Below are 57,087 nucleotides of genomic sequence, written 5' to 3'. Positions count from 1 at the left end.
AAAATGGATCCCGAAGTTTCTGTGCCTACCGCGGCCACGGCATAATTGGCGGCAACGGAGGTGCCACTTCCCGAGCTAGATCCCCCCGTCTCAAAAACACGCCTGCCGTAGGGGTTCAGCGTCTGTCCGCCAACGGCGCTATAGCCCACCGGGCAGCCGGAGCACAGAAAATAGGCCCACTCGCTGAGATTTACCTTGCCCAGGATCAAAGCGCCATTTTTCTTCAGTTGTTGTACGATGAACGCATCGTCCACCTCGTTTTCCCTTAGGGCGATGGCACCCGCCGTGGTTTTCATACCCTCGGTGTTGATATTGTCCTTGAGCAAAATGGGCATGCCATGAATAGAATGGCGATAGGCCGTAGGGGACTTTTTTAGGTCGGCATCCAACTGTTGCGCCACCTTGACCACGTTTGGGTTTAGGGCGATAACGGTGTTGAGCGTAGTGGCATTGTCCAGTTCATAGTGATATATGCGATACAGGTAGAACAATACCAATTTTTCGTAGCTCAACGCTCCCTCGATGATATGCGTTTGGATAGTGGGAATATCCTGCTCCAAAATAAGCGGTTTCAAGGCTTCATAATCCTCCTTGGAAAACTGGCTCACCTCGTCATACAACGGACGGAAAACCTCATTCTTATCCAATACCTTGGACTGAATTAGCTTATAGCGCATGCGGCCAACCTCATGATCCTGATTGGCGGCCACCTCGGCGGAATCGTTGTAGGCTTCCCAAAGCACGATTTCCTCTTTGGCTTCCTTGTTTTCCTTGCAGGAAATGCTCAACAGCAATACGAATACAACAAAAAGTCTTTTCATTTTTTATCTTTTTTCAAATGGTTTTTCCAAAGTGTGATATTTTTTTGGTTCATGCGAACAAACTCGTCCTTCCCTTCACTGTTGGCAAGTGCCATGGACTTTTCGGCCGAGGCAATGGCCCCTTTGTAATCGTTCAGAGCCGCCTGTATTAAGGACCTTACCCTATAAAAATAGTAAGTGTCCCCACCCAGTTCCAGGGCCTTGTTCACATAGCCCAATGCCCGGGAATACTCCATTTCCTGCTCCTGAAGGTAGCGAGCCGCCTCGTAATAGGTCTGTGCGGTCGGGTGCTTTTCCAGTTTGTCGCTGATTTCTTTCAACATTATGCTATGGGTATCCACCTGTATCGGTATCCGTATCCTGGTGTTTTCCCAGGTCCATAGCATGTTGACGGTATTGTGGGTAATGTCCTCAAAGCTGATCAGGAAATTTTCCTGCGGATACGGGATGCTTTCGGGCACCACCTCAAACCGAAAGGCATCTTCCTTTGGGTCATAGGCAGTTCTTCCATCACCCCAATGGCCGGTATTCGTATGAAAGACTACTTCCCAGGAATCCACATTCGGAAAAGCGTAGAGCGCATAGGTCCCTTTGGGCAAAACGTTGTCCATCACTGTCACCTTGGTATCTACTGTAAATTTGGTGGAGGCATTGGCCCCTACCCGCCAAATGCGTCCATAAGGCACCAGGTCTCCGAAGATGGTACGCCCGCGCATTGCAGGCCTGGAATATTCAACGGTAAGCGTGGAAAGGCCCACTTCCTGGAGCACTTTGGAGTACGGACTCGCTTTGGGGTGCGTTAACTGTGCCCAGGATATGGACAGGGTCGAAACGAACGCTATGGTCCAGGCTATCTTCAATCCGTTGCGCTAAAAAAGGAATCCACGAACTCGTGCTTGTTAAAAACCTGTAGGTCATCAATGCCCTCGCCCACTCCAATATATTTTACGGGAATCTGAAATTGATCGGATATTCCAATGACTACGCCCCCTTTGGCCGTGCCATCCAGTTTGGTGACCGCCAGGGAGGTTACCTCCGTGGCTTTGGTGAATTGTTTTGCCTGTTCAAAGGCGTTTTGTCCGGTAGAACCATCCAGGACCAGTAGCACATCATTGGGCGTATCTGCCACTACCTTTTGCATGACGCGCTTTATCTTGGTCAGCTCGTTCATTAGGTTCACCTTGTTGTGAAGACGTCCTGCCGTATCTATTATCACCACATCGGCATCCTGGGTGAGGGCGGAGCTCAAGGTATCAAAGGCCACAGAAGCCGGATCGCTGCCCATTTTCTGTTTTACGATGGGAACATCCACGCGATCGGCCCAAATTTGCAGCTGGTCGATCGCTGCGGCCCGAAAGGTATCGGCCGCGCCCAACACCACCTTTAAGCCCTGATTCTTAAATTGATGGGCCAGTTTCCCAATGGTCGTGGTCTTTCCTACCCCATTGACACCGACCACCATGATTACATAGGGTTTTTTATCGGGTGGTACACTAAACTCAGCTTCTTCGCCTACATGGGTTTCAGAGAGAAGGCCGGCTATCTCTTCCCGTAAAATGGTGTTCAATTCGTCCGTACCCATATACTTGTCCTTGGAAACCCTGGCCTCAATACGATCTATGATCTTAAGGGTGGTATCTACCCCCACATCGGAAGACACCAGCACTTCTTCCAGATTGTCCAATACCTCATCATCTACCTTGGACTTTCCGGCGACGGCCTTGCTCAATTTGGAAAAAAAGCCGGTCTTGGTCTTCTCCAACCCCTTGTCCAAAGCCTCCTTTTTCTGGGAAGAAAATATCTTCTTGAATAAACTCATCTAGTAAAAATCTTTTCACCAAATATATGAAATGAGCCCCAACAAAATTCAAAATCAAATGAAATAAAAAAGCTACTTTCTTTTGGAAAGTAGCTCTGCTCTATTTTGGTGAGTTTGTTAGTCTATTTCTTTGCCAACCATTCGTTTACGAATTCTGGCGGCATAACAGATTCCACAAAAGTGTATGCTCCCGTTTTAGGGGATTTTACCATCTTAATGGCCTTGGTCAATCGTTTTGAACTGGATTGTAACGAGGCTACTGTCTTCTTTGCCATGATTTCTTATTTTATCTCCTTATGGATTGTCATACGTTTAAGGATAGGATTAAACTTTTTAATTTCCATCCTATCCGGGGTGTTCTTTTTGTTCTTGGTAGTAATATACCGTGATGTACCTGGCATACCCGATTCCTTATGCTCTGTACATTCCAAAATAACCTGAATTCTATTTCCTTTCTTTGCCATCGCTATCTAATTTGCCAGGATTACTTGACCAATCCTTTCGCCCTTGCTTCCTTAAGGACTGCGGAGATTCCCTTTTTGTTAATACTCTTTAGGGCCCTGGTGGAAACTTTCAAAGTAATCCAACGGTCCTCTTCAGGAATGTAGAAACGTTTTTTGGAAAGATTTACGTCGAACCTTCTCCTCGTCTTGTTGACCGAAAATGAAACGTTATTTCCGAACATCGCCCGCTTTCCAGTAAGTTCACAAACTTTTGACATTACGCTAGTTTTAATGTGATTTTAAACAGGGTGCAAATTTATGTCATTTTTGCGGGACGGGCAAAATTCTTGTTCAGAAATTTAAAATTTCTTTTTGCAGCAGTTCAAAAGCTTTGTGCACGGCTTTTTGAACGATTCTTTCCCTATGATTGCCCATAATAAATTTTTGGGAAAACACGCCTTTTGGGGAGGCAATAGCGATGAATACCGTGCCAATGTCAGCGTCGGAATCACCCTTGGTGGGACCTGCATTGCCTGTGGTGGCCACACCAAAGTCGGTGTCCATCAACCGCCGCACATTTTTGGCCATAGCCTCGGCTACCGGGGCACTCACCACGGAATGGGCATCTACCAGTTTCTCGGGCACCCCGAGCACTTCTATTTTGGCCTGGGTGGCATAACTTACCACACTGCCCTTAAAATAGGCCGAGGCCCCCGGTTGAGCAGTGATTTGCTGGGCTATTTTGCCGCCGGTAAAGCTTTCAGCGGTGGCCAGGGTCATCTTTTTGGCGGTCAGCAGTTTGGCAAGAGTATGTTCAATGGTTTCCCCATCTTCCTCCCCATAGATAATTTCACCTATGAGGTTGTAGAGTTTGTTGGACGCTTCCTCCATCGCAGCCGAAATAAGGGTATTATCGGTGCCCTTCGCTGTTAGTCTTAAGCGTACCTTCCCTAAATTAGGTAGATACGCCAGTTTAATAAAAGAAGGAAGATTTTCCTCCCAATCGGCGATGATTGCTGCAATGGCGCTTTCTCCCATGCCGTAGGTAACAATGGTCTTGTGTAAAATAAACGGACGTTTAAATTCCTTGACAATTTTTGGGATTACCTCCCTTTGCATTAGGTTTTTCATCTCAAAGGGAACTCCGGGCATGGAAACAAAAGCCGTACCCTTTTCCATAATCCACATTCCAGGGGCGGTACCATAGGCATTGTGCAATACCACGGCCTTGGAGGGTACGAGCGCCTGTCTTCTATTGACATCCGAAATGGGTGTTGCAATGAACTTTTTGAACAACTGCTCTACATGATACAGTACTTGTTTGTCCTCTATCAAAGTATCTCCAAAATATTCACAAAGTGTGTGCTTGGTAATATCATCCTTGGTTGGGCCCAATCCGCCTGTAATCAAGATTACCTGGGCTCGGGATCTAGCCTCTTTTAAGGCACGCAAGATATGTGCCCTTTCGTCCTGAACCGATGTTATTTGATAGACAGAAACGCCTATTTTAGTTAGCTCTTGAGCGATGAACGTAGCATTGGAATCGACAATCTGACCTATCAGGATCTCATCCCCAATAGTAATTATCTCTGCGAACATTAGAAGTTAAAATCTTTTTTTAACTCGGAAATTACCTGATGGATGTCCTTTTTGAGTATCGGAAATCTTTTCTCGATTTCGGTACTATTGTCAGCATTCTTGCCCAAGGTCTCAATTTCCAGGGCGGTTGCGCGCGTCTGTTCCATGCCCAACAGGTCTACATTGGGTTTGATTTTATGGGCGAGTTTGTACACGTTTTCATAATCCCCTTCTGAAATGGCCGCTTCCAGTGCAAACAGATCCTGTGGTACTTCTTCCAAAAAGACGGAAATCACGGAATTGACGAAATCCTCATCTCCCTCCGCCATTTCATTTATTTTATCGAGATTGTATATCATTTACTTGATTTTAACCGAAAAGAGCTCTTTGCCCTCAAGTACGCCGGAAAGATAATCATTTGTCTGTATTCTTCCAACCCCCGCAGGCGTTCCCGTAAAGATTATGTCCCCTTTTTTCAACATAAAATACCTGGAAACATAAGAAATCAGTTCATCTATCTTCCAAAGCATCAGACCGGTATTGCCCTGCTGGACCGGAACTGTGTTTTTTAGCAAGGAAAAATTCAAATTGTTCAGGTCTTCAAAATCCGATTTCGGAAGCCACTTCCCTATAACGGCGGCACCGTCAAAGCCCTTGGCTTTTTCCCATGGAAGGCCCTTTTCCTTTAACTTGGATTGCAGGTCCCTGGCCGTAAAATCAATGCCCAGACCTACCTCATCGTAATACTTGTGTGCAAACTTTTCATCGATATGCTTCCCTACTTTCTTTATTTTCACAAGGACCTCTACCTCATAATGTACGTCCTCGGAAAAATCGGGGATATAAAAATCCTGTTCCTTGGGCAGTACGGCCGAGTCCGGTTTAATGAATACCACAGGGTCCGTAGGTCTTTCGTTGGCCAATTCCTCGATGTGATCGGCGTAATTTCGCCCTATACAGATCAGCTTCATATTTAGGTATGGGATTTTGCTAAAGGCAGGGAATACCAAGGATGCTTCCTAGCCCAGTTTATTGTTCAACTTACTTAATTTAATTTGGGTCAATACCTTTTTGGTATATAAGGGAAAGTCGGCATTGAGGATCCACCCAAAATACCCCGGTTCCTTTTCCAATACCTCATGCACTTTTTTGCCCTTGTGCTTTCCAAAGGAAAAAATGGCATCGCCTTCCTCATCCAGGACAATGAATCCTGCCAAATCAACCGATTGCCTACGGGTCGAGAATTGGGACAGTTTTTTTACGTTGTTTTCCAACTCTGGATACCGTTCCAATTGGGATAACAGCACCTCATAGGTGGCATGGGTATCCGCCTCGGCACTATGTGCATCGGTCAGTTCCTTATCGCAATAGAACTTATAGGCCGCTCCCAAGGTCCGTTTTTCCATTTTGTGAAAGATGGTCTGGACATCCACGGAAACCATGTGTTTCATATCAAAATCCAAATCGGCTCGCAGCATCTCTTCGGCCAGTAAGGGAATGTCAAAACGATCGGAGTTGAACCCTGCCAGGTCGCTGTCCTTGATCATGCCGTATATTTCTTTGGAAAGTTCTTTGAAAGTAGGTTCCTTGGCCACTTTCTCATTGGTGATGCCATGTACTGCTATCACGTCTTCCGGAATGAGCATCTCTGGATTTACCAGCCAGGTTTTGCTTTCTTTATTTCCGTTGGGAAAGACCTTTAGAATGGAAATTTCCACAATCCTGTCCTTGGCCACATTAGTGCCTGTGGTTTCAAGATCAAAAAAACAAATGGGTTTGGTTAGCTTTAATTGCATACCGTTCTTTGGTTTGTGCAAAGATAGTTTTTAGCCCGCTATCTGGGTAAGGACAAGGAATTATTTTTTGGATTTGGCAAACAACCAAGGCAGCAGATCAGGCTCCTGGAAGGCGTTGTCCCAACTGTTGTGGCCTACCCCGGGATAGAGGGAAAATTTTACCTCCGCTCCCGCTGTTTCCAAGGCCGTCACCATATGTTGGGAATAGCTATGGTGCACCGCCCCATCGTTGTCCCCATGGAACACCCACCAAGACGGGCCGGTCAGTTTTACAGCCGTGCCGGGATGTGCCCCCCGCAAATGGGAAAGGCGGCTGCAAAGGTTTTGGGGTTTCTACGGACCATTTCAAAGGTCCCCATTCCACCCATGGAAAGCCCGCCGATGTACATCCGGTCCCTATCTACCGTATGTTCCTTTAACAAAGTCCTTAGCAATTTTTGTAGGGCTATCATGGCATAGGTAGGCTTGCCCTTTTCCTGAAAGACAAACCTAAGGTTCTTACCCCCTTCCTTTGCCCCCACATTGCTCCAGGCGCTTTCCTTTGGACATTGCGGAAAGACCACGATGGCAGGGTAATGCTCTTTTATCTCATTTTTAAGAAACAGATCGGCCCCATGCACCAATTGCAGTTCATTGTCCTTACCCCGTTCCCCTGAGCCATGCAGGAACAGGATTAAGGGATAGGCTTTTTCAGCACTGTAGTCCTGGGGCAGCAAAATCCGATAGGGCATGCTGTACTTGCCCTTTTTAAAAACTTTCTTCGCAAAGGCCGATCGATCTTGGGCGCAAAGCTTGGAAAGGGATATCGTGCAGATTATGGTAAGTAAGATGGAAATGGTTTTCATTTTTGTCTGGAATAACTAGGACCAAAAATAAAAAAAGCCCTGTGAAATCAGGGCTTTTATACGATTAAATACGGGGTAGCCCTAAATTTCCCTATTGGGGTCCCAGGCCTCAAGGTAATCTGCCACCGCTTTTACGAACATACCGCCCAAAGCGCCGTTCACCACACGGTGGTCGTAGCTGTGCGATAGAAACATTTTACTCCTGACCCCGATAAAATCACCCTCGGGGGTCTCTATCACGGCAGGGAGCTTACGGATGGCGCCCAAGGCCAATATGCCTACTTGGGGCTGATTGATTATCGGCGTTCCAAATACACTGCCAAAAGTCCCTACATTGGTCACGGTGTAGGTACCGTCCTTTACCTCGTCCGGCTTTAAGGCGTTGTTCCTAGACCTGTGGGCCAAATCATTGACCACCTTGGCCATACCCACCAAATTCAACTGGTCTGCATTTTTGATTACGGGTACGATCAGATTGCCGTCAGGAAGGGCCGCTGCCATACCTATATTGATGTTCTTTTTCTTGATTACGGTATCCCCATCTACCGAAATATTCACCATGGGGAAGTTCTTTAAGGCTTTGGCCACGGCCTCCATGAATATCGGGGTAAAGGTCAATTTCTCTCCCTCCCTTTCCTCGAACGCCTTTTTCACCTTATTTCTCCAATTTACCACATTGGTCACGTCTACCTCCACGAAACTCTGAACATGAGCGGAAGTGGAAATGCTATGGGACATATGATGGGCAATAAGCTTACCCATACGGGTCATGGGAATTACTTCGCCATCGGCGTGGACCGGTGCGGCACTAGGTTTGGGTTTCTCCACAGAAGCTTGCGTATCCGCTTTGGGGACCGCCTGTTCCACCTGAGGTTTAGGACTTTCCTCTACACCTGCGGTCCTCCCCTCCTTTCGGCCTGCCACATAGTCCAAAATATCGTTTTTGGTTACCCTGCCTTCTTTACCCGTGCCGGCTATTCCATCCAGTTCGGCTATGGAAATGCCTTCCTGCTTCGCAATGTTTTTTACCAAGGGGGAATAGAATCGGTCTGTACTGGTTGGTGTACTCGCTGTCTCCAGAACGGGGGACGCTATGGTTTCCTTTACCTCCAGCACCTTATTTTCCAGTGCTACAACGGCCTCTTCCGGAGCATCGACCTGAGCTTCCACTTCCGAAGAACCATTGTCCGATGCACTTGGCAAACTGCCATTGACCTCAATGATCGCAACGGTCTGTCCTACCGAAATAACATCATCCACATCAAAGCGCTTTTCCAGTAAAACACCGTCTACCTCACTGGGAACCTCCGAATCTACCTTATCCGTGGCAATTTCGAAAACGGCCTCATCCATTTCAATCGTATCACCAACTTCCTTCAGCCAAGAAGTGAGGGTTGCCTCTGCAACGCTCTCTCCCATTTGCGGTAATTTTAATTCAAATTTTGACATATTATTAGTTAAAGTGCTTTTTTTTACTACTATTTTGCAAAAATACTAAAAAAAACGCCCAATCATTATGTTTAACTCATTTTTTGACTTCCCTTCTACGAGGCTTTTATGGAATTCACAAAAGGTATCCTGTTCAAAATACTTCGCCCTAGTGTAACCTCATCTGCATACTCCAACTCGTCTCCCACTGCGATTCCCCTTGCTATGGTGGACGTTTTCAGTGGCAGTTCCTCGAGCTGTTTGTAAATATAGAAATTGGTGGTATCGCCTTCCATGGTGGAACTAAGGGCAAAAATAAGTTCCTTTACCTTCCCTTGTTTGGCTTTGTTTACCAAAGATGCTATGGTAAGGTCTTGCGGCCCAATGCCCTCCATGGGTGAGATCTTGCCCCCAAGGACGTGGTACATCCCTCTGTACTGTCCGGTATTTTCAATGGCCATTACATCCCTAATATCCTCCACCACGCAAATAAGTCTGCCATCCCTTTTGGGGTTGGCGCAAATTTCACACAGTTCTACATCCGAGATATTGTGGCAGTTGTTACAAAACTTGATGTCCTCACGCAAATGGAGCAAAGCTTTGGATAATCTGCTGGTTTGATCGGCCGGCTGTTTCAATAGGTGCAGTACCAGGCGTAAGGCCGTACGCTTACCTATACCCGGTAATTGCGACATTTCATAAACCGCATTTTCCAAGAGTTTCGAAGAAAATTCCATAGCCGTAAAATTACGATTTTAGATTTATGTTTTAAGTTTTTGTACTTTGCATTTGAAATTTATTTTTATGACAGCTTCCCATATTCTGCTCTTGATCGGCGGATATTTTTTATTACTCCTTCTCATTTCCTACTTCACCGGAAAAAACGATTCCAACGCCGACTTTTTCAAAGCAGGAAAACAATCCCCTTGGTATTTGGTGGCCTTTGGAATGATCGGCACCTCCCTGTCAGGGGTCACTTTCATTTCCGTTCCCGGTTGGGTAGAAAGTTCGGAATTTGGGTATATGCAGGTCGTGTTCGGTTATTTGGTCGGCTATTTTGTAATCGCCTATCTATTGATGCCGATTTATTACCGATTAAATGTTACCTCAATCTATGAATATTTGGGCCAACGGTTTGGCCCAACAAGTTATAAGACCGGATCTTTTTTCTTCTTTATCTCTAGGGTGCTGGGTGCTTCCTTCCGTCTATTTTTGGTAGCCATTGTGCTACAGCAATTTGTTTTTGACGCCTGGAACGTACCTTTTGAGGTTACGGTAGTCCTCTCCATTGTGCTCATTTGGATCTATACCTTCAGGGGCGGGATAAAGACCATTGTGTGGACAGACACGTTGCAAACGCTGTTTATGTTGTTGTCCGTAGGGCTTTCTATTTATTTTATCAATGAAAAATTGGATTGGAGCTTTTCCGAATTTTTGGCCTCGGACGAGTTAAAGCAATACAACACCATCTTGTTTACCGAGGATTTTTTTGCAAGGAACCACTTTCTGAAATCTTTTTTTGGGGGAATGTTCATAACGATTTGCATGACCGGCCTGGATCAGGACATGATGCAAAAAAACCTTACCTGTAAGACGTTAAAGGATGCCCAAACGAATATGGTCTCCTTTAGTTTGGTGCTGGTGGTGGTCAATTTCTTTTTCTTGTTGTTAGGGGCACTTTTGTTCATCTATGCGGCCAAATTTGATATTGCAATCCCACTTATGGATGGCGAGGCAAAAGCCGACCTGCTTTTTCCTGAAATTGCCCTGAACAGCGGTTTGGGCATTGCAGTGGCCGCAACCTTTATGCTAGGACTTATAGCTGCCGCATACAGCAGTGCGGACAGTGCATTAACCGCTTTGACCACTTCCTTTTGTGTAGATTTCCTCGGTATAGAAAAACGCCCGGAACCCAACCAAAAAAAACTGCGCAAAAAGACCCACATTGGCATGAGCGCCTTGCTTGTTGTGGTCATCATCATCTTTAAATATGTGCTGGACAGGAACGTTATAGATGGGCTGCTTACCGTGGCCACCTATACCTATGGTCCCCTTTTGGGGCTGTTTGCCTTCGGAATTTTCACCAAGTACAAGATCCGTGACGCTTATTCCTGGGTCGTGGCCCTAATTTCCGTGGCCCTGATCGTTATGATTGCAAATATCCCTTCGGATTGGCTAGGCGGTTATGTCGTGGGCTACGAATTGTTGCCGATTAACGGTTTGTTCACCTTTATAGGCCTTTTCCTGATACGCAACAAGGGTTGAATATCAATCGGTATTGTCCAAAAGAGCCCGCAGCACCCTGAGTTCATCCAAAATGGATGCCCCCGTTGCTTTCAGATACGCTTCCGATAAGGACGGATCGCCATGGATCGTGTTGTCCAATTGATACAGCAGCTTATCTTGCTTAAAGTAGCTTTTTATCTCATTCAATTCCACTTCATCCTGTTGGGTATCGTAAGCCCCGTCCATGGGTTTTACGTACTGAATATGTTGCTCCCGGGCATAGCGAAGGCTATCGTTTTCCAGATAAAACCGCTTTTCCAGTTCAAAGCTGCTGCCCCTACCCTTCAAGACCATTTTTCGCAGCGTTTGATCTTCATAGTACACTTTTAGAATCGCCATTTTGGAACTGAAATTCTCAATTTGGAAGCTGTCTACCTTGGTCCAATGCTCTTGTTCATCCAAATGGGCTACAAGGGTATCCAAGGTCTTGATATACGTCGCTGTCTGTTTGTCCTGCCCCACCGCCCAGTGGAGGTATACAAATAAGACAAGAAACAATTGTTTTTTTAACATGATGGACTCAGTATTGATCTGTTGCAAGCAACACCAGGGTGCAGGCCACTTCCACTTTGATCCCGGCTTGTTCCAACAAACTGTAAAAGGCAGGGTTCTCGGTCCCTGGATTAAAAATTACCCTACGTGGCCCCAGGCCAATGATAAGATCGTAATACGCAGGCTGACGCCTGGGATTGATATACAAAGTTATGGTATCCAAATTTTGAAAATCCTCTAAATTGGTCTTAATTTGTATCCCTGAAATTTCTCCCGCCCTAAGCCCAAAAGCTTCGGTTTCAATTGCATGGGCAAGGAGTCGGTTCACAACTAAATTACTATAGCGATTCGGTTTTAGGGAAGCTCCAAAAACAAGCGTTTTTTTCATCTGTTAATTTGGATGTTAAACTGTGTTAAGGTGTGTAACGTTTTAAAAAAAAATTCGTCTATTGTTTGATGCTAAAAGTTAGTCATTGATTTTGCTATATTTTTTTATAGTTAATGGTTAGTGTTTAGTATAGCTTATCAATGAAAGAAACCCCGGCGGTACCGTCGGGGTTTTATTTTTAAGCCCTTCTTTGAAACTGGCAACCATTGACCATACAGATACCGCAAAGATACGTCATGGCCCTTAAGCCCTTTGCTTCCCATTTTTATTTAGTGTTAAAATATGTTAAAAGAAATTCAAACGGTAACATCTCGCCTCTTTTATCGTCTAGTAGGTAACATCAATCCATCAATCAAAAAACGAACATCAGATGAAAAAAGTAAGCATACTTTTGGCTTTGCTTTTCTGTGCTGCAAATTTAGCGAACACCCTCCCCCCCACATCGGACCTAAAGATTGGAAGTGTTTCCGGTAAGGTTATCGATGCCAAACTGAAACAACCCGTGGCCTATGCCGCTATTGTGATCAAGGCCGAAGATGGCAGCAGCACCATCACCGGTGGCATTACCAAGGAAGACGGTACCTTTGAGGTCAAGGGACTGCCAATTGGCCCCATGATCTTTGAAATCCAGTTCATCGGCTACAAGACGCATTCCCAACAGATAAACATTTCCAGAGGCAAACGCAAATTGGACTTGGGAACCATTTCCCTACAGGAAGAGACCCAGGAGCTCTCCGGTGTAGAGGTGGTTGCGGAGCGCACCACCATAGAACAACGAATAGACCGCAAGGTCATCAATGTGGGAAAAGATCTCACGACAGCCGGAGCCACGGCTTCTGACATTATGAACAATATTCCCTCTGTTAATGTGGACCAACAAACCGGGGAATTGACCTTAAGGGGGAATTCCAACGTTAGGGTCATGGTAGATGGAAAGCTGTCCAATGTACCCGTAGCGCAATTGCTACGCCAAATTCCGTCCACATCCATAAAATCCATTGAGCTCATCACCAATCCTTCGGCGAAATACAATCCAGAGGGTATGAGCGGACTCATCAACATCGTACTGCATAAAAATGCGAACATCGGGTTTAACGGTAATGTAAATCTGGGCCTTACGGTCGCCATAGAGGCCAAGTTCAACAGCAGTATCGATCTAAATTATCGCAATGGAAAATTCAACCTCTATGGCAATTATGGCAATAATATTGGGAAGTATGTGAATGACGGGTTTATTCGACGACAGGAGGAGAATTCCGAGCAAATCTTCGATTTTTTCAACAACAACAAATCCCATATCTACAAGCTAGGGGTAGATTTTTTTCTGAACGACAAGAACACCATTTCGTTCTTCACCAATCAGAACCTCTTTGATGGCAAGGGCCTGGGAATTACCGATGTGGTCTATAATGAGGAGTCGTTTCGGAACACCACCCAGTTTTTCAACAATATCAATGACAATCTGAGCGAACAATATAATTTTGATTATAAGGCGGATTTTAAAAAGGAAGGGCACAATATTGAATTGGAGGTAGATTACAATAGGTTTACGAGCGATGAGGACGCGGATTTCCGATCCACAGGTACCACCCTTTTCCCCGATTATATGGATTTTGTGGATACCGAACGTACCCAGACCATAGCAAATTTAGACTATGTGAACCCCTTGGATTCCATATCCAAATTGGAAGTGGGCGTGGAGGCCAGGATCTTTGAGACCGATGTGGACTACTCCTCTACCGGACTTTCCTTTAATTCCAATGGAAATCTGATACCCACCCCCAGTACGGACTTTGTCTATGACATGGATATCTATTCGGCCTATGTGACCTTTGCACAGAATTACAAAAAATGGTCCTACCAGGTAGGCGTACGGATAGAAGACGTGGAGGTAAAAGCCGATACGAATACGGTACGGGCCTTTACGGATAATTACACCCAACTTTACCCATCGGCCTTCCTGACCTATTCGCCCAACGAAAAGAATCAGTTTCAATTGAGCTATAGTCGACGGGTAGACAGACCCGGGCTGCAGCAGGTAAATCCTATTCGGGAATGGGCCACACCCTTGATCTCTTCCTTTGGGAATCCAAGTCTGGTGCCGCAGTTCACCAATTCGGTCGAAACCAATTATACCAGAAGGATCAAAAATGGAAGCATTACCGCAGGGGTCTTTTACAGGAGCATTGAAGATGAAATCAACAGAGCGGTCTATGTGGACCGCCTGGATCTGAACAAATTGATCTTGACATTCGATAATTTCGACAACACCTCGGCTTACGGAGTGGAAGTTTCCACCAATTACAAACCCGTTAAATGGTGGGGAATCAATGCGAGTTTTGATTTCTTCTCCCAGACACAGCGCGGCATAACCGAAAGTTTACCGGTAGATAATGGTTCGGCCACGGTGGACGATATCGTTGTGGAAGAGGTGGAAGTTGAAAATACCGCCTGGAACCTAAGGATGAACAACAGCTTTACAGTAACCAAAAAATTAACGCTCCAGCTTTTCGCCTTTTACAGGGGTAGAAACCAGAACATCCAATTCACGGTAAAGCCGATGTACTTTATCAATACGGGGGCGCGTTACAGTTTTGCGCAAGGGAAGGGAACCTTGAGCTTTAATTTCAATGATGTCTTCAATACGATGCGGTTCCAGTTCGATGGAGATCGTCCCTTTGTTCAAAATGGCCGCTTCAACTGGGAAAGCCAGAACGCCTACCTGGGACTGTCCTATAGATTCGGAAGTGGTAAAAATCGCGCTTCAAAACGAAAACGAAGGGATGACAATACCAAGCAGGGCAGCGGCGGTATACTATAATATATGTATTGATTAGGTCGTAGCACAGAGGGTTGGTTGGTTTTCTCTTACGATCTATCAATAAAAAACCCCGGTCTTGACCCGGGGTTTTTGTTTTTCTGCTTGGACACCTTAGGCCTCGGGCAATCCCGTTGGGCGACCGTCCAGGCTGATGCTATTTTTTTTCTTCCGGTATTCGATAATCCGATCTTTCCCCTGCTTTTTCGCCCAAAGTTTAAGACCTTCCCGATCGGCCGTATAGTCCATATAGGGTACCCCCATCCCACATGAGATCTGCACCAAATCAAATTCCATATCGATTAATTGCCGGCTTCCCTCAATTTCGGAAAACCTGTGAATGTGGGCCTTCCAAAAGGGATCGTGCTCATGATAGGCCTTCGCGATACCGTACAAACGCAAAATCATAGGCTTGCCCTCAAAAGCACAGAACATCAACGTCATGCGATTGTTGTATTGCAGATGCGCTGCGGTTTCATTGCCACTCCCTGTAAGATTCAACCAAATTACCCTGTTCCCATCAATGACCCTAAGGGCGTCCATGCCTTTGGGAGACAGATTCACTCGGCCGTCTTCCATGGCTGTGGCCACAAAAAAAAGTTTTTGATTCCCTATAAAATCAATTAGTTCGGGCGTTAATTTTTCCAAGCGCTTTCCCATAATCGTACATCCAATGATTTGAAATTTACCATCTTATAATGGCACTGCCCCAGGTAAATCCACTGCCAAAGGCGGCTAGGACCACTAAATCTCCTTCTTTTATTTTGCCTTGTTCCCAAGCCTCGGTCAAGGCAATGGGGATAGATGCCGCGGTAGTGTTTCCATAACTCATGATATTGTTGAACACTTGGTCATCACTTAGGCCAAACTTCTTCTGAACAAATTGGGAGATGCGTAGGTTGGCCTGATGGGGAATGAGCATATCTATATCCGTAGGGCCCAAACCATTGGTCTGAAGTCCTTCCATAATGACCTCGCTAAACCGGACCACGGCATTCTTGAACACGAACTGGCCATTCATATAAGGGAAATAGGATTCGTCATTGGGGTCATTGTCGGCAAGGATGTCCGTGACCCATCGCTTCCCCATACCGGGCGCAATCACAGAGAGTTCCTCTGCATGCTGTCCTTCGGAGTGCAGATGTGTGGAAAGTATGCCTTTGGAGGAATCTGTTTCCCGGCTCACCACGGCAGCTCCCGCGCCATCACCGAAAATCACGGAAACCCCCCTTCCCCGAGTGCTCATGTCCAAGCCTCTGGAATGTACTTCGGACCCGATGACCAGCACATTTTGGTACATTCCGCTTTTGACATATTGGTCGGCAACGGATACGCCATATACAAAACCCGAGCATTGGTTCCTAACGTCCAGGGCACCTACCGTTCCGATGCCCAGATCTCGTTGGACCAAGACTCCCGGTCCTGGAAAATAATAGTCGGGACTTAGGGTGGCAAATACAATAAAATCGATATCATTGGCATCAATACCGGCGCGTTCTATCGCTATTTTGGCCGCTTTTACGCCCATAGAAGTTGTCGTGTCCCCTTCATTCTTGGCCACATGCCTTCGTTCCTTTATCCCTGTGCGTTCCTGAATCCAGCTATCACTCGTCTCCATCACCTTGGACAGATCTTCATTGGTGACCACATTTTCTGGTACATAGTATCCTAATCCAGCAATTTTTGAGTTGTACATGTTTATTGGAAGTTCTATTATTGTTGGTTTACACAAACTAATATAGGTAAAAAATAATAGATGTTGCAGTGCCCTTGGGCCGGTCTAAGCCAGATATTTTTTAAAGTTATCAACGACTACCCTGGCCCTAAGATCGTGCAAGAGATTGTACAGCCCGAAGAAGGTTCTGTTCATGTACAAAAAATGCTTGGATCCCCTATTCCCGTTCATCTTTCTGATCTGTTCGTCCTTGGAATAGCGTTCGCTCAGGTTCGCTATCCGGTTCCAAAATACTTCCGCTCCAAAATCAAATTGTTCTTCGTTGAAAGGAGAGGTAAAAAGCGTAAGCATTTCCTTGAACAGTTCCTTAAAAAAACGTAGTTCCTCCGGGGAGTCCGTAGGGTTCAATATTTCCAATTCGTACAGTTTCTCCATAAAAACCCTGTCGTTTTCTATGTTTTCCCGTTTGGCCAGTTCAAAATAGGGTACATAGAACTCATCTGGGATTTCCTTGATGCAACCGAAATCGATGGCGATCAACGTTGCTTTTTCGCTGACAAGGAAGTTCCCCGGATGGGGGTCGGCATGCACCTTTCTTAAGCCGTGTATCTGGAACATATAAAAATCCCACAAGGCCTGCCCCAGGGTATTTCCCAAAGCAGGTGAAAAATCGTTTTTGGTAAACTCGCTTAGGTGCAGTCCGTGCATCCAATCCATGGTGATGATCCGCTCATTGGATAGCTCCTCATAATAGTCCGGAAACTCCATATTCTGGATATGCATACACGCCTGGGTAATCTCCTTGCTTTGCGCAATCTCCAAAGTGTAGTCGGTTTCTTCGATCAGCTTGTCCTCCACTTCCTTGAAATACTTGTCCGAATCCTTGCCCTGAATATTGAACATCCGGATAGCTATAGGTTTTACCAGTGCAAGATCGCTACTGATGCTCTGGGCCACACCAGGGTACTGTATCTTGACCGCAAGCGATTTCCCATTTTTGGTAGCCTTGTGCACCTGTCCAATACTGGCGGCATTGATCGAGTCCTGCTCAAAAGTATCGTATAGCTCTTCAGGATACTTCCCCAAATATCGTTTAAAGGTCTTTCTGACCAAGGGTGCTGACAAGGGGGGTACTGAAAATTGGGAAAGCGAAAATTTTTCCACATAGGCCCGTGGGAGCAGATTTTTCTCCATACTCAACATTTGGGCCACCTTTAATGCACTTCCCTTTAGGCTTTTTAGGCCGTCATAGATATCCTCTGCATTATTTTCATTGAGCTCATCCTTGGTAAGTTCCGGGTTCACCAATTTCTTACCGTAATACTTCACGTAATTGCCCCCTATTTTTGCTCCAGTCCTGACCAATTTACTGGCCCGTTCTATTTTTCCGGTGGGTATCCTATCGAGTGTCTTCATATAACAGTTGTGCCTTCAAAGCAAGGGAAAGCATTAAATTTTAAGCAAAGTTCTCTTTGTACAAAAACTTACCCAGGTCAATAATACTTTCGAGTGGGGTATTGTCAAAAACGTCAAAAACGGTCTTCACCGACTTCTCTATAGCCATATCGGTCTTTTCGAAGCCCGGAGAGGAGTCGTCCATCCAAAATTTAAGTAGAAACATCAGCTGCAGCCAAGCCCCTTCTGAGAACAACTGTGGATTATATTTTGTAATACGAATGGATTTGTCACTGTTGGCCTCCTCGATCAAGGCCGTAGCAAAACCTTTAAAGTGCTTTCTCAAATAGGTAAGCTGCTTCAAATTTTTAAGCACATTTCGTTGCTCTTTCAATGCAAAGAGCACATAACTTCGGTTCAATGACAGCAGTTCAAAAAAAGAGAAGAAAAACGTGAGCATTTTATCCTTGTTGGAGAAACCTTCATACCCTTTGTTCTTTTGGATCAGGGTTTCGGTATTGCCATAAAACTTGGCCCAAATGGCCCTCTGAAGGTTTTCAAAGGAGCCAAAACGTTCGTAAAAGTCCGCTTCTTCCAATTGGTTGGACTGGCAAAATTTATAAACCGATTTTGGGGCCGCTTCATGCGCTAGCACATAGTCCATATACATGTCTATAATGATGTCATCGGTAATTTTTTCCCTCGTTGTTTTTGCTCCCATATGTCAATATTTTTTTGTTCATGTAAAAATACGATACTATGAACACATATTATGTTAAGGAATTAAGAATAACGGATAGATGCAAAATAAAAACGTGCTTTCCTGGCAGAAAGCACGTCTTCAACAACCTAACCAATAAATAAACAAACTTATTACAGAACAAAACTTAATCATAGCAATTTTACTTCTGCAACGGATAGGGTAAATTTACAAAATGTTTAATTAATTTAAAAATAAATTAAACAAAAAATATGTTAAACTTTTGACACCGATTGGCAGATGCTCCATAATGGTGCCAGTTTGTCACGATTGGGCATATTGGTACTTTTTTTGTCCTTGGGTTCTGGAACCATTAAAAAATATCATATATGGCAACTGGCAAAATCAATGTTTCGGTAGAAAACATATTTCCATTAATAAAGAAATTCCTCTATAGCGACCATGAAATATTTCTTCGCGAGCTTATCTCCAACGCTACGGATGCTACTTTAAAGCTTAAGCATCTGGCATCCATAGGAGAGGCCAAGGTAGATTATGGCAATCCCATGATCGAGTTAAAGGTGGATAAGGAAGGAAAAAAACTTCACATTATAGATCAGGGCATTGGGATGACCGAGGAAGAAGTAAAAAAATACATCAATGAGGTGGCCTTTTCGGGCGCCGAGGAGTTTTTGAACAAATATGAAGATTCTGGAAAGGACGCGGGAATCATAGGGCATTTCGGATTGGGCTTCTATTCGGCCTTCATGGTATCGGACAAGGTAGAGATCATTACCAAAAGTTATACGGACGAACCTGCCGCGCATTGGAGCTGTGACGGATCGCCCAAGTTTACCTTGAAAAAGGGCAAAAAAGAAGAACGAGGTACGGAGATCATTCTGCATATCGCGGACGACTCCACTGAATTTCTGGAAGAAAACAGGATCAGCGAACTCTTGCGTAAGTACAACAAATTCATGCCCATTCCGATCAAGTTTGGCACCAAGACCGAAACACTCCCCAAACCCGAGGGTGCAAAGGAGGAAGATCCCGCACCCACCCAAGAGGTAGATAATATTATCAACAATCCCACACCGGCTTGGACAAAACAGCCCAAGGATCTAAAAGAGGAAGATTACAAGAGCTTCTATAGGGAACTCTATCCCACACAGTTCGAGGAACCCCTATTTAATATTCACCTGAACGTAGATTATCCCTTTAACCTTACCGGGATTCTTTACTTCCCAAAATTGACCAATGACCTCAACATTCAGAAAGACCGGATACAACTGTACCAAAACCAGGTCTTTGTTACCGATAATGTAGAAGGGATAGTGCCTGAATTTTTGACCATGCTGAGAGGTGTGATAGATTCTCCGGATATTCCATTGAATGTGTCCCGATCCTATTTACAGGCAGACGGTGCGGTAAAGAAAATTTCGTCCTACATCACCAGGAAGGTTGCGGATAAGCTCGCTTCCCTCTTTAAAAATAATCGGGAGGATTTTGAGGCCAAGTGGAACGATATCAAAATCGTGATTGAATACGGCATGTTGTCCGAGGAAAAGTTCTTTGAAAAAGCGGACAAATTTGCACTGTATCCCACGGTGGACGGTTCCTATTTTACCTTTTCCGAATTGCAGGAAAAGATAAAGGACAACCAAACGGACAAGGACGATAAATTGGTGGTGCTCTACGCCTCCGACAAAGAAGCGCAGCACAGTTATATTGAGGCGGCCAAGGCCAAGGGATATGAGGTCTTATTATTGGATTCGCCCATTATTTCCCATTTGATGCAGAAGTTGGAGACCAGCAAGGAGAAACTCTCCTTTGCCCGGGTAGATGCCGACCATTTGGACAACCTTATCCAAAAGGACGACACCCAAATTTCCAAATTGTCCGATGAGGAAAAAGAAAACCTCAAGACCAATTTGGAGGAGGTCATCAAGGACAAAGGCTATACCGTACAGCTAGAGGCCATGGACAGCGCTGCTTCTCCCTTTATTATTACGGAACCCGAGTTTATGCGCCGTATGAAGGAAATGCAGCAGACCGGCGGTGGCGGTATGTTCGGTATGGGCAACATGCCGGAAATGTACAACCTCATCGTAAATACCAACCATGAACTGGTCGGTGAAATCCTGAACACCAAAACAGCGAAAAAGCGGGAACGCTTGATCAATCAATCCTTGGATTTGGCACGTCTGTCCAAGGGACTCCTCAAAGGGGAGGAACTCACCAACTTCATCAATAGAAGTTACGATATGATCAAGTAGTCCAGCTTATTTATTATAAAAGGTTGTCTAAAAAACATAGATGTCCGTTCGAGCGCAGTCGAGAACTCCTTGAAGATTAAATTTTAAGATATCTCGACTGCCTGTCCTCCGTACAAGGCTTTGGAAGGCGGGCGCTCGATATGACATTTTTTCAAATACTTTTTAGACAGCCTCTTTTTATTTCAGCTATACCCAGGCCCATTTACCAGTATATGGGACCATCCCCTAAATACTTCTCGGCAATAGGCCGGTAGTAATCCCATAGTTCCTCCAATTCATAGGTTTTGGTACTTTTCGTGTAGAGGTCGTATCTATTAAAGTCCCGAATCCATTCCAAATACTGCTGGTCCTTTTCATTTAGTAGTCGGGCATAACTTCCCCCCGTATGCCATGGGTAAAACGAATGGTATCGGATCATGACCATGGCCGCTTCGGGAAGGGTATTTTTTTTATGATGGGACAACACCTGAAATAGGTATTCGTCATGCCCCCATGCCAATTCTAAATTGTCCAGGCCGCAGCCCTCCTTATAGACTCCTAGCGCAGTGTTGTATCGATCGTCCTTCATATCGGGATTCAACGTATTGAATTCCGGAAACACACAGCTGCCGGGCAGGGCGCAGCCTACCACAAATACATCACCCACCATACCCCATTGTTCTAATTGGCTGGTACCGTCCTCATCGCAGCCCCACAGAAATATCACCTTGCCCAAATCGTGAATAAGCCCGGTCAATTGCATCCAATCGGGTCTCTTATCTGCCCGTATGGCCTCGGCACTTTGAATAAGGTGCTGTACATTGGGTAAGTCCAGATCCGGATCGCTAACATCGATCAAGTCATTGAGATGGCCCATGGCATCCCTAAGGGTCATGGGTTTGTCAAAAGTCAGGTACTTTTTATGCATCCGCTGTACATAATCCAAAGTCTGATTTTGTCTCATTTTTCGGTAATGTTCATATACCGCATCGGTCACGTCGAGTTCGGTGTAATTTCTAAACGTTTTTTCCATAACTATACATTTCCTAGTAAAAGGTACAAAATAATCGTAGATAACACCAAAAAGAGGCTGAAGGGCTTAGCGTATTTCCACGGTCTTAAATCTAGGATTCCTGCATCTTTCATTTCAAAAATATCCCCTTTAGGCGATAGATAGGAAACCAAGTGCATCACCAACAGGTTCAGTACAAATTCTATTCCCCAAATATGAACAAAATGCAACTTCAACTCCAAGAGGTAATAGGTGGTCACATAAAACAACAACCCAAACAAAAGACCGATCTTAGCACCCATTGCGGACACTCGTGGAAAAAGAAAACCGGCTATGATCACACTTGCGATGGGTACAAAGAAGATACCGTTTAATTGCTGCATCAACTGATACAGGCCTTCCGGTGCATTGGCGACAAAGGGAGCGATCCCAATTGCAAACACTGCCAAAAGGGCCGAAGTCCATTTTCCTATGACGACCAACTTTTTTTCGCTCGCCTGCTTTTGAATATACCGCTTAAAGATGCCAAGACTGAATACCGTAGCCGCACTATTGAGTGCACTGTTAAAGGTGGTTAGGATGGCACCCATCATCACCGCGACAAAAAAACCGGTAAGCCATTGCGGAAGTACTTTCTTTACCAGCAGGGGATAGACACTGTCCGGGTTATCGTATAAACTTTCCCCAAAATAATAGAAGCCTATCAAACCCGGTAGTACGATGACCAAGGGGACCAAAATTTTTAATAGGCCGGTAAAGAGCAATCCTTTTTGTGCTTCCTTTAAATTTACCGCCCCCAAGACCCTTTGGATTATGGACTGGTGCATGGTCCAGAAATAAATTTGATTGATCATAAGGCCGGTAAACAAGACCTCAAAAGGTAATATCGCCGAGCGTGCCCCGGCACCCACGCCCGATTCACGACTGACCACGTTGAACTTTTCGGGGCTATGCCGAAACACCTTGCCCATCCCCTCAAAAGGGTTGCCATCGCCTATGGCAAGCAAGGCAAGAATAGGCACCAAAAGCCCTGCTACAAGCAAGCCAAATCCATTGATGGTATCGGTATAGGCCACCATCTTAAGCCCCCCAAATATAGCGTATACGGCTCCTATACTCCCCACCACCAGAATGGTGATCCATATCCCTTCGGCCTGACTTACATTCAAAAGTTGGGATATTTCAAAAATGGCCTCAATATTCAGGGCTCCGGTATACAGTACAATGGGAAGTAAGGTGGCCACAAAGGAAATGATCAAGAGCAGGGCCACCAAGGTACGGGTAAGACCATCGAACCGTTTTTCCAAAAACTCAGGAATGGTCGTTAACCCCATTTTCAGGTATCGCGGCGCAAAATACAGGGCAGCGATTACCAAGGCTAAAGCGGAAGTAACCTCCCAAGCGACGATAATTGCACCATTTCTATAGGCGGAACCGTTCATCCCAACAAGGTGTTCGGTAGAAATATTGGTCAGTAAGAGCGAACCGGCAATTACGATTCCGGTAAGGGAACGTCCGCCTAGAAAATACCCGTCGCGGGTATCCAATCTATCCCGTCGGAGTTTCCACGTAGCATAAAAAGCCACAAAACCGGTAAACAAAAGAAAAGTAATCAAGGCCATTACCGGTAAAAATAAGCATAATATAGCTTGGTAGGCAGATTGGAAATCTCCTAAGAATTAATTACTCCAAAACATAACGATTGTCCAAATGCCTCTTTAACAGGACCACCTGTAGGCAAACAAAAAGCGTGAGCCCCAAGGTGCCGTAAACGAAGATATTGGAAATCTTCCACTGCGTCCATTGTTCCAAAAAGTCGAAATTTAAATGTTCGCTCCACCGCACATCGGATAGGCCCATAAAACTCAGGTCGCCATTCCCCAGAAGGGAATAGGCAAAAACTCCGAGTACAGCGAGAAGCAATAGCAACCAGGCGCCCTTGGAAATCAGCGGGCGATATACCCTAGCCGTTGTTGGGGCCGTTTCGGAGATTTTGGAAAGGACCGTAGCAGTGAAATCCATTGAAGGTTGTTCCAATCCCGCTTCCTTCACCGTTTTTTTGAGAAGGGCATCCAGTTCTTTTTCTTTATTTTCTTCCATAACCGCGTATCGTTTCTGGTTCCAATCGGTTTTTTAAAATTTCTGCCAGTCGTTTTCTGCTCCGGAACAAACGTACCTTAACAGTATTTGCATTTTCGTCCATAATTGCTGCTATCTCGCTCAGTGATAACTCTTCATAATAATGCAGTGTAATTAAAAAGCTATCGTCTGGCGATAGTTCTTGCATCGCCTCTTTTATGGTCTTGCTGCGCTCTTCACGTTCCAGGCCTTCCAAGGTGTTTTCCATGGACCGCACATAGCGTTCGGTAAAAGCATCTATAGGGCTTGTATCCAAACCTCTGCTTTGTTTCTTCACATAGTCCAAACTTCTATTATAAGCAATCTTATAGAGCCAGGTCGAAAATTTGGCATCGCCTTTAAATCGGTCCAGCCCCTGATATACCTTAAAAAAAACATCCTGGGCCACTTCCTCCGCTTCCTCCCTATTTTTTACCATTCGCAAGGCCAAGGTATATACCATATGCTTATAACGGTCAACAAGGGATGCAAATGCATGCGTATCCCCTGCGAGGGTCCTTTCTATATAGTGTTGGTCTTCTTGAAGGCTCATCTAAGTAATAAGACGATATATGAAGCGCCTAGGTTACACAATTTAGAAAAATATTGACTATTCCTGTAACCGGGGTTCAAAAATGATCGTCATACCCTATGAACAAAATAAATAATCCATTAAAAATTATAAGATGGCAGCAGCAATTATAATCCCCGTAAGTTTTTTTCTAGTCGTATTAGCAATAACCTATCTCTATTTTTCCACAAGGAATAGGGAGCGCATGGCGCTAATTGAGAAAGGAGCGGACGCCAGTATTTTTGTAAAGGGCAAACGGGAAAGGACAGCACCTTTTTGGAAGGTGCTTGTTCTTAACTTGGCACTTCTTCTCATGGGTATAGGTCTCGCCATTTTTCTGGCCGCCGCATTCGTGCACACACTGGGCATGGACGACGAAGTAGCCTATCCAGGCACCATATTCTTCATGGCAGGTTCTGGTCTTTTGGTGGGCTTTTTCCTGACCAAAAAGCTCGACAAGGAAGATGTGTAGCGTGAATCCTACCCTTATTTAGATACATGAAGCTTCCTGTGGGGAGCTTTATGTGTCTATCCTATTTGGAGTGCTTCAAAAATACTACCATCCGTTGGGCCAACTCCTCCCCTTTTTCCTCTTGAATAAAATGTCCGGCATCTGTAATCGTTTGATGCGGTTGCCCTTTTGTCCCGGGAACCTTTGCCTGAAAAAATAGGTCACCTCCCCTCATAATGGGGTCGGAATCCCCGAAAAGGGTCAGAAAGGGCTTTTCCCAGCGCTCCAGTACTTTCCAGGCCGCATCACAGGCGGGAATGGCTCCATACGGGTCTTCACCGTCAAAAGGGACCAATTTGGGAAAAACGCGGGCGCCGGCCTTAAAGGAATCGTCCGGAAAAGGGGCGTCATAGGCAGCTATTACCTGCTCGGACAGGTTGGAGACCGTCCCGAGCTGTAGCACCTTGCCAGCGGAAAAATGCGGGGTTTTTTGTGAAAAATCGCGCCATTGCTTAAAAGCGTCATTGGCATACACGCCCGTCCGGGTCAATAAGGTATTGGACGCTATGATACTGCTGAACAAGGCTTCTTCTTCGGCGGCGATCCGAAGGCCGGTAAGGCCGCCCCAATCCTGGCAAAAAAGATGGATATCGGATAGGTTTAGTCCAGAAATGAGCGCCTTGAGCCAATCAACGTGGCTTTGATAGCTATAGTCTTCCTGCCGTACCGGTTTATCCGATTTTCCAAAGCCGATCAGATCGGGCGCAATGGTCCGAAATCCGGCTTCTACCAAGATGGGTATCATCTTTCGATAGAGGTACGACCAACTGGGTTCCCCATGCAAAAGGAGCACAATAGGGCCCTCGCCCTCGTCTACATAATGCATTCGCAATCCTTTTGCCACCTCATGATAATAGGGCTTAAAAGGATAGTCGGCCAGGCTTTCAAAACAGGATTCCGGGGTTCTTAGAACTTTCATTTTGATTATTTTTTAAATTCGCTTATTCAAACATCAGGGACACAAACTCTGCTACACAGGCAGGTTTCTCCACACCATTAATTTCCACCATACAATCCCAGGCAACCTTAAGACCGGTATCCCCATAATTCTCTATGTCCAGTATCTTTCCCTTCAACCTCAATTTACTATCCACCACCACCGGGTGCGGAAAACGTACTTTGTTCAATCCATAGTTTACCCCCATCTGCATACTTTCTACCGTGATGAGATCCTCGAGCATCTTGGAGAGCAAGGAAACGGACATGAATCCATGGGCCACCGGTGCCTTGAACGGGGAATGTTTTTTCGCTTTTTCCACATCCACATGGATCCACTGAAAATCCAGGGTAGCCTCGGCAAAGGCATTGATCATGTCCTGGGTGACCTGTATCCAGTCGCCCAGGGGCAGTTCTTTGCCCTTCAGTTCGCGAAACTCCTCAAAATTCTTACATACCAACTTTTCCATGGACCGTTATCTAGAAATTCCCCCATCGATGGTTAAACAAATCCCCGATACGTACTGTGCCTCATCCGAAGCCAGGTAAAGGTACCCATAGGCAATGTCCATGGGCATAGCCGCCTTTTGCAGAGGTATCTGTTTTTTCATTTGCGCCATGTGCTCCGCCGGGATTTTTTCCACCATTTCGGTAAGCGTAAAACCGGGGGCTACCGCGTTTGCGGTAATGCCATATTTTCCCAGTTCCATGGTCCAGGTCTTGGACATGGCAATTACCCCTGCCTTGGTGGCCGCATAGTTGGTTTGTCCAAAATTTCCGCGAAGCCCGACGTTGGAAGCGGCTGAAACAATACGACCGTAGCCGGCTTCCTTCATATAGGGTACCACAGCTTGCGTGCACAGGAACACGCCTTTTAGGTTCACATCGATTACCGCATCCCACTCCTCCATGCTCATTTTCTGAAGGGTCTTGTCCCGGGTTATACCCGCATTGTTAATCAAAATGTCGATTTTCCCATAACGGGAATGGATATCGGCCACAGCAGCTTGTACCGCTTCCCTATCGGTCACCGATATATTGAGGAACTCTGCCTGTCCTACTCCGGCATTGATTGTTTTGGCTGTCTCCATACCTATATCCAACACATCCCAGATTATTACGGTGGCCCCTTCCCGGGCAAAGAGGTCCGAAATTGCTTTTCCTATACCCCGCGCTCCACCGGTTACGATGGCCACCTTGTTTTTTAATCGCATATCTTGTATTTCATTTTTAATTTGTTTTACATCCATTAGGAAGGCCCACCTTGAAATACAGCAGGCTAAACCCCTATGACCACCTTTCCCATTACTTTTCTGTTCATCATTTCCTCCAAGGCCTTGGGTGTTTCGGCCAAGGAGTACACTGCATGAAGGTGGGGTTTAAGCCTGCCTGCGGCGTACCATTGCATCAACTGCATGGTATTTTCCATATTCCTTTTGGGCATCTTCATTGCAAAACTTCCCCAAAAAACCCCTACTATGGAACATCCTTTTAACAGCGGTAAGTTCAAGGGTATTTTGGGAATATTCCCCGCTGCGAAACCTACTACGAGGTACCTGCCTTCCCAATTCATGCCTCTAAGGGCCGCTTCGGAATAGTCCCCACCTACCGGATCGTACACTACATCCACTCCTTTGCCCCCCGTGAGTTCCTTTATTCGTTCCTTTACGTTCTCTTTGGAATAGTTCAGTACTTCATCTGCGCCATAGGCCTTGCACAATTCCAGTTTATCGGTGGAGGAAGCGGCAGCAATTACCTTTGCGCCCATCAACTTGCCCAATTCCACAGCGGCAAGTCCCACTCCGCCCGATGCCCCAAGCACCAACAGTGTTTCTCCTTTTGCCAAAAGGCCCCGATCCTTTAGGGCATGATAGGACGTTCCGTACGCCATCATAAAAGAGGCGGCCACCGGAAAATCCATTTGGGGCGGTTTTGGAAAACATGCACTGGCCGGCACGAGGACTTCCTCGGCGAACCCGCCGTTGACCACAAATCCAAACACGGCATCCCCAGGTTTTACATGGGTTACTCCAGGTCCTACCGCTTTGACAATACCTGCAATATCACTTCCTGGGGTAAAGGGTAGTTCGGGTTTAAACTGATACAATCCCTGTATGATCAGGGTATCCGGGAAATTAACCCCACAGGCTTTCACGGCAACCAAAACTTCTCCCTCCTTAGGGTTCAAATTAGCTATCTCCTTTAATCTTAGGTGCGATGGCGGCCCGTATTGTTCGCAAACTATTGCTTTCATCCAAATGCTTTTACCCTTAATCCTCAATAACCTTCAACACCAATTTTCCCATTTTATCACCCGTAAACAGGCGTTGAAAGGTTTCCTGAAAATTTTCGATGCCCTCATATACGTCCTCTTTGCTCTTAAGTTTCCCCTGCATCATCCACATACCCATTTCTTGGGCTGCTCTACCGTAGTCCTTGGCGTAATCCATCACCACCATGCCCTGCATGCTGGCCCTATTTACCAAAAGGGACAAGTAATTGCTGGGGCCTTTAACTGCGGTTTTATTGTTGTATTGGGAAATGGCGCCACAAATAACAATCCGCGCATGCATTCGCAAACGTGTCAGGGCCGCATCCAATATTTCGCCCCCCACATTGTCAAAATACACATCTATTCCCTTTGGGCATTCGCGTTTTAACGCGTCGGAGAGTTTTTCTGATTTGTAGTCTATGGCTCCATCAAAACCCAGCTCTTCCTTGATATAGCGGCATTTATCCGTACCTCCGGCAATTCCTACCACCCTGCAGCCTTTGATTTTGGCTATTTGTCCTACAATACTCCCTACGGCACCAGCGGCCCCGGACACCAGAACAATATCCCCTTCTTTGAGTTTACCCACTTCAAGAATACCAAAATACGCGGTCATCCCAGGCATCCCCAAGGTTCCTATATAGGTGGTCATAGGTGCCAATGTAGGGTCTACCTTATACCAATTCTCCCCATTGGACACGACATATTGCTGTACCCCTCCCCAGCCGGTAAGGCAGTCCCCTTCCTTAAACTTTGGGTGTTTGTTGGACTTTATTACCGTACCAATGGAACCGGCGCGCATGACCTCTCCGATCTGCACTGGCGGAATATAGGATTTCCTGTCATTTAGCCACCCTCTCATGGCAGGATCTAGGGAAATGTAGTGGTGTTGGATCAACACTTCCCCTTCGGCTGGTTCCGGAATGGGATTCGATTCCAGTGACCAGGTTTCCCCATCGGGCATCCCCACCGGGCGTTTTTTAAAAATCAATTGCTTGTTCATTTTTCTATTTTTTATTCTTTCTGTTAAAGGCTATGTGGAAATGCCTTCATTTTTTTGATTTATATCGTTTTCAAACAGTTATAAGGACGTTCCTCCGTCCAAGGTAATGGTTTGCCCGGTAATAAATTTGGTGCCGTCAGAGGCCAGCCATACGATAGCCTCCGCTATCTCCGTTACATTTCCGTACCGTTTCATGGGAATGACGCTTTTGAGCATATCATCCATATCCGGTCTGGCATCCAATAATTTATCCAAAAGTGCCGATTCCGTATAGCCTGGGCAAACTGCATTTATACGAATATTTTTGGTGGCGTATTCCAAGGCCGCCGACTTGGTCATCCCAACCACTGCAAATTTGCTGGCACTATAGGAAAGATTATTCAGAGAAGCCTTTAAGCCGGCCAGCGAGGCCACATTGACAATATTTCCATACCCCTGTTTCAGCATTTGTACCAAGGCCAATTTCATACAATAAAAGACCCCGGTCTGATTCACGGCTATGACGCTGTCCCAGTCTTCCAACGTATGTTCCGCGGTCTTCAACAAATTTCGTGGCCCAATACCGGCATTGTTCACCATAATGTCCAATTGGCCAAATTGCTTTATCGTTTCGTCAATAAGTGCCTCTACTTCATCAAACCTGGCCACATTGGCCGTTATCACTACGGCTACACCACCGGAGGCAATAATCTCATCGGCTACGGATCTCGCCGTCCCTACCTTAATATCAGAAACGACCACCTTGGCCCCGTGATGGGCAAAATGCTTCGCCGTAGCGGCCCCTATTCCAGAGCCCGCGCCGGTAACAATGACTATTTTATCCTTTACTTGCATGGTATCCTATTTACAAAAAATGATGCGTGAATCTTTTAACGCTTGCTTTCTGATATGGCGGGGATATCCCTCCATTTGTATCAGTTTAAAAAAATCGTCCTTGGTATCGTAAGTGACGATCAACAATTCGTCCCAGAGTTGCTCTTCACTCGGTCCAATGACCATCAATTCGGGTGTGGCCTTAAAACTGATCCTGGCATTGATATGTTCAAAGAAAGGGGTTGCTTTCTCGATATATTCCCTATACATTTCCTTGCCCGATTTTCCGCTTGCTTCATCGCATTCCTTATATTTTAACAGGTTGACCATATACAGCGGACGGTCTGCCGGAAAAGTGGCAAGTTCCTTTAAGGCCTCAGGGTTGATATCGACATACAATGCATCATCCATATTAGTCTATTTTATTGGTTTGAATGGCCCTTAACGCCAGGTTGCAACAGAGTTCTGCGGCTTTATTCAACTGTGCAAAGCGGGGGTCGGCCGTATACCCATGTTTAAATCTATAGTAGATCTGTTGGGCAATTACGGCTATCTTGAAGAGTCCGTATGCATAATAAAATACCATATGATCCACAGGCTTACCGCTCTTTTTGGCATACATTTCCACGAGCTCACTTCTCCCCGGATTTCCCTTAAAAACGGTGGGTGAAGGTATGCCCTGTTTTACAAAATCATGGTCGTTGGCCATAGTCCAATAACCAAGGGAAGTTCCCAAATCCATCAGTGGATCTCCCAAAGTGGCCATTTCCCAATCCAGAATGGCCCTTATCTCCTTCCAGGAAGTATCTTTGAAGACCACATTATCGTATTTGTAGTCGTTGTGTATTAAACTATGTCGATATTCCCTGGGCTGATGTGTTTCCATCCATTGCATCACTTTTTCGGCAGCGGGCACGTCATCCGTTGCCGATTTTACATATTGTTTGCCCCAATTGTGTACCTGGCGCTCCACATAAGCTTCAGGTTTTCCCAGGGTCTCCAGACCTGCCGCTACATAATCCACTTCATGCAAAGCGATAAAGGTATCCAACCAAGATTCGGCAATAATAGGATATTGTTCTTCTGCTATTTTTAGGCGCTCTGCCTCACGATAACTTAGAATAACACCTTCTACCCGTTCCATAATATAGAAAGGCGCACCGATAAGGTCTACGTCCTCGGTATAGGCCAACATTTTGGGAACCTTGGAAAACACTCGTGCAAGACCCTGCTGTACCCGGTATTCACGCCCCATGTCGTGCCCGCGTTTTATGGCACCGAAAGGGGGTCTCCGAAGTACAAATTCCTGTTCGCCGAGCGTCAACAAATACGTTAGATTGGAGTAACCCTGGGTGAATTGTATCACCTGTAAATCCTCATTTTCATCGGTAATTAGTCCTTGTTCATAAAGAAACTTTTTAAGGGGTTTCTCTTGTAGTTCCTCACCCGTCCTGACTTGCTGTGTGCTTCCGTTGACCATAGAACCAGATTATAACTTGCTGTGCTTATGGATGATCCGTTTCCCCAGTTGGTACATATGCACCTCATCCGGCCCATCGGCCAAACGGAGCATGCGCGCCGCAGTAAAATAGTGGGCCAAGGGCGTATCCGGCCCCACACCCTTCCCTCCATGGATCTGAATGGCCCGGTCGATTACCTTTAAGGCCATTTGTGGCGCTACGATCTTGATCATGGCTATGAGGTCCATCGCCTCCTTATTTCCTGTTTTATCCATTTTATCGGCTGCGGACAAGGTAAGCAAGCGTGCCTGTTCCACTTCGCACTGGGATTTGGCAATCTCTTGCCTGATGCTGCTGTAATCCTTGAACGTTTTTCCAAATGCAATGCGCTCGGCCGCTCTTTGCGACATCAATTCCAAGGAACGTTGGGCCATTCCCGTAAGCCGCATGCAATGATGTATCCTACCAGGGCCCAATCGGCCCTGTGCTATCTCGAAACCTCTGCCCTCGCCCAATATCAGGTTCTCTTTGGGCACCCTAACATTGTTCAGCGTAATTTCTGCATGCCCTTCGGGAGAATCGTAGTATCCAAAAACGGACAGGGGTCTTTCTATGTTAAGCCCTGGGCTATCCATAGGCACTAGAATCATACTCTGTTGTTGATGCCTAGGGGCTTCGGGATCGGTCTTTCCCATTATGATGGCAATTTTACAGTGGGGATCCATCCCACCGGACGACCACCATTTACGGCCATTGATCACATAGGTATCCCCATCGGCACGAATGGAGGTTTCTATATTGGTGGCATCGGAAGAAGCTACTTGGGGTTCCGTCATTAAGAAGGCCGATCGAATCTCGCCGTTCATCAGGGGTTTCAGCCATTGTTCCTGTTGTTGCTTGTTCCCATACTTGGCCAAAACTTCCATATTACCGGTATCCGGAGCACTGCAGTTAAATACTTCGGAAGACCAAATAACGCGTCCCATAAGCTCGGCCAAGGGCGCATATTCCAAATTGGTAAGCCCTGGACTTAGGGGCCCATAGCTTTTGGGAAGGAATAAATTCCAAAGTCCCGCTTTCCTCGCCTTTTCTTTGAGCCCATTAAGGCCCGGCCATCTACTCCACCTGGTTTTCGGATCTTGATTAAAGGCGTATACCTCATACTCTACTGGCAAAATATGCTCGGCCATAAAGGCAGTAAGTTTTTTTTGAAGTGTTTTGGACTTATCGGAATATTCAAAATTCATAGGTCTTTGTTTTAACCGGCTATCATGTAGCCCCCATCGGCGGTATACACTCCACCGGTCATATATGATCCCGCATCTGAGGCCAACAAGCAGACCATACCGACCATTTCTTCCGGCATGCCCATGCGTCCACTGGGCAGGGTGCGTTCCACTTTTTGCAGGATCTTTTCATTTTGCCAAAGGGCCGCGCTAAATTTTGTCTTTATCAAGCCCGGGCAAAGCGCGTTGGAGCGGATTCCGTATTTGCCCCATTCCTTGGCCTGGTTTTTAGTAAGCATTAGCAGCGCTGCCTTGCTGGTGCTATAGAGTCCCAGCCCCATGCCCGGAGTCAATGCTTCCACCGAGGCAATATTGATAATACTCCCCCCCTTCCGGAATTGCATACTGGGCAGCACCAGATTGGAAAGCATCCAGGGTGCCTTTACATTCACATCCATTATCTTATCAAAGATTCCTTCCGCTGCATCTTCCAAAGGACCGAACACCGGATTGATGGCCGCATTGTTTACCAAAATATCCACACCACCAAGGCTAGCCGTGGTTTTCTCTACCAATGCCTTGCGCTCATCTTCCTTGCCGATGTGACAGGCGATTGCTGAAGCCAGTAAATCGTCCTGCCGCAATTCCAAAGCTACGGCGTCACAGCTTTCCTGATCTCTGCTACTGATGACCACATGGGCCCCATGTTCCGCCAGACCCCTAGCTATGGCCTTTCCGATGCCTTTGCTAGACCCTGTGATGATGGCTACCTTTCCCTGAAGGTCAAACTTCTGCTTGGTTTGATTCATAAAGTGTGCTTATACAAAGACTTCCTTTGACGTCTTAACCGTTACTATTTCCGGGTCCATGAGCGACTCGGCCAGTGCTATTGTCTTGGGCAGTTCATACTTGTAATAGAATTTCATGGTGTGGATCTTACTCTCATAAAAATCCTCGGAGTATGTGGTATCCCCGTTCAACAAGCCCGTTTTGGCATGCACTGCAATATCCAACCACAGCCATGCCACTACGATATGGCTCAAAAACTCCATAAAAAGATTGGCGTCCGAGAGATAACGCTCATAATCTCCTTTCTCGGCAAAAGGCAGCAGAAAGTCCAGCACCTCCTTACTGAGTTTTAACTTATCGCCCAATTTAACGGCGTAAGGTTTTAACACATCATATTGCATGGCCGCCCCAATGGTCTCCATCATCTCATTGGCCAACAACTCCATAGCTCTACCATTTTCCATAGGCACCTTTCTTCCCAGTAGGTCCTGGGATTGTATGCCCGTGGTGCCCTCATAAATGGATGAGATCCGGATATCCCTATGGTACTGTTGCAGTATGAAATCCGTGCAGAATCCATAACCACCGAGCACCTGAACCCCGTTGTTTACCGCTACGGCTCCCGCCTCCGAAGGAAAAGTCTTCACTATGGGGATAATCATTTCCAAAAGCAAATGGTACTTTTTCCTCACCTCCTCGTCTGCGGCCGACTGTCTAATATCCTGATACTTGGAGGCCAATAATACCAGGCTCAGTGAAGCCTCGGAAATGGCTTTTTGCAGCAATAGCATTCGGCGTACATCGGGATGTTCTATAATCAGGCTTTGGCCTTCCTCCGGGTTCTTTTTTCCTGAGCTGGTGAGTTTACGTCCCTGTGGACGTTCATTGGCATACTCCAAAGCTGCTTGATAGGCTGCCATGGCGATGGCCGCGGCGCCTCTGCCGACAGCTATTCTAGCACCGTTCATCATCATGAACATATAACGCAGCCCTTGATGGGGTTCCCCGACCAGCCATCCGTGGCAATCATCGGTATCACCAAATCCCAAATGTGTGGTACAATATCCGCGTTGGCCCATTTTTTGAAAATCGGCCACTGTCATTACATCGTTCCCTTCTAGTCCGCCATTGCCATCGGGTCGGTTCTTGGGAACCACAAAAAGGGAAATCCCTTTGGTCCCAGCCGGAGCTCCTTCTATCCGTGCCAATACCAAATGAACGATGTTTTCCGCAAATTGAGTGTCACCGCCAGAAATGAATATTTTTTGGCCATGTATCTTGTAATATCCGCCATCGGTAGGTGTGGCTTTGGTAACGATATCGGATAGGGAACTTCCGGCCTGCGGTTCGGTAAGACACATGGTTCCTCCCCACTCCCCCGAGAGCATTTTCGGAACATAGGTGGTATTGAGCTGCTCGTTGGCAAAGTGTACGATCAATTCGGCTGCTCCCAAGGTTAGCCCGGCATAGCCCGGCAGGTGATTGTTGGCCGCATCCAGGATATAAGTATAGGCAGTATAAGTGAGTATGGGCAGCTGCATACCGCCATCCTCGTAATCGAAGGGCGCGGCTATCAATCCCATCTCGCCCCCTTTTTTCATCATGGTCTCTACCTGCTTATGTACCATTACGGTACCATCCTTAAAATGGGCAGGAGCTTCGTCCATTTCCTTAAAATATGGGAAAAGTTCGCGGTCAGAGAATTCCTTGACCGAATCTAGAAAGAGGTTTAAGGATTCCATGTCATGGTCCTGAAAACGTTCGTAAGAAAGTACACTTTCCAAATCATGCACCTTGTACAATAGATACTTAAGAGTATCCATATCCATATATTCCTTAGCCATATTCCTAGAGTTTTGAGGTTTAAATATACCCCAATAAAATAAAGGATTATTTAACGAATTCCTATTAAACCGGTTTAATAAATGCTAAAAAATGGATGGCTATGGAAACATTTAAAACAGGTGGCCGTACCAAGTCGGTCACGAACTTGCCAATCGCTTTCTGATCTTTGAAAGCCCCACTGGAGTAAGCCCAAGGTAGGATGCAATCAAGTATTGGGGTACCCGTTGAAAAAGGTTAGGTCTTTTTTGCAGCAGACGTTGGTAGCGATCTTGGGGGGATAAGTTCTTGAGGTGGTTATTTCTTCTGAACAATTGCACAAAACCGTCCTGCATGGATAGGCGCCCAAAGCGTTCCAAATCATGTGAACGATCAAAGGAACGCTCCACATCTTCCTTTAAAATGGCATGGATGGTGCAAGCTTCAGTGGCGCTTAAGTAACTCGCCGATGGAATCTCCTCGATGTAAGCGTAGAGATCGGTGAAAAACTCCCCTTCAGTAAAAAATTCCATCACTTTTATCCCGGAATCATTCTCTGTATAATAACACACACAGCCCTTCTCCAAAAAATAGAAATGCTTCACATATTGTTCTGGCCTAATGAGTACATCGCCTTTTTTGATTTTCATTTCCTTATAGAACTGCAAAGCATGGTCCAGATCTGTATCGGAGATTCGGGTATAGGACCGGATTTTGTTCTTTAGGTCTTCCAAGAGCTTGTATTTGGCTTAGATTCAAAAATAAGCACAGAATGCATCATAACCAATCTTTTTGCCCCTAGTTCTCCCTCTATATTTACAATTGAATCTATGCCACTGAATTTCATAAAAAAGGACCAAAGCAGGGTGATATGATAGGAAAGTGCCACCTTAAGCTTTTTTTAGCATTTCATAGCAGCAGCATTTGGTTACAAGGCCGTATCTTTGCAGCCCTTTTTTAAAATGATAAAAGATTGCTATATGAAATGTGTGGAATTGAATCCAGAGGGAAATTTTGACCCATGGGAGCCGGAAAAGATGGACGAACTGAATAAAAAGGACATCAGTGAATCCCTTGGGCAGGAACTGCTATTCGAAAATGATGAAATACGGCTTTGGGACATTACCTTATGGCCCAATGAACGTCTCCCCTTTAGAATCCAGAATCGTGCTTACAGCTGGACCTGCTTAACAAATGGGCTGGCCATCTCCCGACATTTCAACGGCAAAATCAGCTTACTGCGTTTCGCAAAGGGCGATACGGCCTATTCAGAGCTCAGCGAACCTGATGCAGCCAGAGATTTGGAGAATGTAGGCGAAGGTATCCTTAGAATAAGTGTGGTGGAATACAAGTGGTTGGGCAAATCCAAGAAAATGGCGAGCTAGCTAAAAAAGAAATATCTTTTTGTGCAGGGTCCACATCGCATCGAACACTTTCCCAAATAGCAAAAAATGCAAGGTACTTCCCAGCTAGTTTTCTATCTTTATGGAATGAAAATTATTGCCACCAATATAGGGAAATCTACCACCGTATCATGGAACGGTGGTGAAATTCAAACAGGGATTTTTAAATACCCAACCATGGAACCCATAACATTGCAGAAAGAGGCCGTTGGGTCTGATACCATTGCCAACCGCAAGGTTCATGGGGGCGAGGATAAGGCCTGTTACCTGTTTTCATCCGAACACTATCCGTACTGGAAAAATCTTTATCCGAATTTGGACTGGAACTGGGGTATGTTCGGAGAAAACCTCACCGTTGAGGGTATGGACGAGTCACAGATGCGGGTGGGCGACATCTATAGCATAGGCAGTGCTTTGGTGCAAGTATCCCAACCCAGGGAGCCCTGTTTTAAACTTGGCATTCGTTTTGGTGATCAAGGAATCTTAAAAGCATTTATTGCACACGGATATCCCGGGACCTATGTACGGGTTTTGGAAGAGGGTACGGTGACCGTAGGAGATGAACTCGTATTGCGGGAACGCTCCGAAAACCCACTTACAATAAGCCAATTTTATGGATTGCTCTTTGCCAGGAAAAAGGAATCCCACCTGGTACAGCTTGCGGTAAACAATACCGCACTTCCATTGCATAAACGGGAACGCCTTAAAAAATATCTACCCTCGGCCTAATTGAAGGTCTGTTATCTTTTAATTCAAAATCTATGAAAAAATATTCTTTTCTCCTGATGGGTCTAATTGCCCTTATGTCCTGTAAGGAAAGTACTAAACAGCAAACTGGCCAGGATGCAGGGGGCTCAGAAAACAAAGCCTTTGCCACTTTCTTGGAGGACTATTATCAGGAAGGTTTAAAGCTTCACCCATTGGATGCCACTACCGCAGGGGATTACCGATACAATGATACCCTGCCCAATGAGCTTAGTACGGCGTACAGGACCAAAGAGACATCCTTTTTCAAAAGATATCGGGACCGCTTGGCAGAATTTGAGGACCGGCAACTGTCCGAGGATCAAAAAATGAGCAAGGCTGTTCTTGCCTGGGAGTGCGATAGGAACCTGGATCGCCTTTCCTTTAGACAGGATTTGGTGCCCTTAGACCAGATGTGGACCCGGCAATTGGCCGTAGGGCAGTTGGCCAGTGGATCCGGGGCCCAACCCTTTAAGACCGTAACCGACTACGAAAATTGGTTAAAGCGTTTGGATGACTATCTAGAGTGGATGGCCTCGGCAGAGGACCGGATGCGCGAAGGCATTTCAGTGGGATATGTACTCCCACAATCCCTGATCAAAAAAGTGGTTCCACAATTGGCCGCTATGACCACGACCGATCTGGAAACCCATTTGTTCTATGGGCCCATCCGAAAAATGCCGGCAGCTATTCCCCAGGAAGAACAGGACCGATTGAAGGAGGCTTACGCAAGGGCGATTCGGGATAAGGTTATTCCAGCCTATCAAAAATTACACGATTTTATGACTTCGGAATATATGGCCGCGGGTAGAGCTTCCAGCGGTATACGGGGTGTTCCCAGGGGAGATGAATATTATGCACATGCGATAAAACGCTACACCACTACGGATATGACCGCTGAGGAAATACATCAGATCGGGTTGAACGAAGTAGCCCGTATTTCGGCAGAAATGGAGAAAATAAAACAAGAAGTGGGCTTTGAAGGCGACCTTAAGTCCTTCTTCGACCATGTGCGGAACAAAAAGGAATTGATGCCGTTTACCGAACCCGAGCAGGTTATTGCCAACTTCAACGCCATTCATGAAAAAATGAAACCCCAGATCGAAAAACTGTTCGACAAAAAACCAAAAACCCAATTTGAGGTAAGGCGTACCGAAGCCTTTCGGGAGGCTTCTGCCAGTGCAGAATACAATCCCGGCTCCGTTGACGGAACCCGCCCCGGTATTTTTTATGTACCCATACCCGATGTAACACAATACAATACCTATTCCGATGAAGATTTGTTTTTGCACGAGGCCATACCGGGCCATCATTTCCAAATTTCATTGACCCAGGAAAACGAAAAACTTCCCAAATTCAGAAAAACCCTCTGGTACAGTGCCTATGGCGAAGGTTGGGCGCTCTATACCGAATCGTTGGGGAAAGAATTAGGGCTTTACGAAGACCCCTATCAATATTTTGGCATGTTGGGCGCAGAAATGCACCGGGCCATCCGTTTGGTCGTGGATACGGGATTGCACGCCAAAGCCTGGTCGCGCGAACAGGCCATTCAGTATTCCTTGGACAATGAGGCCGAGTCAGAAGCCAGTATTACCGCCGAAATTGAACGCTATATGGCCAATCCCGGACAGGCCCTTTCCTATAAGATCGGGCAGCTAAAAATACGGGAGCTACGGAAAAAAGCCGAGGAGGCCCTTGGGGATGCCTTTGATATCAGGGAATTCCACAACCAGGTCCTGGAAACAGGATGTGTGCCCCTGGCACTGCTGGAAGACAAAATAACCGCTTGGATTGTTAACAAATCTTGATATGGCCTTCCCATGGCACCTCTATTTCATGGCGGGCATGTACGTTGTGGCCGGAACCATGCACTTCATCTATCCGAAGGCCTATATGCGGATAATGCCAAGGTATTTACCCAACCACCGTTTACTGGTTTGGCTTAGTGGGGTATTTGAAATTCTATTGGGGATCGGGGTCTGCATTCCACAAGTAAAGGATACTGCCCTCTATGGCATCATGCTCATGTTGTTTGCATTTTTGGCCGTTCATTTCTATATGCTTTCCAGTAAAAAAGCGGCAGCCGGTATTCCCAAATGGATCCTTGTGCTACGGATACCCCTTCAGTTCGGATTGATCTACTGGGCCTATTGGTATTTGCAATTTTAGTAAGGGCAAAAAAAAGAGGCTCTTTCGAGCCTCCTTTCCTTGAATAAAACCAACTAAACCTAATCCAACTATTCCACAATAACCGCTTCGTAGTAGGTATCGTTACTGTCCTTTACTACAACCGTATAGTTGTCCTCAAAGGCCCTTTCAAAATTAAACACCTTCTCCACTACCAGTTCCCCGGTAAAGAGCTCCTTGTAGATCAACCTGTTGTCACCATCGTACACTTTTACCTGAACCCCACCTTTGTCAAGGTTCAAAAGATTAAGGTATATCCGGTCTCCTTTGCGTCTGAAATACGGCTTGGTTCTTTCCGTTTTTTCGATAATCTCCATATTAGTGGCTTCCACCTCAATGGTATATTGGATAACCCGTACAGCATCTTCCATTTCAAAGATGTACTTGCCCTCGGCCAATTTGCTCATATCAAATCGCTTGGTATACCCGTTTGCATCGGCAATACGTTCGGAATAAATCAGGTTGTTCTTGGCATCCACAAATTTAATGGACGTCCCATCGGATTGGGTTTCCATACTGAACACCAGACTTTTTGCATCCCTCCCCGCTGCGATATACAGTTTAGGTTCCTTGGCCATGCTTAATACTGTAGTAAACATGAAGGCCATTACGACGGTAAATTTCAAAATTGCTTTCATAACTTTCTAAATTTTAGATTAATGAATAATTTACACTACAAACCTACTCCGGTTGCTAATGGCATACTACCGCTTATTTTTCCAATTTATATGGTATTTTAACTGTAAATAAATTGTTAAATTTTCAATTAGGTTAATTTTGCACATATTTTAGGTAATTTTGCAAAGAACTAAGCCTTCTGGCTTAGTTAATTTTATGGTATCAAACGTTGCAGAATGATCAAACAAAAACCCGCTTTTGAAGCAATAGAACCCGATTTTGGGCATTCATTTACCTATCAGAAGTTCGATGAGAGCAAAAGCGATAAGAACAATATCTGGCATTATCATCCGGAGATAGAACTTGTCTACGTAAACGGTGGGAGTGGAAAACGCCAAATAGGAAGTCACATATCCTATTACACGGATGGGGACCTTATCCTGATCGGCACCAATCTGCCCCATTGTGGCTTCACCGACAAGCTAACCGGGAACAAAAGCGAGACGGTGGTGCATATGAAACAGGATTTCCTGGGGAACGATTTTTTCAACATCCCCGAAATGAAAAAAATCCAAAGCCTTTTTGAAATGGCCAAGGGCGGAATAGCATTTCACGGCAATACCAAACGAAAAATAGGCGATAAGATAGAGTTTCTGGAATACCAGACGGATTTTCAAAGGCTCCTGGCCATTCTGAACATCTTAAACGAATTGGGCAATTCACAAGATTTTAAGGTCTTGAACGCCGAGGGTTTTTCCCTGGAAACGGAGGTCAAGGACAATGACCGCATCAATGTGGTGTTCAATTATGTTAAAGCTCATTTCCAGGAAGAAATCCACCTGGCCGAAATTGCCGATCTCGTCAGTATGACCATTCCTTCCTTTTGCCGTTACTTCAAAAAAATCACCAATAAGACCTTTACCAAGTTCGTAAACGAGTACAGGCTGGTACACGCATCCAAATTGTTGGCCGAAAAACCAATCAGTATTACCGAGGTTTGTTTTGAAAGCGGGTTCAATAATTTCTCGCATTTCAACAAATCGTTCAAGACGTTTACAGGACAAAATCCCTCTGAATATAGAAACGAGCTAAAAACGGTTCTAAAATAACGACAGGCTATATGGAAGAATTTCGATTGGATCTGCCCGATAGCGAAATCAGCTATTGCCCGTATTTTTTGTCTTCGGACGAAGCAAATCGGTATTTTGGGCTATTCATGAAAACCGTGCCCTGGCAACAGGATGCCATCTCCGTATTTGGAAAAACCTACCCCCAACCAAGGTTAACAGCACTTTACGGTGATAATGACAAGCCCTATTCCTATTCCAATATCACCATGCGACCGCATAAATTTACGCCAGAACTCCTTTTGTTAAAGGAGAAGTTGGAACATCGGGTACAAACCCGGTTTACAAGTTGTCTTTTAAACCTTTACCGAAATGGCAGGGACAGTAATGGTTGGCATGCGGATAATGAAAAAGAATTGGGCCGTAACCCGATCATTGCCTCGCTCAGTTTGGGGCAGGAGCGCACTTTTCAGCTGAAACATCGAAAAAATAAGAACTTAAAACACAAAATGATTCTCGGAAACGGAAGTTTGCTGATCATGCAGGGAGCAACACAGCACCATTGGTTGCATCAGGTTCCCAAGACCTTAAAGGACGTAGGCCCCAGAATCAATCTTACCTTCCGAATAATTCGCTAGCCTTTATTTAAAAATGTCATTGAGGACCATGGCCAACCGCAATCCGCCCTTCAATAGTTGATCCCGGACCGTATTGGTATATTTATAGGCATACGGGTAGCCCAATTGCTCCCCTACCTCCAAGGAACCATACAATTCGTTGGCCAGTTCCTGGGATTCCTCTACCCAGTCATAGACTGTGCCTTGCTGAACGGCTTTCTGCTCATCCTTAGATAATTTTGGCAAGTTGTCCGTAAGTTCGGAATAGCTCATTCCATACGAATCGATCAAATCCTGGTCCCAAAGACGGTGTAGGTTGGTGCCCTTGCCAAACCATTGAATCTGGATATCATTGCCCCCTTTATCGGCCGCCCTGCCCACATGCATGGGTTGGTGCAGGTCGCCCATCAGGTGTACCAACATTTTCAAATAGAAGACTTTGTCCGCTTTACTGCTGGTATCATCCTTTACAATGGCAATGCATTTTTCTATCCCCATCACCACATCGCCATATTCACTGGGTTCCACCTCGGTATATTTCTTGTCTGCCGGAAAATTTACGTAATGCCAAGCACTGAACTTGGCAAAACTCCTATCTGCCTTGATTTCGTCCGCAAAAGTGGATACCAAAGCCAGACTTTCTCCATCCAATAATTTTTTGATTGCGCGTTTGGCCTTTCCGCTGAGATGCTTCTCTGCCACTTCTCCGGTTACGCGATGCCCCGTTTTGGCCCAAAACACAGTGTTTCCAAAAGAGATTTGAACTGAAAACAGTAAAAGGACAGTAAGTTTTTTCATGGGTCTTAATTTTTTCAAAAGTAGAAAAACGTACTTTAATCTATTGTTAAGGAATGCCATGTTTTTGTTTTTAATTTGGATATTGCGTTCGCAAGTAACTGCATATCATGTTTAAAAAAAATAGGTCCTTGTACCTAAAATATGCATTTAGGGCCCTATTGGTCGTGGGAACGGCAGCTGTGCTGTTTTTTCTGAGTATCTATCTGGGCGCCTGGGGCAAACTGCCCAATGGGGAAGAACTGTCCGATTTTAGATATCAAAAGGCTTCTGAGGTATACACGGCCGACAGTGTGTTGATCGGGAAATATTATTTGTTTGACCGCCAACCCATTCCCTACGAAGCGTTTCCAAAACATTTGGTCGATGCCCTGATTGCCATAGAGGACAAGCGCTTTTACGAACATTCAGGGGTAGACTACAAAAGTCTTTTTCGGGTGTTTTTCAGGACCTTGCTCTTGCAAGACAGGTCTTCGGGTGGGGGTAGCACCCTGACACAGCAATTGGCCAAAAACATGTATCCCCGTCGGGACAGGGAAAAGTCCAATCTCGTTGTGGATAAAATAAAGGAAATGATCATCGCCTCCCGATTGGAAGATGGGTACGACAAAAAAGAAATCATAAATCTGTACCTGAACACCGTTTCCTTTGGGGACAACACCTTTGGTATAGAAAGTGCCTCCCTTAAATTTTTCAATAAGCGCGCAGCACAACTTACCATTGAAGAGGCTGCCGTACTGGTAGGAATGCTTAAGGCTACTTATGGTTATAATCCGCGCATCTTTCCAGAGGCCAGCCAAAACCGTCGAAACCTGGTAATACAATCCATGTACTCTGCAGGGTTCCTTTCCGAAAAACAAAAGGACAGCCTAAATCAACTCCCGCTGGTACTCAACTATCGCACTTTCGACTACCATGCCGGTTTGGCGCCCTATTTTAGGGAAGAAGTTAGGAAACAGCTGGTACAATGGTGCAAGCAGCAGAATGAAAATGGTGAAAATTACAATATCTATACCTCCGGGTTGAGGATCTATACCACTCTGGATCACCGGATGCAACTCCTTGCCGAAGGTGCTATGGAAGTGCATATGAAATCCCTCCAAAAGAGCTTTGAAAAAAGCTTCGGGTCCTCCGCTCCCTGGATCGCCAACACCCGATTGATCGAAAAGACGGTACGGAATTCGGCTCCCTACAAAAGGATGATCCAAGATGGACTGAGTCATAAACAAGCCTGGGATTCTCTTCACCTGAAGAAAACCATGGTGCTTTCAGAATGGAAGGAAAAAAAAACAGTGCAGGCCAGTACCTTGGATAGTATTGCCCATTATATGAAGTTCCTGAATATGGGTTCTTTGGGATTGGACCCAAAGACAGGGGCAGTAAAAACCTGGATCGGGGGCATCAATTTTAAACATTTCAAGTACGACCACATTTCACAGAGTAAGAGACAGGTGGGTTCTACCTTTAAGCCCATTCTCTATACCGCCGCCCTGGAGCAGGGAATAAGTCCCTGCACCTATTTCTCCGCGCAACAAGTGGAGTATAAGAATATGGAGGGTTGGTCTCCCGGCAATTCGGACGACAAGGACGAGACCTATCTCAACTATTCCATGCAGGAAGCCCTAAGCAATTCCGTTAACACTGTCGCCGTGAAGGTAATGGAGAAAACGGGAATTCCCGCCGTCCTCGACCAGGCACAACGGATGGGAATCCGTACCCCACTTCCAGAGCAGCCCTCTTTGGCCCTTGGTACGGGCGAAATCACAATTAAAGAACTGGCCGGCGCCTACGCCAGCTATGTGAACCATGGCGTTCCTGTAACACCCATGCTTATCACTGGGATAACTGATGAAAAGGACTCGATCTTGGCCACCTTCGAACCGAAGCTCAGCGAAAAAAGCGCTTTCTCCGAGGAAAACAGAATGCTCATGTTGGAGATGATGAAAGCAACTGTGGACCAAGGTACTGCCGTTAGAATACGTTCAAAATACGGCTTAAGGAACGCCATTGCCGGAAAGACCGGTACCACCCAAAACAACAAGGATGCCTGGTTTGTAGGCATCACCCCCAAGCTGGTTCATATCACCTGGGTAGGTTCCGATCACCATGAGATCGGATTTAAAAGTACCGCCCTTGGCCAGGGCGCCAACGCCGCACTTCCCATATTTGCTCTGTTTTTGCAAAAAATGAACAAGGATCGTTATTTTGACCCGATAACCAAGGCCAAATTCGAAACACCCCCATCCTCCGTACTTGAAAAATTGGACTGTAAGCCGATAAAGCGCGATGGTTTTTTTAAGCGCCTCTTCAAAAATCCGAAAAAGAAACGAAAGAAAAAATTCAAAAATACCGCTCCATAAGGCGGTTCCAGTGGATATATTGGCTAAATTTTGGGATTTTTTTAACGACATATTCCCTTAAATTTGACCGACTAATCCCAACTTGATGAAGAGTATATCTTCCCTCTTTACTATTTTATTGGTGGCGAGCTTCGCCTTAGGACAAAACAAAAAATTTACGGTAAAACATATTTCCGAGCCCATTTCCCCGGATGGTGTATTGGACGAGCCTATCTGGGCAACTGCTGAAAGTGCTGCTGATTTTTGGGAGTACTTTCCGCTAGATTCCATTCAGGCACGGCAACAGACCGATATCAAAATGTTGTACGATGATAAAAACCTTTATATCGGGATAACCGTCTATGCGGACGGTAAAAACTATGCTATCGAGTCGCTCAGAAGGGATTTCAGGGCAGGCAATAGTGATAACATCACCTTGCTTTTTGACACCTTTAACGATGGCACCACTGCTTTTATGTTCGGCACCAATCCTTTAGGTGTACGGAGAGAAGGACTAATTTCAGGGGGTGGTGGAGGCACCGGTGGTTTTAATACCACTTGGGACGTAAAGTGGAAAGGGGATTCAAAAATCTATGATACGTACTACACTTCGGAAATGGTCATCCCGCTGACCTCCTTTAAATTCAGGGAAGGAGAGACCAAATGGCGTTTCAATAGTTATCGCTTCGATACACAGTCCAACGAGCAGAGCACCTGGATAAACATCCCCAGGAACCAACTTATTTTTAGTTTGGCCTTTATGGGCGACATGGTGTTCGAAAGACCCTTGGGAAAATCGAGAACGCCCTTGGCCATAATACCCTATATCAATACCATAGCCCAAAAGGATTTTGAAACCGACGATGATCAAACGGATTTTAAAGTGGGGGGCGATGCCAAAATTTCGATTGGAAATGGGCTAAATCTGGATATTACCGTAAACCCGGATTTTTCGAATGTGGAGGTGGACAATATTTTCACGAACCTGACGCGTTTTGAAATATCCCTTCCGGAACGCCGGCAGTTTTTTATAGATAACAGTGACCTCTTTTCCAGCTTTGGGGGCGGTAGGGATGCCAACCCCTTCTTCTCCAGGCGTATCGGAATTGCCACGGATACGGCTGACAATTCCATTGAAAACCGTATTCTAGCGGGCGTACGCCTCAGCGGCAAACTGAATCAGAATTGGCGGTTGGGCTTTTTGAACGTCCAGACCGAGGAAGACCTGGCAAACGAAATCCCCTCGAACAACAACGCCATGTTGGCCTTGCAGAAAAGGGTGTTTGCCCGATCTAATATCGGCTTCTTTTTTATCAACAGACAGTCGTTTAAGGATTATGATTTTGTTGCCGAGGAGGATCGTTACAATCGGGTTGTGGGGATGGATTACAACCTGGCCTCTGCAGACAACACCTGGGTAGGAAGGTTTTACGGCCACAAGTCCTTTCAGCCCAACAGCAGTGGCAACGATCTTTCCCTTGGGGCAAACCTCCAGTACAATACTAGAAACTACAATGTTTTTACGGACTGGGTCCTGGTAGAGGACGACTTTAGGTCGGATCTGGGTTTTATCAGAAGGAACGATATTTTAAAGGGTGTCCTGGGCATAGAGCGTGTTTTTTGGCCCAAACGCGGAAACATCAACAGCCACAGCTTCGAATTCTTCCCCATAGTGACCTGGAGCCCCGAAAGAGATCTGAAGAACACGGACTACAATCTAATGAGCTCATGGAATGTTCAGTTCAAGAACCAGGCAGAACTGGAAGTGGAGATGCAAAACCGATTTACCTTCTTACTGGAGAGTTTTGACCCTACCGATACCGATGGGGCCTTGGAGCTTCCCGGGGACCAAGGGTACTATTACACCAATTTCTCCTTGGAGTACAACTCTGACCGGAGAAAAATTTTCTCCTATAGGATAGAACCTTCCTTTGGGGACTTCTTTAATGGGAAAATTTATTCGGTCGAGGCCGGAATGTCCCTGCGTGTACAACCCAATTTTTTTGCCACGCTCAATCTAAATTATGATAGAATAGATTTACCGGACCCCTTTCCAAGTGCCGAGCTTTGGCTAATAAGTCCGCGATTTGATATAACCTTTAGTAAATCCCTTTTTTGGTCTACCTTGATCCAATACAGCAATCAACGGGACAATTTAGGGGTAAATTCCCGATTGCAATGGCGTTTTGCGCCCCTTTCCGATCTGTTCCTGGTCTATAACGACAACTATTTTGTAAACAGTTTTTCCCCCAGGTTCCGTTCCATTAATCTTAAGCTTACCTATTGGTTAAACATTTAAGGATGCGGTATAAAGTTTTATGTTCCGATCTTGACGGTACACTGCTGAGCACGAAAAATGATGTCTCGGATTTTACGGTTTCCCAGATTTCCAGGATCAAGCACGCCATGAGGATACTTTTGGTATCTGCCCGAATGCCACGATCTATGACCTACTTACAAAGAAGAATGGGAATCGAACACGAACCCCTGATCTGTTACAACGGTGCGTTGATTTGGGAAGACGGCAAGGAACTCACATCGACCGAAATACCCCTGTCCGATGTTTCGGAAATTTACCGGATGGCTGAAAAACGCGGTATCGGCCTTGGACTTTACCGTAGTAATGAGTGGTATGTGGAAGATAACACGACCCGCGTACGGAAGGAAATCCATCATACCCAGGCCACTCCCGTTTTTAGACCTACGCCGGACACCCTGGAAGATTGGGGACAACGCAATATTGGGGCGCACAAACTGATGCTCATGGGGACCCAAGATACCATTGATAGCATCTTCCTGGAACTCCAGGAATACTTGGGCACTGTAGTGCAGCCCTATCGTTCCAATGACACCCTCATTGAAATAAGCCCAAAAACCGTTTCCAAGCTCTCCGCTATACGTGCGGTCATGGCGGGTGGCCATAGCTTGGAAGAGGTCATCGCCTTTGGGGACAACTACAATGACATCGAAATGTTGCAACATGTAGGATGCGGGGTGGCCGTGGGCAACGCACGTGAAGAGGTAAAGCGCATCGCAGACCATATTACCCTGGAGAATTCGGAACACGGTGTAGCCCACTTTATCGAACAACATATCAATATTTGATTATATTTGGGAAGTACACAATGTGACACCTATGAACCAACCCTTAATAACGGACGACACTGTTGTCTTTGGACTACTTACCCTTTGCCTTGGCTTTATTTTTTACACTTCTTCCAGAAAACAAGGGTTCTGGAAAAAATTCTACTCCTTTGTACCGGCAATACTGATGTGCTACCTCTTGCCCGGCGTTATGGCAAGTGTGGGCGTGGTCTCCGACGAGACCTCCAACCTATATTTTATGGCCAGCAGGTACCTGCTTCCTGCAGCGCTGGTGTTGATGACCTTGAGCATCGACTTAAAGGCCATTGCCAATTTGGGTTCCAAGGCGCTGATTATGTTCCTTACGGGAAGTCTCGGGATTATCATCGGAGGGCCCATAGCCATTTTGATCGTATCCATCTTTTCACCAGAGACAGTTGGAGGCAACGATTTTGATGCCATATGGAGGGGGCTATCGACCATTGCAGGCAGTTGGATCGGCGGTGGCGCCAACCAAGCGGCCATGTTCGAGATTTTTAAGTTCAATCCGGATAGGTATGGCGAAATGATACTGGTCGATGTGGTTGGGGCCAATATTTGGATGGCCATACTGCTTTTGGGCGTGGGCAAGACAAAACGGATAGACCGTTGGTTAAAGGCCGATGCCTCGGCTATTGAAAGCCTGAAGGAAAAGGTCACGGAATTCACCAAAAGGATTACCCGGGTCCCGACACTGAACGATTATTTAATGATGCTTTTCCTTGCGTTTACGGCGGTAGGCATCGCACATTTTTTTGGGGGCCACCTCAGCAAGTTTTTGGTGCAGAGCTCAGAGACCATCAGTAATCCCAAAAGTTTCCTTTCCTTTCTTGGCGGGAATTTTTTCTGGATGGTGGTCATTGCTACTTTTATAGGCGTACTGTTGTCCTTTACCAAGGCAAAAAATTACGAGGGAGCCGGTGCCAGTAAGATCGGAGGGATGTTCATTTATATCCTTGTTGCTACTATTGGCATGAAAATGGACCTTAGCCGGGTACTGGAAAACCCTGGACTACTGGTTCTTGGTCTTATCTGGATCTCTATCCATGCCGGATTGTTGATCTTGGTAGCTAAACTAATCAAAGCGCCTTACTTTTTCTTGGCCGTAGGGAGCCAGGCCAATGTAGGTGGAGCTGCTTCCGCTCCAGTGGTAGCTGCAGAATTTCACAGCTCCCTGACCTCGGTTGGCGTGCTGTTGGCCGTTCTGGGTTATGTAGTAGGTACCGGGGGCGCCCTACTTTGCGCCTATTTGATGGAAATCGCATCAAAAGTTTAGTTTTCTTCCCAACTTTGATGATATTTGTGCGCTAAATTTATATCATGAAGAAGCTTCTGTCGCTAATCGTTCTAAGCACCCTAATCGTATCTTGCAGTGGGGATACCGAAAACACCATGACCGTCACCGGAAATGTAAAAGGGCTAAAAAAGGGAACGCTTTACCTTCAAAAAATACAGGACACACTATTAATGGGCATCGATTCCTTACAAATAGCAGGAGATGGAAATTTTACCTTTAAGACCGAAGTGGAAAGCCCTGAAATCTTTTATCTCTATCTCGCTAAAGAGGATAACAACGATATCAACGACCGAATCCGTTTTTTTGGGGAACCGGGGGTCATTACCATCAATACGGCTTGGAATACCTTTGATGCCAACGCTACAATAAGCGGCTCCAAGACCCATAAAAAGTTTGAGGAATACAAAAAAACCATGTCCCGCTACAATACCAGGAATCTGGAAGTTGTTCAAGCGGCCTATGATCCGGAACTACAAAAAGATTCATTAGTGATGGACTCCCTGGAAAGATTGAGTATAAGAAATACGCGCTTGGGCTATGCCTTTGCGCTCAATTTTGCGCTGAACAATACCGACTCCGAGATTGCTCCCTATATTGCGCTCTATGAGGTATCGGATGCCAATCCCAAATATTTGGACTCTATCTATAACGCATTGACCCCCGAAGTGTCCAATTCCAAATACGGTCTTGCCTTGGGCGATTATCTGAAAGAAATTTCCGCTTCGGACAAATAAAAAACATCCGCCAAAAGCGGATGTTTCCCAAAGCTGTTCCATGGCCAGGTCTAGGCCATTTTATTCAATTTTTCTATTAGCCCATTGGCCTTTTTTTCCAATTCGGCCCGAACGCCATCAAGGTGTTTCTTCCTGTTTTCCACGTCCTTCTGGTTCACCTTCGCGATCAACTCGTCAAAAGTGGTGATAGCGCTGTCTATTATAGCACTGCCTTCTTTTGAATCTTGCTTGTCATTCGCGGCTTCCGCCAGATATACGGCCTCTATGATATCGCCTAAAACGTAATTGATGTCTTTCTTTAAATCCCTTATACTTGCCATTCTAAATATTTTTTTTACAAAAGTACGGTTTTGGCCGTAAAAACCTTACAGGGTAACTTCTAAAAGTTTTGCCCCAGTGGTCCGGAGAAGGACCCTTTGACTGCTCGCTGGCAGTAAAACGGTCTCACCTTTCTGGATCTGTGCCTTGCCGCCTTCGTTTTCAATCCAAACCGAACCGCCAACGCACATGTATATAGTAAAGGAGTCGCGTGTTGAAAAATCCTGCTCCAAATCTTTGGTAAGCTCCAAATACGTGGTGTTAAAGTACGGGCACGCCACCATAGGGTTGATCCTGTTGGTCGTCGTGGGATAGGCTACCCTAAAGTCATCTTTTCGCGCATAATCTATGGCATCCAGTGCTTGGTCCGTATGCAGCTCACGCAGCTTTCCGTCCTTACCCTTCCTGTTAAAGTCAAATACACGGTAGGTAATATCAGAGGTTTGCTGAATTTCTGCCAACAGTACGCCCGCACCAATAGCATGTATCTTTCCCGTATTGATAAAAAAGGTGTCCCCTTCCTGGACCGGTTCGTAGTTTAATAGTTCCAGCAGGGTATTCTCCTCCAAACTCTGAACGTACTCCGCTTTGTCCACATCCCGGTTAAATCCAACAATAAGGTTGGCCCCTTTATCCGCATCCATGACATACCACATTTCGGTCTTACCAAAGGAGTTGTGCCGTTCTTTGGCCAAAGCGTCATTGGGGTGCAATTGTATGGAAAGGTCCCGCTTGGCATCGATAAACTTTATGAGAATGGGGAAATCCTTGCCAAAACGACGAAAAACATCCTTTCCCAATAGCTCTTCCGGATATTGATGGATCAATTCCTGCAGGGAAGTGCCCGATAAATCCCCATTGCTTATCACCGAAACATCGCCATCTACGGCCGATAGTTCCCAACTCTCGCCGGTAGTATCACTGCTAATGGACTTTCCCAGAACATCTCCCAACTTGGTTCCTCCCCATAGGCGTTCTTTTAGGATAGGGGTAAATTTTAAGGGATAGGGTTTCCTCATAGGGGCCTTGTTTTTGGGTTTATCGATAGTTCCGGATGTTTAGCCCGAATAGGTCACAAAATTTCTTGGCGTTTCGTAGAGCACTACTTCAAGTTCCTTCTGCGCATCGATGTGTGGCCTCAGTTTATTCCAAATGACCACCGCTATATTTTCCGCCGTGGGATTTAGGGTTTGAAATTCAGGGACTTCCACATTAAGATTTTTATGATCAAAGGCCGACTCCACTTCGGACCGTATCAAATCCTTAAGGTCCTTAATGTCGATTACATAACCCGTTGCCTCATCAATTTCACCGGTTACGCTAACCACCAATTCATAATTATGGCCGTGAAAATTGGGATTGTTGCACTTGCCGAAGGTGGCATCGTTTTTTTCCGTACTCCAATCGGGTCTGTATAAGCGATGTGCTGCATTAAAATGTGCCCTCCTGCTAACTTTTACCTTCATAGCTTTTCTTGCATAAGATGGTTGTAGAATTTATCGAAAATAATCTTGAACCAGGCGGTGTAGGCATCCGGTCTTTGGGAAATGTCCTCCCTAATGGTCTCGGGTTTCATCCATTTCCAATCCGCCACCTCGTCTGGATTGATCTGTGGATCTCCCTTATAGCTTCCCACCATAACGTGGTCCAGTTCGTGTTCCGTAAGTCCGTTATCAAAAGGTGCCTTATAGATAAAGGAAAAAAGTTCCGTAAGCTCCGTGTTAAAGCCCATTTCTTCCAACAAACGCCTTTTACCGGCTTCCACGTTGCTCTCCCCTTCCCTTTGATGGCTACAACAAGTATTGGTCCATAGTAAAGGCGAGTGATATTTTTGGGCGGCCCGCTGTTGTAACATGGTCTCGCCCCTATCGTTCATAATAAAAACCGAAAAAGCCCTGTGAAGCACCCCTTTTTCATGCGCCTCCATTTTGGGCATGGTGCCCAACTGTTTGTCATCTTGGTTTACCAATATTACACGTTCTTCCTGCATGCTACAAAAATAAGACCTTTACCTTTATCATTTGGGTAAAGTCCATCATAAAAATCAATCGGGAAATAAACGAATTCCGTGTTCGTTAGAAGAAACGTGGGGATTTTAGATTGCCCAGGGTCTTGATAAAATCGTATCTGAGGATAATCTCGAAGGAACCATCATTGAAAAGTGAGCTTCCCAATTCGGTCACTTCCCTATCATAGGCAATACCGATCATAAATTCATTGGATACCCTGAAACCTGCCAAACCACTTACTGCAGCATCCCAACGATAGGCCGCTCCTACAATAAATTTTTCGTTAAACATGAAGTTGGCCGATAGGTCTAACTGCAAGGGCGCTCCCTGTACAATCTTGGTCAATACCGTAGGTTTAAATTTCAGAAAGGGGTTAACATCAAAGACATAGCCTGTAATAAAATAAAAGTTCATTTGTTCCTTGGCGGTAGATAGGGAGGATTCCTCAAAATGCGTGGTCTCCAAAAATCTAGGAACGGACAGACCGGCATAAAATTTTTCAGTGTGATAATACACCCCAGCACCAATATTGGGAGAAAATCTATTATCAATATTTTGCTGTAAAGTGGGGTCCGGACCTCCGGGATTGGTAAGGTCCTGATTTAACTCCGAAAAGCGAATATCCAATAAATGGGCACTTGCTTTGAGACCAAAGCTTAGACGGGCATCCAGGGAGGTTTGTATGGTATAGGACAAATCCACATCAAAATAGGTTTCGGAAGTAGGGCCTATTTGATCATTGACAATCGATAATCCAGCACCTGCACCTCTATATCCTATGGGTGAGTGAATGTTAAAGGTCTGGGTCTTTGGGGCTCCATCCAAGCCTACCCATTGCGAACGGTGTAGACCGGCAATACTGATATGTCCCCTAGACCCTGCATAACCAGGATTTACACTTACGGTATTGTACATGTATTGGGTGTACTGGGCATCTTGCTGCCCGTAAAGGCTACCGGCCAACAAAAGCAACAGAAGACCGACCTGCAAAGCTCGGTTTCTATGGGGTTTCTTGTGTAGGTGGCGTAATGGCATTATTATCTATTTATATATATGTAGCCGTTTAGTGATACCATATCCCCTACTGCATTTTCATACTCCAGAATATAGAAATAGGTACCCACGGGCAGTTTATTCTCTTTATCAACTGTTGCCCTTCCTTCAGAAGTGCCGTCAAAGACATTTCCTTGCGTATTATAGGCCCTTGTAACATAGACCAGCACGCCCCAGCGGTTGAATATCTTAATGGTATTGTTTGGGAAATTCTCTAAACCGCGAATATTGAGCACATCATGAATTCCATCCCCATTCGGGGTGATTACGTTAAAGACCTCCACTTCATCTTCGGCAACCACAAGGTCCGGATCCAAATAATTTGGAATGCCATTTCCGTCAACATCATCATTGGCATAGTTGCCATCGCCGTCCGTGTCCTCATCAATGGTCTCAATACCATCATCGTCATCGTCCGTATCCCGGTAATCGGATTCGTTGTCGCTATCGGTATTGGGCAAATCATTGATGGGGTCATCAATTTCGTCGTTGACATCAACATCGATGGCAATATTGCCCTCATAACCATCATCAAGACCATCGTTGTCCTTATCCGAACCTATGAATACGATATCCGCGATGCCATCATGGTCCGCATCATGTGCTTCGATAAAATCGGGTACGTTGTCGTTATCACTATCGTCATCCAAATAATCCGGTAGACTATCACCGTCTGTATCCACAGGGAACAGACCTAGGCCGCCCCCATTTTCATAGGCATCGTCCAAACCGTTCACATCGGCATCTATGCCGCTCGGGGCGATATACCCTGAAGTGGTCTGAGCCTCCACATTATCAGGAATACCATCATTGTCACTATCTATATCCAAGTAATCCGGGAAGCCATCTGCATCGGAATCCGTAGGGTTGGTCGATGGATCTCCATCGCCATCCAAATCAAGATCTTCAAAGCTGTCTAAAATACCATCATCATCATTATCCAAATCTGCCCCCATCGGATTGACCACTACGGTAACCGTAGCTGTACTACAATTTCCTAGGTTGTCACAAATGGTATAGGTAAACGTATCGTTTCCAACAAAGCCTGGATCCGGGGTATAGGTTACCGTGTCATCGGAGGGGTCTGATGCCGTACCATTATTATTGATAAGCACAGTTCCATTGGCCGGACTTGTTGTGGTTAAGGTTCCAGCACTAGGTAAGTCATTGTCATTGGCTAGGATATCTATATCCACAGGCCTGTCCTCAAAGGTCGCGACGGCATCATCAAAGGCATCCACAATAGGCAATACATCCACAGTCACTGTTGCCGTACTACAATCTCCCGTGGTATTACAAACTGTGTAATCAAAACTATCGGGACCATTGTAATTTGGATCCGGTATATAGGTTACAATGTCATCTGTGGGATCATTCGGTGTACCATTATCGTTTATATTGACGGTTCCGTTGAGTGGGTTGGTGGTGGTCAGGGTACCCGTAGTTGGTAAGTTCGAATCATTGGCATAGATAGGAACTACAACCGATTGGTCCTCATCAACAGTAACCACATCATCTACCAAGGTAGCTGCTTGGTCCAAACATACCACCGTAAAATTTGGTAGCGCTATTGAATTACCAGCCTTGGTAATGGTTGCTGTATATCGGACTACGCTTTGGGTAGCGGTAACAACAGGACGCAATTGGTCACCCGATAAGACCGGTGCCCAACTTACCGTGGCGCTACCACTTACATTTGCCGTAATATCCAGGGTAACCTGGTTATCAGGTGCCGTACAATTGGTCAATATGAAATAACCGGTTGCATTGGAACCGCAAAGGGTACCATCATAAGTTGCAAAGTAAACACCAGGCGTAGTGGCCTCGTAGAAGAAATCTGTAGACAATACTGTGCTGGTGTCCGATGCCTCATACCATCTGTAATTGCTCTCTCCCCCACCATTGGGGGCCTGTAGCAAAAACTGGGCATTTGATGCAGTACAACCTAGCACCAAAAGTACTAGGCTGATGAGTAAACGTTTATTTATGTCGGTCGATTTCAAATCCCTAGGATGCGTATCTGGTTATTACTCTTATTTTACTACAAAAACTACATTGATCAAGGAATTGTAATCCGCAGGCTGACCAATGATATCGTAGGTCAGTACACCATTTGCATCTATGCTCATTGTCCCCGTATCAAACACCGTGGGATCCGCATAGGTTACATAATAATACAATTCTGTGGCCGCATAGGTCGGAACCGCTGCCGGAGCGCCAGCACTGGCTACCGTTGGTGATCCAAATTGAGCCGTATACTGGGTGTAAAGATTAATTGTAAATCCTGTTCCGTTGGTAGATGCATCCACAGCAATGGACGGCGGATAGAAAATCCGTGCCGCTTTTGAGGTAATCGGAGCAATGTCCTGAATTACATCTTCTACAGTAGCTTCCGTAGTGGCATCACCATCTACATCGACCGGAGTATCCGAGTTCACTTCAGAAGCGGTCTGGTCGTCCGTTCCAGCAAAAGTTGTCCCTGTCGCATTTTCATCAGTATAAGTAAAGGTGCCATCGCCATTATCGGCCAAGGTGGATGTTGTTTCTGTAAAGGTCGTTATCGTTCCGTCCTCAGAGGTATAGGTAAAACTGCCATCGCCATTGTCCACCAAAGTGGTCACTGTGTCATTAGTATCCACCGTTATTGTGGTGCCGGAATCGTCCGTGATGTCGAAGGTGCCGTCGCCGTTGTCCACCACGGTGGCCCTACGGGCATCGAAGGTGGTCGCCGTACCGTCCTCGTTGGTATAGGTCAGGGTCCCGTCACCGTTGTCGGCCAGGGTACTCGTCGTTTCGTTAAAGGTCGTTATGGTCCCGTCCTCAGAGGTATAGGTAAAACTACCGTTACCGTTGTCCACAAGTGTGGTCACCGTATTGTTGGTATCCACGGTCACCGTGGTGCCTGAATCATCCGTGATATCAAAGGTGCCATCGCCGTTGTCCACTACCGTGGCCCTTCGGGCATCAAAAGTGGTGGCGGTGCCATCCTCGTTGGTATAGGTCAGGGTCCCGTCGCCGTTGTCGGCCAGGGTCGAGGTCGTTTCGTTAAAGGTCGTTATGGTACCGTCCTCAGAGGTGTAAGTGAAACTGCCATCGCCGTTGTCCACCAAGGTGGTCACCGTATTGTTCGTGTCCACCGTTATTGTGGTGCCGGAGTCGTCCGTGATATCAAAGGTACCGTCGCCATTGTCCACCACCGTGGCACGCCTTGCATCAAAAGTGGTCGCCGTACCGTCCTCGTTGGTATAGGTCAAGGTCCCGTCACCGTTATCGGCCAGGGTACTCGTCGTTTCGTTAAAGGTGGTGATCGTGCCGTCCTCGGAGGTGTAGGTAAAGCTGCCGTTGCCGTTGTCCACCAAAGTGGTCACCGTATTATTGGTGTCCACCGTTATTGTGGTCCCAGAGTCGTCCGTGATATCGAAGGTGCCGTCGCCGTTGTCCACTACCGTGGCACGCCTTGCATCGAAGGTGGTCGCCGTTCCGTCCTCGTTGGTATAGGTAAAGGTACCGTC

General features: G+C 45.9%; 59 protein-coding genes and 1 pseudogene (1 of these 60 only partly in view). 15 read left to right on the top strand and 45 right to left on the bottom strand.

Annotated elements, in window-relative coordinates; genetic code table 11:
• The 14 genes from ACRD67_RS18575 to recR form a co-directional block, all read right to left on the bottom strand.
• On the bottom strand, positions 1–821 hold the 5' portion of the coding sequence (locus tag ACRD67_RS18575; RefSeq protein ID WP_430968741.1) for an amidase family protein. 856 nt of this gene lie to the left of the window's left edge; 821 of the gene's 1,677 nt are visible here — the first part of the coding sequence; its start codon is at positions 819–821; the stop codon falls past the left edge of the window.
• A complete protein-coding gene (locus tag ACRD67_RS18570; protein WP_430968740.1) occupies positions 818–1,681 on the bottom strand; it encodes a DUF2911 domain-containing protein in 864 nt (287 codons plus the stop codon). Before ACRD67_RS18570 ends, ACRD67_RS18575 begins: the two co-directional genes overlap by 4 nt.
• Positions 1,678–2,640, bottom strand: a complete 963-nt coding sequence (ftsY, locus tag ACRD67_RS18565) for a signal recognition particle-docking protein FtsY (RefSeq protein WP_430968739.1) — start codon at positions 2,638–2,640, stop codon at positions 1,678–1,680. Before ftsY ends, ACRD67_RS18570 begins: the two co-directional genes overlap by 4 nt.
• Before the next feature lie 122 nt (positions 2,641–2,762).
• Positions 2,763–2,915 (bottom strand): DUF4295 domain-containing protein, encoded by a 153-nt coding sequence (locus ACRD67_RS18560; RefSeq protein ID WP_430968738.1) that lies wholly within the window; start codon positions 2,913–2,915, stop codon positions 2,763–2,765.
• A gap of 6 nt (positions 2,916–2,921) precedes the next feature.
• On the bottom strand, positions 2,922–3,104 hold the full coding sequence (gene rpmG / locus ACRD67_RS18555; protein WP_053972430.1) for a 50S ribosomal protein L33: 183 nt from the start codon (positions 3,102–3,104) through the stop codon (positions 2,922–2,924).
• A gap of 20 nt (positions 3,105–3,124) precedes the next feature.
• On the bottom strand, positions 3,125–3,361 hold the full coding sequence (gene rpmB, locus ACRD67_RS18550) for a 50S ribosomal protein L28 (RefSeq protein WP_430968737.1): 237 nt from the start codon (positions 3,359–3,361) through the stop codon (positions 3,125–3,127).
• A gap of 73 nt (positions 3,362–3,434) precedes the next feature.
• Positions 3,435–4,682 (bottom strand): competence/damage-inducible protein A, encoded by a 1,248-nt coding sequence (locus tag ACRD67_RS18545; RefSeq protein WP_430968736.1) that lies wholly within the window; start codon positions 4,680–4,682, stop codon positions 3,435–3,437.
• Positions 4,682–5,020, bottom strand: coding sequence for an Hpt domain-containing protein (locus tag ACRD67_RS18540; protein WP_430968735.1), 339 nt, complete (start codon positions 5,018–5,020; stop codon positions 4,682–4,684). The genes ACRD67_RS18545 and ACRD67_RS18540 overlap by 1 nt, the downstream gene beginning before the upstream one ends.
• The gene (locus ACRD67_RS18535) at positions 5,021–5,632 is read right to left on the bottom strand and encodes a fumarylacetoacetate hydrolase family protein (protein ID WP_430968734.1); all 612 of its coding nucleotides are present in this window, start codon (positions 5,630–5,632) and stop codon (positions 5,021–5,023) included. It lies immediately after the preceding gene.
• Positions 5,633–5,680: 48 nt separating this feature from the next.
• Positions 5,681–6,457 carry an exonuclease domain-containing protein gene (locus tag ACRD67_RS18530; RefSeq protein ID WP_430968733.1) on the bottom strand — a complete coding sequence of 259 codons (777 nt, stop codon included), beginning with the start codon at positions 6,455–6,457 and terminating at the stop codon, positions 5,681–5,683.
• A gap of 60 nt (positions 6,458–6,517) precedes the next feature.
• Entirely contained in the window at positions 6,518–6,757 is a 240-nt protein-coding gene (locus ACRD67_RS18525; protein WP_430968732.1) for a prolyl oligopeptidase family serine peptidase, read from the bottom strand.
• On the bottom strand, positions 6,727–7,302 hold the full coding sequence (locus ACRD67_RS18520) for a carboxylesterase family protein (RefSeq protein ID WP_430968731.1): 576 nt from the start codon (positions 7,300–7,302) through the stop codon (positions 6,727–6,729). The genes ACRD67_RS18525 and ACRD67_RS18520 overlap by 31 nt, the downstream gene beginning before the upstream one ends.
• Positions 7,303–7,383: 81 nt before the next feature.
• Positions 7,384–8,751, bottom strand: coding sequence for a dihydrolipoamide acetyltransferase family protein (locus tag ACRD67_RS18515; protein WP_430968730.1), 1,368 nt, complete (start codon positions 8,749–8,751; stop codon positions 7,384–7,386).
• A 95-nt stretch (positions 8,752–8,846) separates the two neighbouring features.
• A complete protein-coding gene (gene recR, locus ACRD67_RS18510; RefSeq protein ID WP_430968729.1) occupies positions 8,847–9,467 on the bottom strand; it encodes a recombination mediator RecR in 621 nt (206 codons plus the stop codon).
• A gap of 67 nt (positions 9,468–9,534) precedes the next feature.
• Between recR and ACRD67_RS18505 the strand changes: the two genes are divergently transcribed.
• Entirely contained in the window at positions 9,535–10,995 is a 1,461-nt protein-coding gene (locus tag ACRD67_RS18505) for a sodium:solute symporter (protein WP_430968728.1), read from the top strand.
• Positions 10,996–10,998: 3 nt separating this feature from the next.
• On the opposite strand, the gene ACRD67_RS18500 is transcribed toward ACRD67_RS18505, so the two are convergent.
• Positions 10,999–11,529 (bottom strand): hypothetical protein, encoded by a 531-nt coding sequence (locus ACRD67_RS18500; RefSeq protein WP_430968727.1) that lies wholly within the window; start codon positions 11,527–11,529, stop codon positions 10,999–11,001.
• 7 nt (positions 11,530–11,536) lie between these two features.
• Entirely contained in the window at positions 11,537–11,896 is a 360-nt protein-coding gene (locus ACRD67_RS18495; RefSeq protein ID WP_430968726.1) for a CoA-binding protein, read from the bottom strand.
• A gap of 370 nt (positions 11,897–12,266) precedes the next feature.
• Here ACRD67_RS18495 and ACRD67_RS18490 point away from each other — a divergent pair, with 370 nt between their 5' ends.
• Entirely contained in the window at positions 12,267–14,717 is a 2,451-nt protein-coding gene (locus ACRD67_RS18490; protein ID WP_430968725.1) for a TonB-dependent receptor, read from the top strand.
• A gap of 111 nt (positions 14,718–14,828) precedes the next feature.
• Here ACRD67_RS18490 and ACRD67_RS18485 read toward each other — a convergent pair whose 3' ends face one another.
• The 4 genes from ACRD67_RS18485 to ACRD67_RS18470 all read right to left on the bottom strand — a co-directional run bounded on the left by ACRD67_RS18485 (position 14,829) and on the right by ACRD67_RS18470 (position 18,505).
• The gene (locus tag ACRD67_RS18485; RefSeq protein WP_430968724.1) at positions 14,829–15,374 is read right to left on the bottom strand and encodes a pyridoxamine 5'-phosphate oxidase family protein; all 546 of its coding nucleotides are present in this window, start codon (positions 15,372–15,374) and stop codon (positions 14,829–14,831) included.
• Positions 15,375–15,399: 25 nt separating this feature from the next.
• The gene (locus ACRD67_RS18480) at positions 15,400–16,410 is read right to left on the bottom strand and encodes a 3-oxoacyl-ACP synthase III family protein (protein WP_430968723.1); all 1,011 of its coding nucleotides are present in this window, start codon (positions 16,408–16,410) and stop codon (positions 15,400–15,402) included.
• Between the two features lie 84 nt (positions 16,411–16,494).
• Positions 16,495–17,805, bottom strand: a complete 1,311-nt coding sequence (locus ACRD67_RS18475) for an ABC1 kinase family protein (RefSeq protein WP_430968722.1) — start codon at positions 17,803–17,805, stop codon at positions 16,495–16,497.
• A gap of 40 nt (positions 17,806–17,845) precedes the next feature.
• On the bottom strand, positions 17,846–18,505 hold the full coding sequence (locus ACRD67_RS18470; RefSeq protein ID WP_430968721.1) for a TetR family transcriptional regulator C-terminal domain-containing protein: 660 nt from the start codon (positions 18,503–18,505) through the stop codon (positions 17,846–17,848).
• Between the two features lie 368 nt (positions 18,506–18,873).
• Between ACRD67_RS18470 and htpG the strand changes: the two genes are divergently transcribed.
• Positions 18,874–20,760 carry a molecular chaperone HtpG gene (gene htpG / locus ACRD67_RS18465; RefSeq protein WP_430968720.1) on the top strand — a complete coding sequence of 629 codons (1,887 nt, stop codon included), beginning with the start codon at positions 18,874–18,876 and terminating at the stop codon, positions 20,758–20,760.
• A gap of 202 nt (positions 20,761–20,962) precedes the next feature.
• On the opposite strand, the gene ACRD67_RS18460 is transcribed toward htpG, so the two are convergent.
• From ACRD67_RS18460 to ACRD67_RS18445, 4 genes are all read right to left on the bottom strand, one after another.
• The gene (locus ACRD67_RS18460; RefSeq protein WP_430968719.1) at positions 20,963–21,772 is read right to left on the bottom strand and encodes an inositol oxygenase family protein; all 810 of its coding nucleotides are present in this window, start codon (positions 21,770–21,772) and stop codon (positions 20,963–20,965) included.
• Positions 21,773–21,774: 2 nt separating this feature from the next.
• Positions 21,775–23,373 (bottom strand): solute:sodium symporter family transporter, encoded by a 1,599-nt coding sequence (locus ACRD67_RS18455; RefSeq protein ID WP_430968718.1) that lies wholly within the window; start codon positions 23,371–23,373, stop codon positions 21,775–21,777.
• A 61-nt stretch (positions 23,374–23,434) separates the two neighbouring features.
• Complete coding sequence (locus tag ACRD67_RS18450; protein ID WP_430968717.1) at positions 23,435–23,851, bottom strand: hypothetical protein; 417 nt, start codon at positions 23,849–23,851, stop codon at positions 23,435–23,437.
• On the bottom strand, positions 23,838–24,422 hold the full coding sequence (locus ACRD67_RS18445) for an RNA polymerase sigma factor (protein WP_430968716.1): 585 nt from the start codon (positions 24,420–24,422) through the stop codon (positions 23,838–23,840). Before ACRD67_RS18445 ends, ACRD67_RS18450 begins: the two co-directional genes overlap by 14 nt.
• A gap of 133 nt (positions 24,423–24,555) precedes the next feature.
• Between ACRD67_RS18445 and ACRD67_RS18440 the strand changes: the two genes are divergently transcribed.
• Positions 24,556–24,912: a DUF6249 domain-containing protein gene (locus ACRD67_RS18440; RefSeq protein WP_430968715.1), complete on the top strand. Its 357-nt coding sequence runs from the start codon at positions 24,556–24,558 to the stop codon at positions 24,910–24,912.
• 61 nt (positions 24,913–24,973) lie between these two features.
• On the opposite strand, the gene ACRD67_RS18435 is transcribed toward ACRD67_RS18440, so the two are convergent.
• The 12 genes from ACRD67_RS18435 to ACRD67_RS18380 all read right to left on the bottom strand — a co-directional run bounded on the left by ACRD67_RS18435 (position 24,974) and on the right by ACRD67_RS18380 (position 36,005).
• Positions 24,974–25,870, bottom strand: coding sequence for a haloalkane dehalogenase (locus tag ACRD67_RS18435; protein ID WP_430968714.1), 897 nt, complete (start codon positions 25,868–25,870; stop codon positions 24,974–24,976).
• A gap of 22 nt (positions 25,871–25,892) precedes the next feature.
• Positions 25,893–26,357: a MaoC family dehydratase gene (locus ACRD67_RS18430; RefSeq protein ID WP_430968713.1), complete on the bottom strand. Its 465-nt coding sequence runs from the start codon at positions 26,355–26,357 to the stop codon at positions 25,893–25,895.
• Between the two features lie 6 nt (positions 26,358–26,363).
• The gene (gene fabG / locus ACRD67_RS18425) at positions 26,364–27,101 is read right to left on the bottom strand and encodes a 3-oxoacyl-ACP reductase FabG (RefSeq protein WP_430968712.1); all 738 of its coding nucleotides are present in this window, start codon (positions 27,099–27,101) and stop codon (positions 26,364–26,366) included.
• Between the two features lie 65 nt (positions 27,102–27,166).
• Positions 27,167–28,141: an NADPH:quinone oxidoreductase family protein gene (locus tag ACRD67_RS18420; RefSeq protein ID WP_430968711.1), complete on the bottom strand. Its 975-nt coding sequence runs from the start codon at positions 28,139–28,141 to the stop codon at positions 27,167–27,169.
• Between the two features lie 16 nt (positions 28,142–28,157).
• Complete coding sequence (locus tag ACRD67_RS18415) at positions 28,158–29,162, bottom strand: NADP-dependent oxidoreductase (RefSeq protein WP_430968710.1); 1,005 nt, start codon at positions 29,160–29,162, stop codon at positions 28,158–28,160.
• A gap of 78 nt (positions 29,163–29,240) precedes the next feature.
• Positions 29,241–29,996 carry an SDR family NAD(P)-dependent oxidoreductase gene (locus ACRD67_RS18410; protein ID WP_430968709.1) on the bottom strand — a complete coding sequence of 252 codons (756 nt, stop codon included), beginning with the start codon at positions 29,994–29,996 and terminating at the stop codon, positions 29,241–29,243.
• A 6-nt stretch (positions 29,997–30,002) separates the two neighbouring features.
• Positions 30,003–30,386, bottom strand: coding sequence for a hypothetical protein (locus tag ACRD67_RS18405; RefSeq protein WP_430968708.1), 384 nt, complete (start codon positions 30,384–30,386; stop codon positions 30,003–30,005).
• Position 30,387: 1 nt separating this feature from the next.
• Positions 30,388–31,455, bottom strand: coding sequence for a phosphotransferase family protein (locus ACRD67_RS18400; protein WP_430968707.1), 1,068 nt, complete (start codon positions 31,453–31,455; stop codon positions 30,388–30,390).
• A 9-nt stretch (positions 31,456–31,464) separates the two neighbouring features.
• Positions 31,465–32,682, bottom strand: a complete 1,218-nt coding sequence (locus ACRD67_RS18395) for an acyl-CoA dehydrogenase family protein (protein WP_430968706.1) — start codon at positions 32,680–32,682, stop codon at positions 31,465–31,467.
• An 11-nt stretch (positions 32,683–32,693) separates the two neighbouring features.
• Positions 32,694–33,470 (bottom strand): glucose 1-dehydrogenase, encoded by a 777-nt coding sequence (locus tag ACRD67_RS18390; RefSeq protein ID WP_430968705.1) that lies wholly within the window; start codon positions 33,468–33,470, stop codon positions 32,694–32,696.
• Positions 33,471–33,479: 9 nt separating this feature from the next.
• Entirely contained in the window at positions 33,480–35,294 is a 1,815-nt protein-coding gene (locus ACRD67_RS18385; protein ID WP_430968704.1) for an acyl-CoA dehydrogenase family protein, read from the bottom strand.
• A gap of 138 nt (positions 35,295–35,432) precedes the next feature.
• On the bottom strand, positions 35,433–36,005 hold the full coding sequence (locus ACRD67_RS18380; protein ID WP_430968703.1) for a Crp/Fnr family transcriptional regulator: 573 nt from the start codon (positions 36,003–36,005) through the stop codon (positions 35,433–35,435).
• 246 nt (positions 36,006–36,251) lie between these two features.
• Here ACRD67_RS18380 and ACRD67_RS18375 point away from each other — a divergent pair, with 246 nt between their 5' ends.
• The 4 genes from ACRD67_RS18375 (at position 36,252) to ACRD67_RS18360 (ending at position 39,587) form a co-directional block, all read left to right on the top strand.
• A complete protein-coding gene (locus tag ACRD67_RS18375) occupies positions 36,252–36,656 on the top strand; it encodes a hypothetical protein (RefSeq protein ID WP_430968702.1) in 405 nt (134 codons plus the stop codon).
• 105 nt (positions 36,657–36,761) lie between these two features.
• Complete coding sequence (locus ACRD67_RS18370; RefSeq protein ID WP_430968701.1) at positions 36,762–37,403, top strand: MOSC domain-containing protein; 642 nt, start codon at positions 36,762–36,764, stop codon at positions 37,401–37,403.
• Between the two features lie 32 nt (positions 37,404–37,435).
• A complete protein-coding gene (locus tag ACRD67_RS18365; protein ID WP_430968700.1) occupies positions 37,436–39,226 on the top strand; it encodes a DUF885 domain-containing protein in 1,791 nt (596 codons plus the stop codon).
• A gap of 1 nt (position 39,227) precedes the next feature.
• Entirely contained in the window at positions 39,228–39,587 is a 360-nt protein-coding gene (locus ACRD67_RS18360; RefSeq protein ID WP_430969169.1) for a DoxX family protein, read from the top strand.
• A gap of 68 nt (positions 39,588–39,655) precedes the next feature.
• Here ACRD67_RS18360 and ACRD67_RS18355 read toward each other — a convergent pair whose 3' ends face one another.
• Complete coding sequence (locus tag ACRD67_RS18355; RefSeq protein WP_430968699.1) at positions 39,656–40,243, bottom strand: hypothetical protein; 588 nt, start codon at positions 40,241–40,243, stop codon at positions 39,656–39,658.
• A 216-nt stretch (positions 40,244–40,459) separates the two neighbouring features.
• Here ACRD67_RS18355 and ACRD67_RS18350 point away from each other — a divergent pair, with 216 nt between their 5' ends.
• A complete protein-coding gene (locus ACRD67_RS18350; protein ID WP_430968698.1) occupies positions 40,460–41,332 on the top strand; it encodes an AraC family transcriptional regulator in 873 nt (290 codons plus the stop codon).
• 11 nt (positions 41,333–41,343) lie between these two features.
• On the top strand, positions 41,344–41,928 hold the full coding sequence (locus ACRD67_RS18345) for an alpha-ketoglutarate-dependent dioxygenase AlkB family protein (protein WP_430968697.1): 585 nt from the start codon (positions 41,344–41,346) through the stop codon (positions 41,926–41,928).
• Positions 41,929–41,931: 3 nt separating this feature from the next.
• Here ACRD67_RS18345 and ACRD67_RS18340 read toward each other — a convergent pair whose 3' ends face one another.
• Positions 41,932–42,705, bottom strand: coding sequence for a S1/P1 nuclease (locus tag ACRD67_RS18340; RefSeq protein ID WP_430968696.1), 774 nt, complete (start codon positions 42,703–42,705; stop codon positions 41,932–41,934).
• A 107-nt stretch (positions 42,706–42,812) separates the two neighbouring features.
• Between ACRD67_RS18340 and ACRD67_RS18335 the strand changes: the two genes are divergently transcribed.
• The 5 genes from ACRD67_RS18335 to ACRD67_RS18315 all read left to right on the top strand — a co-directional run bounded on the left by ACRD67_RS18335 (position 42,813) and on the right by ACRD67_RS18315 (position 50,195).
• The gene (locus ACRD67_RS18335) at positions 42,813–45,062 is read left to right on the top strand and encodes a transglycosylase domain-containing protein (protein ID WP_430968695.1); all 2,250 of its coding nucleotides are present in this window, start codon (positions 42,813–42,815) and stop codon (positions 45,060–45,062) included.
• An 85-nt stretch (positions 45,063–45,147) separates the two neighbouring features.
• Positions 45,148–47,340: a DUF5916 domain-containing protein gene (locus ACRD67_RS18330; protein ID WP_430968694.1), complete on the top strand. Its 2,193-nt coding sequence runs from the start codon at positions 45,148–45,150 to the stop codon at positions 47,338–47,340.
• A gap of 2 nt (positions 47,341–47,342) precedes the next feature.
• Positions 47,343–48,146, top strand: a complete 804-nt coding sequence (locus ACRD67_RS18325) for a Cof-type HAD-IIB family hydrolase (protein WP_430968693.1) — start codon at positions 47,343–47,345, stop codon at positions 48,144–48,146.
• 31 nt (positions 48,147–48,177) lie between these two features.
• On the top strand, positions 48,178–49,440 hold the full coding sequence (locus ACRD67_RS18320) for a DUF819 family protein (protein WP_430968692.1): 1,263 nt from the start codon (positions 48,178–48,180) through the stop codon (positions 49,438–49,440).
• Between the two features lie 44 nt (positions 49,441–49,484).
• A complete protein-coding gene (locus ACRD67_RS18315; protein ID WP_430968691.1) occupies positions 49,485–50,195 on the top strand; it encodes a DUF4369 domain-containing protein in 711 nt (236 codons plus the stop codon).
• Positions 50,196–50,245: 50 nt separating this feature from the next.
• Here the strand turns inward: ACRD67_RS18315 and ACRD67_RS18310 are convergent, their stop codons facing one another.
• The 7 genes and pseudogenes from ACRD67_RS18310 to ACRD67_RS18280 form a co-directional block, all read right to left on the bottom strand.
• Positions 50,246–50,515: a hypothetical protein gene (locus ACRD67_RS18310; RefSeq protein ID WP_430968690.1), complete on the bottom strand. Its 270-nt coding sequence runs from the start codon at positions 50,513–50,515 to the stop codon at positions 50,246–50,248.
• 45 nt (positions 50,516–50,560) lie between these two features.
• Positions 50,561–51,532, bottom strand: coding sequence for a type I phosphomannose isomerase catalytic subunit (locus ACRD67_RS18305; RefSeq protein WP_430968689.1), 972 nt, complete (start codon positions 51,530–51,532; stop codon positions 50,561–50,563).
• A gap of 39 nt (positions 51,533–51,571) precedes the next feature.
• Positions 51,572–51,979, bottom strand: coding sequence for a 6-pyruvoyl trahydropterin synthase family protein (locus tag ACRD67_RS18300; protein WP_430968688.1), 408 nt, complete (start codon positions 51,977–51,979; stop codon positions 51,572–51,574).
• Positions 51,976–52,503 carry an isopentenyl-diphosphate Delta-isomerase gene (gene idi / locus ACRD67_RS18295; protein WP_430968687.1) on the bottom strand — a complete coding sequence of 176 codons (528 nt, stop codon included), beginning with the start codon at positions 52,501–52,503 and terminating at the stop codon, positions 51,976–51,978. The genes ACRD67_RS18300 and idi overlap by 4 nt, the downstream gene beginning before the upstream one ends.
• An 85-nt stretch (positions 52,504–52,588) precedes the next feature.
• Positions 52,589–53,557 (bottom strand): PorP/SprF family type IX secretion system membrane protein, encoded by a 969-nt coding sequence (locus ACRD67_RS18290; protein WP_430968686.1) that lies wholly within the window; start codon positions 53,555–53,557, stop codon positions 52,589–52,591.
• A gap of 2 nt (positions 53,558–53,559) precedes the next feature.
• Positions 53,560–55,578 (bottom strand): Ig-like domain-containing protein, encoded by a 2,019-nt coding sequence (locus ACRD67_RS18285; RefSeq protein WP_430968685.1) that lies wholly within the window; start codon positions 55,576–55,578, stop codon positions 53,560–53,562.
• 30 nt (positions 55,579–55,608) lie between these two features.
• Positions 55,609–57,087 (bottom strand): annotated as a pseudogene (locus tag ACRD67_RS18280) (hypothetical protein); the annotation flags it as partial.

This window comes from Eudoraea algarum (assembly GCF_050589645.1).
Classification (GTDB): Bacteria; Bacteroidota; Bacteroidia; order Flavobacteriales; family Flavobacteriaceae; genus JBNGOQ01.
This window is presented reverse-complemented; position numbering and strand designations above follow the sequence as displayed.

What these genes read in the sequence shown, in the direction of transcription:
- ACRD67_RS18475 (WP_430968722.1), bottom strand. Translation starts at nt 17,805, where the DNA reads ATGAAGACACTCGATAGGATACCCACCGGAAAAATAGAACGGGCCAGT.
- ACRD67_RS18305 (WP_430968689.1), bottom strand. Translation starts at nt 51,532, where the DNA reads ATGAGGAAACCCTATCCCTTAAAATTTACCCCTATCCTAAAAGAACGC.
- ACRD67_RS18500 (WP_430968727.1), bottom strand. Translation starts at nt 11,529, where the DNA reads ATGTTAAAAAAACAATTGTTTCTTGTCTTATTTGTATACCTCCACTGG.
- ACRD67_RS18395 (WP_430968706.1), bottom strand. Translation starts at nt 32,682, where the DNA reads ATGAATTTTGAATATTCCGATAAGTCCAAAACACTTCAAAAAAAACTT.
- ACRD67_RS18490 (WP_430968725.1), top strand. Translation starts at nt 12,267, where the DNA reads ATGAAAAAAGTAAGCATACTTTTGGCTTTGCTTTTCTGTGCTGCAAAT.
- ACRD67_RS18400 (WP_430968707.1), bottom strand. Translation starts at nt 31,455, where the DNA reads ATGGTCAACGGAAGCACACAGCAAGTCAGGACGGGTGAGGAACTACAA.
- ACRD67_RS18455 (WP_430968718.1), bottom strand. Translation starts at nt 23,373, where the DNA reads ATGGCCTTGATTACTTTTCTTTTGTTTACCGGTTTTGTGGCTTTTTAT.
- ACRD67_RS18365 (WP_430968700.1), top strand. Translation starts at nt 37,436, where the DNA reads ATGAAAAAATATTCTTTTCTCCTGATGGGTCTAATTGCCCTTATGTCC.
- ACRD67_RS18535 (WP_430968734.1), bottom strand. Translation starts at nt 5,632, where the DNA reads ATGAAGCTGATCTGTATAGGGCGAAATTACGCCGATCACATCGAGGAA.
- ACRD67_RS18415 (WP_430968710.1), bottom strand. Translation starts at nt 29,162, where the DNA reads ATGAACAAGCAATTGATTTTTAAAAAACGCCCGGTGGGGATGCCCGAT.
- ACRD67_RS18480 (WP_430968723.1), bottom strand. Translation starts at nt 16,410, where the DNA reads ATGTACAACTCAAAAATTGCTGGATTAGGATACTATGTACCAGAAAAT.
- ACRD67_RS18315 (WP_430968691.1), top strand. Translation starts at nt 49,485, where the DNA reads ATGAAGAAGCTTCTGTCGCTAATCGTTCTAAGCACCCTAATCGTATCT.
- ACRD67_RS18360 (WP_430969169.1), top strand. Translation starts at nt 39,228, where the DNA reads ATGGCCTTCCCATGGCACCTCTATTTCATGGCGGGCATGTACGTTGTG.
- ACRD67_RS18345 (WP_430968697.1), top strand. Translation starts at nt 41,344, where the DNA reads ATGGAAGAATTTCGATTGGATCTGCCCGATAGCGAAATCAGCTATTGC.
- ACRD67_RS18485 (WP_430968724.1), bottom strand. Translation starts at nt 15,374, where the DNA reads ATGGGAAAGCGCTTGGAAAAATTAACGCCCGAACTAATTGATTTTATA.
- ACRD67_RS18330 (WP_430968694.1), top strand. Translation starts at nt 45,148, where the DNA reads ATGAAGAGTATATCTTCCCTCTTTACTATTTTATTGGTGGCGAGCTTC.
- ACRD67_RS18300 (WP_430968688.1), bottom strand. Translation starts at nt 51,979, where the DNA reads ATGAAGGTAAAAGTTAGCAGGAGGGCACATTTTAATGCAGCACATCGC.
- ftsY (WP_430968739.1), bottom strand. Translation starts at nt 2,640, where the DNA reads ATGAGTTTATTCAAGAAGATATTTTCTTCCCAGAAAAAGGAGGCTTTG.
- ACRD67_RS18335 (WP_430968695.1), top strand. Translation starts at nt 42,813, where the DNA reads ATGTTTAAAAAAAATAGGTCCTTGTACCTAAAATATGCATTTAGGGCC.
- ACRD67_RS18445 (WP_430968716.1), bottom strand. Translation starts at nt 24,422, where the DNA reads ATGAGCCTTCAAGAAGACCAACACTATATAGAAAGGACCCTCGCAGGG.
- rpmB (WP_430968737.1), bottom strand. Translation starts at nt 3,361, where the DNA reads ATGTCAAAAGTTTGTGAACTTACTGGAAAGCGGGCGATGTTCGGAAAT.
- fabG (WP_430968712.1), bottom strand. Translation starts at nt 27,101, where the DNA reads ATGCGATTAAAAAACAAGGTGGCCATCGTAACCGGTGGAGCGCGGGGT.
- ACRD67_RS18325 (WP_430968693.1), top strand. Translation starts at nt 47,343, where the DNA reads ATGCGGTATAAAGTTTTATGTTCCGATCTTGACGGTACACTGCTGAGC.
- ACRD67_RS18545 (WP_430968736.1), bottom strand. Translation starts at nt 4,682, where the DNA reads ATGTTCGCAGAGATAATTACTATTGGGGATGAGATCCTGATAGGTCAG.
- ACRD67_RS18540 (WP_430968735.1), bottom strand. Translation starts at nt 5,020, where the DNA reads ATGATATACAATCTCGATAAAATAAATGAAATGGCGGAGGGAGATGAG.
- ACRD67_RS18370 (WP_430968701.1), top strand. Translation starts at nt 36,762, where the DNA reads ATGAAAATTATTGCCACCAATATAGGGAAATCTACCACCGTATCATGG.
- ACRD67_RS18560 (WP_430968738.1), bottom strand. Translation starts at nt 2,915, where the DNA reads ATGGCAAAGAAGACAGTAGCCTCGTTACAATCCAGTTCAAAACGATTG.
- ACRD67_RS18410 (WP_430968709.1), bottom strand. Translation starts at nt 29,996, where the DNA reads ATGCAAGTAAAGGATAAAATAGTCATTGTTACCGGCGCGGGCTCTGGA.
- ACRD67_RS18385 (WP_430968704.1), bottom strand. Translation starts at nt 35,294, where the DNA reads ATGGCTAAGGAATATATGGATATGGATACTCTTAAGTATCTATTGTAC.
- idi (WP_430968687.1), bottom strand. Translation starts at nt 52,503, where the DNA reads ATGCAGGAAGAACGTGTAATATTGGTAAACCAAGATGACAAACAGTTG.
- ACRD67_RS18520 (WP_430968731.1), bottom strand. Translation starts at nt 7,302, where the DNA reads ATGAAAACCATTTCCATCTTACTTACCATAATCTGCACGATATCCCTT.
- ACRD67_RS18530 (WP_430968733.1), bottom strand. Translation starts at nt 6,457, where the DNA reads ATGCAATTAAAGCTAACCAAACCCATTTGTTTTTTTGATCTTGAAACC.
- ACRD67_RS18355 (WP_430968699.1), bottom strand. Translation starts at nt 40,243, where the DNA reads ATGAAAGCAATTTTGAAATTTACCGTCGTAATGGCCTTCATGTTTACT.
- ACRD67_RS18350 (WP_430968698.1), top strand. Translation starts at nt 40,460, where the DNA reads ATGATCAAACAAAAACCCGCTTTTGAAGCAATAGAACCCGATTTTGGG.
- ACRD67_RS18505 (WP_430968728.1), top strand. Translation starts at nt 9,535, where the DNA reads ATGACAGCTTCCCATATTCTGCTCTTGATCGGCGGATATTTTTTATTA.
- ACRD67_RS18320 (WP_430968692.1), top strand. Translation starts at nt 48,178, where the DNA reads ATGAACCAACCCTTAATAACGGACGACACTGTTGTCTTTGGACTACTT.
- ACRD67_RS18430 (WP_430968713.1), bottom strand. Translation starts at nt 26,357, where the DNA reads ATGGAAAAGTTGGTATGTAAGAATTTTGAGGAGTTTCGCGAACTGAAG.
- ACRD67_RS18435 (WP_430968714.1), bottom strand. Translation starts at nt 25,870, where the DNA reads ATGAAAGTTCTAAGAACCCCGGAATCCTGTTTTGAAAGCCTGGCCGAC.
- ACRD67_RS18310 (WP_430968690.1), bottom strand. Translation starts at nt 50,515, where the DNA reads ATGGCAAGTATAAGGGATTTAAAGAAAGACATCAATTACGTTTTAGGC.
- ACRD67_RS18515 (WP_430968730.1), bottom strand. Translation starts at nt 8,751, where the DNA reads ATGTCAAAATTTGAATTAAAATTACCGCAAATGGGAGAGAGCGTTGCA.
- ACRD67_RS18390 (WP_430968705.1), bottom strand. Translation starts at nt 33,470, where the DNA reads ATGAATCAAACCAAGCAGAAGTTTGACCTTCAGGGAAAGGTAGCCATC.
- ACRD67_RS18470 (WP_430968721.1), bottom strand. Translation starts at nt 18,505, where the DNA reads ATGGGAGCAAAAACAACGAGGGAAAAAATTACCGATGACATCATTATA.
- recR (WP_430968729.1), bottom strand. Translation starts at nt 9,467, where the DNA reads ATGGAATTTTCTTCGAAACTCTTGGAAAATGCGGTTTATGAAATGTCG.
- ACRD67_RS18405 (WP_430968708.1), bottom strand. Translation starts at nt 30,386, where the DNA reads ATGGATGATGCATTGTATGTCGATATCAACCCTGAGGCCTTAAAGGAA.
- ACRD67_RS18450 (WP_430968717.1), bottom strand. Translation starts at nt 23,851, where the DNA reads ATGGAAGAAAATAAAGAAAAAGAACTGGATGCCCTTCTCAAAAAAACG.
- ACRD67_RS18340 (WP_430968696.1), bottom strand. Translation starts at nt 42,705, where the DNA reads ATGAAAAAACTTACTGTCCTTTTACTGTTTTCAGTTCAAATCTCTTTT.
- ACRD67_RS18495 (WP_430968726.1), bottom strand. Translation starts at nt 11,896, where the DNA reads ATGAAAAAAACGCTTGTTTTTGGAGCTTCCCTAAAACCGAATCGCTAT.
- ACRD67_RS18420 (WP_430968711.1), bottom strand. Translation starts at nt 28,141, where the DNA reads ATGAAAGCAATAGTTTGCGAACAATACGGGCCGCCATCGCACCTAAGA.
- ACRD67_RS18375 (WP_430968702.1), top strand. Translation starts at nt 36,252, where the DNA reads ATGAAATGTGTGGAATTGAATCCAGAGGGAAATTTTGACCCATGGGAG.
- ACRD67_RS18440 (WP_430968715.1), top strand. Translation starts at nt 24,556, where the DNA reads ATGGCAGCAGCAATTATAATCCCCGTAAGTTTTTTTCTAGTCGTATTA.
- rpmG (WP_053972430.1), bottom strand. Translation starts at nt 3,104, where the DNA reads ATGGCAAAGAAAGGAAATAGAATTCAGGTTATTTTGGAATGTACAGAG.
- htpG (WP_430968720.1), top strand. Translation starts at nt 18,874, where the DNA reads ATGGCAACTGGCAAAATCAATGTTTCGGTAGAAAACATATTTCCATTA.
- ACRD67_RS18290 (WP_430968686.1), bottom strand. Translation starts at nt 53,557, where the DNA reads ATGCCATTACGCCACCTACACAAGAAACCCCATAGAAACCGAGCTTTG.
- ACRD67_RS18460 (WP_430968719.1), bottom strand. Translation starts at nt 21,772, where the DNA reads ATGGAAAAAACGTTTAGAAATTACACCGAACTCGACGTGACCGATGCG.